The organism is Micromonospora olivasterospora (genome assembly GCF_007830265.1).
GTDB lineage: Bacteria > Actinomycetota > Actinomycetes > Mycobacteriales > Micromonosporaceae > Micromonospora > Micromonospora olivasterospora.
Map to the genome: position 1 here is coordinate 1,607,340 of NZ_VLKE01000001.1, position 56,444 is coordinate 1,663,783.

General features: G+C 73.9%; 52 protein-coding genes and 4 pseudogenes (2 of these 56 cut by a window edge). 24 read left to right on the top strand and 32 right to left on the bottom strand.

Annotated elements, in window-relative coordinates; all coding sequences use genetic code 11:
* Window positions 1-136, bottom strand: the 5' end (the start) of a protein-coding gene (gene pcrA / locus JD77_RS07180; RefSeq protein ID WP_145773590.1) for a DNA helicase PcrA. The gene continues 2,267 nt to the left of window position 1, outside the view; only the first 136 of its 2,403 coding nucleotides appear in the window; it begins with the start codon at window positions 134-136; its stop codon lies beyond the left edge, outside the window.
* Window positions 137-331: 195 nt separating this feature from the next.
* Here pcrA and JD77_RS35435 point away from each other — a divergent pair, with 195 nt between their 5' ends.
* Both JD77_RS35435 and JD77_RS07190 read left to right on the top strand, forming a co-directional pair.
* Window positions 332-703, top strand: coding sequence for a peptidase inhibitor family I36 protein (locus JD77_RS35435; RefSeq protein WP_387227428.1), 372 nt, complete (start codon window positions 332-334; stop codon window positions 701-703).
* A 405-nt stretch (window positions 704-1,108) separates the two neighbouring features.
* A complete protein-coding gene (locus JD77_RS07190; RefSeq protein ID WP_145773592.1) occupies window positions 1,109-1,462 on the top strand; it encodes a chorismate mutase in 354 nt (117 codons plus the stop codon).
* 209 nt (window positions 1,463-1,671) lie between these two features.
* Here JD77_RS07190 and JD77_RS07195 read toward each other — a convergent pair whose 3' ends face one another.
* From JD77_RS07195 to JD77_RS07215, 5 genes are all read right to left on the bottom strand, one after another.
* A complete protein-coding gene (locus JD77_RS07195; RefSeq protein ID WP_145773593.1) occupies window positions 1,672-2,685 on the bottom strand; it encodes an ABC transporter ATP-binding protein in 1,014 nt (337 codons plus the stop codon).
* Window positions 2,678-3,706 carry an ABC transporter ATP-binding protein gene (locus JD77_RS07200; RefSeq protein ID WP_145777456.1) on the bottom strand — a complete coding sequence of 343 codons (1,029 nt, stop codon included), beginning with the start codon at window positions 3,704-3,706 and terminating at the stop codon, window positions 2,678-2,680. The genes JD77_RS07195 and JD77_RS07200 overlap by 8 nt, the downstream gene beginning before the upstream one ends.
* 27 nt (window positions 3,707-3,733) lie before the next feature.
* A complete protein-coding gene (locus JD77_RS07205) occupies window positions 3,734-4,717 on the bottom strand; it encodes an ABC transporter permease (protein WP_145773594.1) in 984 nt (327 codons plus the stop codon).
* Entirely contained in the window at window positions 4,710-5,636 is a 927-nt protein-coding gene (locus JD77_RS07210; protein ID WP_145773595.1) for an ABC transporter permease, read from the bottom strand. The genes JD77_RS07205 and JD77_RS07210 overlap by 8 nt, the downstream gene beginning before the upstream one ends.
* A gap of 143 nt (window positions 5,637-5,779) precedes the next feature.
* Window positions 5,780-7,423, bottom strand: a complete 1,644-nt coding sequence (locus JD77_RS07215; RefSeq protein WP_145773596.1) for a peptide ABC transporter substrate-binding protein — start codon at window positions 7,421-7,423, stop codon at window positions 5,780-5,782.
* 427 nt (window positions 7,424-7,850) lie between these two features.
* Between JD77_RS07215 and JD77_RS07220 the strand changes: the two genes are divergently transcribed.
* Window positions 7,851-8,585 carry a PIG-L deacetylase family protein gene (locus JD77_RS07220; protein ID WP_246140558.1) on the top strand — a complete coding sequence of 245 codons (735 nt, stop codon included), beginning with the start codon at window positions 7,851-7,853 and terminating at the stop codon, window positions 8,583-8,585.
* A 22-nt stretch (window positions 8,586-8,607) separates the two neighbouring features.
* Here JD77_RS07220 and JD77_RS07225 read toward each other — a convergent pair whose 3' ends face one another.
* Complete coding sequence (locus JD77_RS07225; protein WP_145777458.1) at window positions 8,608-9,294, bottom strand: response regulator; 687 nt, start codon at window positions 9,292-9,294, stop codon at window positions 8,608-8,610.
* 2 nt (window positions 9,295-9,296) lie between these two features.
* Window positions 9,297-10,544 carry an ATP-binding protein gene (locus JD77_RS07230; RefSeq protein ID WP_281292168.1) on the bottom strand — a complete coding sequence of 416 codons (1,248 nt, stop codon included), beginning with the start codon at window positions 10,542-10,544 and terminating at the stop codon, window positions 9,297-9,299.
* Between the two features lie 185 nt (window positions 10,545-10,729).
* On the opposite strand from JD77_RS07230, the gene JD77_RS07235 reads away from it, so the two are divergent.
* The 3 genes and pseudogenes from JD77_RS07235 (at window position 10,730) to JD77_RS07245 (ending at window position 14,389) form a co-directional block, all read left to right on the top strand.
* Window positions 10,730-12,436: a PspC domain-containing protein gene (locus JD77_RS07235; protein WP_145773597.1), complete on the top strand. Its 1,707-nt coding sequence runs from the start codon at window positions 10,730-10,732 to the stop codon at window positions 12,434-12,436.
* Window positions 12,433-12,616 (top strand): annotated as a pseudogene (locus JD77_RS35440) (hypothetical protein); the annotation flags it as partial. The gene JD77_RS07235 and the pseudogene JD77_RS35440, both read left to right, overlap by 4 nt.
* A 519-nt stretch (window positions 12,617-13,135) precedes the next feature.
* On the top strand, window positions 13,136-14,389 hold the full coding sequence (locus tag JD77_RS07245) for a phosphatidylserine decarboxylase (protein ID WP_145773599.1): 1,254 nt from the start codon (window positions 13,136-13,138) through the stop codon (window positions 14,387-14,389).
* Between the two features lie 70 nt (window positions 14,390-14,459).
* On the opposite strand, the gene JD77_RS07250 is transcribed toward JD77_RS07245, so the two are convergent.
* From JD77_RS07250 to JD77_RS07260, 3 genes and pseudogenes are all read right to left on the bottom strand, one after another.
* The gene (locus tag JD77_RS07250; protein WP_145777460.1) at window positions 14,460-15,383 is read right to left on the bottom strand and encodes a CDP-alcohol phosphatidyltransferase family protein; all 924 of its coding nucleotides are present in this window, start codon (window positions 15,381-15,383) and stop codon (window positions 14,460-14,462) included.
* A gap of 343 nt (window positions 15,384-15,726) precedes the next feature.
* A pseudogene (locus JD77_RS33440) lies at window positions 15,727-16,728 on the bottom strand (NUDIX hydrolase).
* 168 nt (window positions 16,729-16,896) lie between these two features.
* On the bottom strand, window positions 16,897-17,844 hold the full coding sequence (locus JD77_RS07260; RefSeq protein ID WP_145773600.1) for an NUDIX hydrolase: 948 nt from the start codon (window positions 17,842-17,844) through the stop codon (window positions 16,897-16,899).
* Window positions 17,845-17,988: 144 nt separating this feature from the next.
* Between JD77_RS07260 and JD77_RS07265 the strand changes: the two genes are divergently transcribed.
* Window positions 17,989-18,324, top strand: a complete 336-nt coding sequence (locus tag JD77_RS07265) for a PspC domain-containing protein (RefSeq protein ID WP_145773601.1) — start codon at window positions 17,989-17,991, stop codon at window positions 18,322-18,324.
* A gap of 16 nt (window positions 18,325-18,340) precedes the next feature.
* Here JD77_RS07265 and guaA read toward each other — a convergent pair whose 3' ends face one another.
* Window positions 18,341-19,894 carry a glutamine-hydrolyzing GMP synthase gene (gene guaA / locus JD77_RS07270; protein ID WP_145773602.1) on the bottom strand — a complete coding sequence of 518 codons (1,554 nt, stop codon included), beginning with the start codon at window positions 19,892-19,894 and terminating at the stop codon, window positions 18,341-18,343.
* Between the two features lie 157 nt (window positions 19,895-20,051).
* A pseudogene (locus tag JD77_RS07275) lies at window positions 20,052-20,314 on the bottom strand (FAD-dependent oxidoreductase); the annotation flags it as partial.
* Between the two features lie 164 nt (window positions 20,315-20,478).
* Between JD77_RS07275 and JD77_RS07280 the strand changes: the two are divergent.
* Window positions 20,479-21,603, top strand: coding sequence for an LCP family protein (locus JD77_RS07280; protein WP_145773603.1), 1,125 nt, complete (start codon window positions 20,479-20,481; stop codon window positions 21,601-21,603).
* A 7-nt stretch (window positions 21,604-21,610) separates the two neighbouring features.
* Here the strand turns inward: JD77_RS07280 and JD77_RS07285 are convergent, their stop codons facing one another.
* The 4 genes from JD77_RS07285 to guaB form a co-directional block, all read right to left on the bottom strand.
* Window positions 21,611-23,068, bottom strand: a complete 1,458-nt coding sequence (locus JD77_RS07285; RefSeq protein ID WP_145773604.1) for a M1 family metallopeptidase — start codon at window positions 23,066-23,068, stop codon at window positions 21,611-21,613.
* Window positions 23,069-23,266: 198 nt separating this feature from the next.
* Window positions 23,267-24,667: a M1 family metallopeptidase gene (locus tag JD77_RS07290; protein WP_145773605.1), complete on the bottom strand. Its 1,401-nt coding sequence runs from the start codon at window positions 24,665-24,667 to the stop codon at window positions 23,267-23,269.
* Between the two features lie 77 nt (window positions 24,668-24,744).
* Complete coding sequence (locus JD77_RS07295; RefSeq protein ID WP_145773606.1) at window positions 24,745-25,863, bottom strand: GuaB3 family IMP dehydrogenase-related protein; 1,119 nt, start codon at window positions 25,861-25,863, stop codon at window positions 24,745-24,747.
* A 31-nt stretch (window positions 25,864-25,894) separates the two neighbouring features.
* Window positions 25,895-27,487, bottom strand: coding sequence for an IMP dehydrogenase (gene guaB, locus JD77_RS07300; protein ID WP_387227403.1), 1,593 nt, complete (start codon window positions 27,485-27,487; stop codon window positions 25,895-25,897).
* A 233-nt stretch (window positions 27,488-27,720) separates the two neighbouring features.
* On the opposite strand from guaB, the gene JD77_RS07305 reads away from it, so the two are divergent.
* Entirely contained in the window at window positions 27,721-28,131 is a 411-nt protein-coding gene (locus JD77_RS07305; protein WP_145773607.1) for a DUF5319 domain-containing protein, read from the top strand.
* Window positions 28,132-28,248: 117 nt separating this feature from the next.
* Here JD77_RS07305 and JD77_RS07310 read toward each other — a convergent pair whose 3' ends face one another.
* On the bottom strand, window positions 28,249-29,067 hold the full coding sequence (locus tag JD77_RS07310) for a helix-turn-helix transcriptional regulator (RefSeq protein ID WP_145773608.1): 819 nt from the start codon (window positions 29,065-29,067) through the stop codon (window positions 28,249-28,251).
* Window positions 29,068-29,321: 254 nt separating this feature from the next.
* Between JD77_RS07310 and JD77_RS07315 the strand changes: the two genes are divergently transcribed.
* Window positions 29,322-29,705 (top strand): WhiB family transcriptional regulator, encoded by a 384-nt coding sequence (locus JD77_RS07315; RefSeq protein ID WP_145773609.1) that lies wholly within the window; start codon window positions 29,322-29,324, stop codon window positions 29,703-29,705.
* Window positions 29,706-29,767: 62 nt separating this feature from the next.
* Here the strand turns inward: JD77_RS07315 and JD77_RS07320 are convergent, their stop codons facing one another.
* The 3 genes and pseudogenes from JD77_RS07320 to groES form a co-directional block, all read right to left on the bottom strand.
* Window positions 29,768-31,309, bottom strand: coding sequence for a sulfite oxidase (locus JD77_RS07320; protein WP_145773610.1), 1,542 nt, complete (start codon window positions 31,307-31,309; stop codon window positions 29,768-29,770).
* A gap of 125 nt (window positions 31,310-31,434) precedes the next feature.
* A pseudogene (gene groL, locus JD77_RS07325) lies at window positions 31,435-33,074 on the bottom strand (chaperonin GroEL).
* Between the two features lie 70 nt (window positions 33,075-33,144).
* Complete coding sequence (groES, locus tag JD77_RS07330; protein ID WP_145773611.1) at window positions 33,145-33,459, bottom strand: co-chaperone GroES; 315 nt, start codon at window positions 33,457-33,459, stop codon at window positions 33,145-33,147.
* Window positions 33,460-33,873: 414 nt separating this feature from the next.
* On the opposite strand from groES, the gene JD77_RS07335 reads away from it, so the two are divergent.
* From JD77_RS07335 to JD77_RS07390, 12 genes are all read left to right on the top strand, one after another.
* Window positions 33,874-34,674 carry a helix-turn-helix domain-containing protein gene (locus tag JD77_RS07335; protein WP_246140560.1) on the top strand — a complete coding sequence of 267 codons (801 nt, stop codon included), beginning with the start codon at window positions 33,874-33,876 and terminating at the stop codon, window positions 34,672-34,674.
* Entirely contained in the window at window positions 34,665-34,853 is a 189-nt protein-coding gene (locus tag JD77_RS07340; protein WP_145773612.1) for a DUF397 domain-containing protein, read from the top strand. The genes JD77_RS07335 and JD77_RS07340 overlap by 10 nt, the downstream gene beginning before the upstream one ends.
* A 110-nt stretch (window positions 34,854-34,963) precedes the next feature.
* On the top strand, window positions 34,964-36,145 hold the full coding sequence (locus JD77_RS07345; protein ID WP_145773613.1) for a THUMP-like domain-containing protein: 1,182 nt from the start codon (window positions 34,964-34,966) through the stop codon (window positions 36,143-36,145).
* Window positions 36,146-36,165: 20 nt separating this feature from the next.
* Entirely contained in the window at window positions 36,166-36,645 is a 480-nt protein-coding gene (gene ybaK / locus JD77_RS07350) for a Cys-tRNA(Pro) deacylase (protein WP_145773614.1), read from the top strand.
* A 56-nt stretch (window positions 36,646-36,701) separates the two neighbouring features.
* Complete coding sequence (locus tag JD77_RS07355; protein ID WP_145773615.1) at window positions 36,702-37,793, top strand: sugar ABC transporter substrate-binding protein; 1,092 nt, start codon at window positions 36,702-36,704, stop codon at window positions 37,791-37,793.
* A gap of 123 nt (window positions 37,794-37,916) precedes the next feature.
* On the top strand, window positions 37,917-38,717 hold the full coding sequence (locus JD77_RS07360; RefSeq protein WP_145773616.1) for an ATP-binding cassette domain-containing protein: 801 nt from the start codon (window positions 37,917-37,919) through the stop codon (window positions 38,715-38,717).
* Between the two features lie 104 nt (window positions 38,718-38,821).
* Complete coding sequence (locus tag JD77_RS07365; RefSeq protein WP_387227433.1) at window positions 38,822-39,973, top strand: sugar ABC transporter permease; 1,152 nt, start codon at window positions 38,822-38,824, stop codon at window positions 39,971-39,973.
* 7 nt (window positions 39,974-39,980) lie between these two features.
* Window positions 39,981-41,162 (top strand): ROK family transcriptional regulator, encoded by a 1,182-nt coding sequence (locus JD77_RS07370; protein WP_145773618.1) that lies wholly within the window; start codon window positions 39,981-39,983, stop codon window positions 41,160-41,162.
* A gap of 212 nt (window positions 41,163-41,374) precedes the next feature.
* The gene (locus JD77_RS07375; RefSeq protein ID WP_170286390.1) at window positions 41,375-41,746 is read left to right on the top strand and encodes a YbaB/EbfC family nucleoid-associated protein; all 372 of its coding nucleotides are present in this window, start codon (window positions 41,375-41,377) and stop codon (window positions 41,744-41,746) included.
* Window positions 41,747-41,772: 26 nt separating this feature from the next.
* On the top strand, window positions 41,773-42,087 hold the full coding sequence (locus JD77_RS07380; RefSeq protein WP_145773620.1) for a hypothetical protein: 315 nt from the start codon (window positions 41,773-41,775) through the stop codon (window positions 42,085-42,087).
* A gap of 2 nt (window positions 42,088-42,089) precedes the next feature.
* Entirely contained in the window at window positions 42,090-43,139 is a 1,050-nt protein-coding gene (locus JD77_RS31925) for a toxin glutamine deamidase domain-containing protein (RefSeq protein ID WP_170286391.1), read from the top strand.
* A gap of 11 nt (window positions 43,140-43,150) precedes the next feature.
* Complete coding sequence (locus tag JD77_RS07390; protein WP_145773621.1) at window positions 43,151-43,447, top strand: hypothetical protein; 297 nt, start codon at window positions 43,151-43,153, stop codon at window positions 43,445-43,447.
* 22 nt (window positions 43,448-43,469) lie between these two features.
* Here the strand turns inward: JD77_RS07390 and JD77_RS07395 are convergent, their stop codons facing one another.
* The 10 genes from JD77_RS07395 to JD77_RS07440 form a co-directional block, all read right to left on the bottom strand.
* Window positions 43,470-43,724, bottom strand: coding sequence for a hypothetical protein (locus JD77_RS07395; protein ID WP_145773622.1), 255 nt, complete (start codon window positions 43,722-43,724; stop codon window positions 43,470-43,472).
* Window positions 43,725-43,747: 23 nt separating this feature from the next.
* Window positions 43,748-44,794, bottom strand: coding sequence for a tRNA (adenosine(37)-N6)-threonylcarbamoyltransferase complex transferase subunit TsaD (gene tsaD / locus JD77_RS07400; protein ID WP_145773623.1), 1,047 nt, complete (start codon window positions 44,792-44,794; stop codon window positions 43,748-43,750).
* Window positions 44,787-45,254, bottom strand: coding sequence for a ribosomal protein S18-alanine N-acetyltransferase (gene rimI, locus JD77_RS07405; protein WP_145777463.1), 468 nt, complete (start codon window positions 45,252-45,254; stop codon window positions 44,787-44,789). The genes tsaD and rimI overlap by 8 nt, the downstream gene beginning before the upstream one ends.
* 88 nt (window positions 45,255-45,342) lie before the next feature.
* Window positions 45,343-46,020, bottom strand: coding sequence for a tRNA (adenosine(37)-N6)-threonylcarbamoyltransferase complex dimerization subunit type 1 TsaB (gene tsaB / locus JD77_RS07410; protein WP_145773624.1), 678 nt, complete (start codon window positions 46,018-46,020; stop codon window positions 45,343-45,345).
* A gap of 90 nt (window positions 46,021-46,110) precedes the next feature.
* Window positions 46,111-46,968 (bottom strand): maleylpyruvate isomerase N-terminal domain-containing protein, encoded by an 858-nt coding sequence (locus JD77_RS07415; protein ID WP_145773625.1) that lies wholly within the window; start codon window positions 46,966-46,968, stop codon window positions 46,111-46,113.
* A 93-nt stretch (window positions 46,969-47,061) separates the two neighbouring features.
* A complete protein-coding gene (gene ung, locus JD77_RS07420) occupies window positions 47,062-47,763 on the bottom strand; it encodes a uracil-DNA glycosylase (RefSeq protein ID WP_145773626.1) in 702 nt (233 codons plus the stop codon).
* A gap of 122 nt (window positions 47,764-47,885) precedes the next feature.
* The gene (gene tsaE, locus JD77_RS07425) at window positions 47,886-48,368 is read right to left on the bottom strand and encodes a tRNA (adenosine(37)-N6)-threonylcarbamoyltransferase complex ATPase subunit type 1 TsaE (RefSeq protein ID WP_145773627.1); all 483 of its coding nucleotides are present in this window, start codon (window positions 48,366-48,368) and stop codon (window positions 47,886-47,888) included.
* Between the two features lie 22 nt (window positions 48,369-48,390).
* Entirely contained in the window at window positions 48,391-49,491 is a 1,101-nt protein-coding gene (locus JD77_RS07430) for an alpha/beta fold hydrolase (RefSeq protein ID WP_145773628.1), read from the bottom strand.
* Complete coding sequence (gene alr / locus JD77_RS07435; protein ID WP_145773629.1) at window positions 49,488-50,606, bottom strand: alanine racemase; 1,119 nt, start codon at window positions 50,604-50,606, stop codon at window positions 49,488-49,490. Before alr ends, JD77_RS07430 begins: the two co-directional genes overlap by 4 nt.
* Before the next feature lie 121 nt (window positions 50,607-50,727).
* On the bottom strand, window positions 50,728-52,197 hold the full coding sequence (locus JD77_RS07440; RefSeq protein ID WP_145773630.1) for an NAD(P)H-hydrate dehydratase: 1,470 nt from the start codon (window positions 52,195-52,197) through the stop codon (window positions 50,728-50,730).
* A gap of 371 nt (window positions 52,198-52,568) precedes the next feature.
* Here JD77_RS07440 and JD77_RS07445 point away from each other — a divergent pair, with 371 nt between their 5' ends.
* A complete protein-coding gene (locus tag JD77_RS07445) occupies window positions 52,569-52,865 on the top strand; it encodes a type VII secretion target (protein ID WP_145773631.1) in 297 nt (98 codons plus the stop codon).
* Window positions 52,862-54,562 (top strand): alpha/beta hydrolase, encoded by a 1,701-nt coding sequence (locus JD77_RS07450; protein ID WP_246140561.1) that lies wholly within the window; start codon window positions 52,862-52,864, stop codon window positions 54,560-54,562. The genes JD77_RS07445 and JD77_RS07450 overlap by 4 nt, the downstream gene beginning before the upstream one ends.
* A gap of 95 nt (window positions 54,563-54,657) precedes the next feature.
* Here the strand turns inward: JD77_RS07450 and glmS are convergent, their stop codons facing one another.
* On the bottom strand, window positions 54,658-56,444 hold the 3' portion of the coding sequence (glmS, locus tag JD77_RS07455; RefSeq protein ID WP_145773633.1) for a glutamine--fructose-6-phosphate transaminase (isomerizing). It continues 127 nt past the right edge of the window; only the last 1,787 of its 1,914 coding nucleotides appear in the window; the start codon falls outside the window, past its right edge; it ends in the stop codon at window positions 54,658-54,660.

Here is a 56,444-nt window from a genome sequence, read left to right on the forward strand (position 1 = left end):
CGTCGCGCTGGGGGCCGTTCAGGCCCTCCAGCAGCTGCTGCGGGTCGCGGTGGACGACCGGGCCGGGCCGGCGCGGCGGGGCCGACGCCGGCTCGGGCGCGGGCGGGGACGCGGGGATGTCGAAGAGAGGCTGCATCGCACGGCGAGTCTATGCCTCCGGCCGGACACTTCCCGCCCGCGCACGGATGAGTTTCTGCGAGGTCCCGTGAACCCAGCACCCCGGATGCACCCGTTCCTACTGCGGACGCGTTGCGCGCGCGTCAGGCGCAACTGATCCACAGCAAGGTCCCAGTACATCACCGAACGCGAAGGGTGGAACCACATGAAGCGGATGCGCACGTTCCTAGCTACCGCGCTTACCGTCGGTCTAGCGGGTCTGCTTGCCCCTCTCGTCAGCCCGTCTCCGGCAAGCGCTGCTTGGTCGAGCTGCCCGGCGTCCGAGTTCTGCATCTTTGACAACATCAATTTCGGGGGAGCCTATCTCCGCCCCGCGCTCAACACCCCAAGCCAGTGGGGCAACTTCACTAACGCAAACTTCAACGACAGAGCCAGCTCTGCCGTGAACAAATCGGGTTACAGGTGGTGCCTTTACGAGCACGCGTATAAGGGTGGCAAACGCTTGGTGTTCCCGCCGAACACGCAGATCAGTGACTTTCGCCGGTACGGCTGGAACGACCGCGCCAGCAGCACCGCAATATGCTGACCCAGCGTGACGCGGACTAGCTAGTCAGCCGAGCACGAGACGGCGTCGCCGGCCGCCCCTTCGAGCCCAGTATGCCGCTCCCATCCAGCGACGCTGAGAGATCGTCGGGTAACCGGCTGGGTGTGATGGGTTACGACGAGACACCCCTTGGGCGCGGGGGCCCTTGTCACGGCCGCTGGACGGCCGGCGGACCGAATGGCGGGAATCCTTGCGAACCGGGAGCCGGGCTGGGCATACTCGACGGCGTGTTCGGTCAGCGCTACTACTTTTACTACGGCACCGGGAGTCCGGCAGCCGTGGGTCGCGCCTGATCAGATCAGACCTACGAAAGCCCCGGGCTCCTGGAGCCCGGGGCTTTCCGTTCCGGGATCCGGGCACCGGGCCCGACACCCGAGGGGTACGGCGATGATGACAGACGTGGTGGAGCAGAACAGCGGCGCGGAGCGGTCCCGTCCAGCCGGCGAGCGCACCGATGCGCCGGCCGCGGCGACCGGGACCGGCACGGACGACTCGGCCGCCGCGGCCCGGATCGTCGCCATCCGCGAGCGGATCGACGAGATCGACCGCACACTGATCGAGCTGTGGCACGAACGGGCGAGCCTCTCCCGGGAGGTCGGGGCGACCCGGATGGCCTCGGGAGGCACCCGGCTGGTGCTCTCCCGGGAGCGCGAGATCCTGGAGCGGTTCCGCCAGGCGCTCGGCGCCGACGGCACCCAGCTCGCCCTGCTGCTGCTCCGCGCCGGCCGCGGCCCGCTGTAGGCCGGCCACCCGGCCCGCTGTGGCCGCCACGCACGGCCCCGTGCCGGCCCGGGCACCGACACTTCCCGGCGCTGGTGGTCCCGAATCTGCGCTGTCGGTCGCCCGCCACCGCCGGGACGTGCCCCGCCTGGCGGGTCCGGATACGCGGAAGCGCCTGCCGGCGTCCCAGGGACACCGGCAGGCGCTTCCGATCAATCAACCCGCGAGGCTCACGCCTCGTGGGTGGCGACGATCTCGCGCTTCTCGGCGAAGTGGCAGGCGCTCGGGTGGTCCGAGCCGGAGCGGATCTCCAGCAGCGGGACCTGCTCGGCGCAGACGTCCTGCGCCTTCCAGCACCGGGTACGGAACCGGCAGCCCGAGGGCGGGCTGACCGGGGACGGGACGTCACCGGTGAGCCGGATGATCGCCTTGTTGTCCCGCAGCGTCGGGTCCGGCACCGGCACCGCCGACAGCAGCGCCTGCGTGTACGGATGGGTCGGCCGCTCGTAGATCTCGTCCTCGGTGCCGATCTCGACGATCTTGCCGAGGTACATGACCGCGACCCGGTCCGACAGGTGGCGGACCACCGACAGGTCGTGCGCGATGAAGATGTACGACAGCCCGAACTCGTTCTGGAGCTTCTCCAGCAGGTTCATGACCTGGGCCTGGATCGAGACGTCCAGGGCGGACACCGGCTCGTCGCAGACGATGATCTCCGGACGCAGGGCCAGCGCGCGGGCGATGCCGATGCGCTGCCGCTGGCCGCCGGAGAACTGGTGCGGGTACCGGTTGATGTGCTCCGGGTTCAACCCGACCAGGTCGAGCAGCTCCTTGACCTTGCCTCGCCGGCTGCCCTTCGGGGCCACCTCCGGGTGGATCTCGAACGGCTCGCCGATCAGGTCGCCGACCGTCATCCGCGGGTTCAGCGACGTGTACGGGTCCTGCATCACCAGCTGGATCTGGCGGCGCAGCCGGCGCAGCGCGCCGCCGGACAGCCGGGAGATGTCCTGCCCCTTGTAGTGCACGCTGCCGGCGGTCGGCCGCTCCAGGTTCATCAGGACCCGGGCCAGCGTCGACTTGCCGCAGCCGGACTCGCCCACCACGCCGAGCGTCTCGCCGGACTTCAGCTCGAACGAGACCCCGTCGACGGCCTTGACGTGACCGATGGTCTTCTTGAACACGATCCCCTTAGTGACGGGGTAGTGCTTGACCAGGTCACGGACCTCGAGGATGTTCTCAGTCACGGTTCACCAGCTCCTCAGCGAAGTGGCAGGCGCTGGCCCGGCCGCTGCCGATCTTCAGCAGCGGCGGCAGCTTCTCCCGGCAGACCGGCTGCGCCATGGGGCAGCGCGGGTTGAACGGGCAGCCCGACGGGATGTTCATCAGGTTCGGCGGCAGGCCCTTGATGGTACGGAGCTGCTGCCCCTTCTCGTCCATCCGCGGGATCGAGTCGAGCAGGCCGAGGGTGTACGGGTGCGCCGGCTTGGCGTACAGGTCGTACACGTCGGCTTCCTCGACGATCCGGCCGGCGTACATCACCGCGATCCGGTCGGCGACGTCGGCGACCACGCCGAGGTCGTGGGTGATCAGGATCAGGCCCATCTGCCGCTCGCGCTGGAGCTCGGCGAGCAGGTCCATGATCTGGGCCTGCACGGTCACGTCGAGCGCGGTGGTCGGCTCGTCCGCGATCAGCACCTCCGGGTCGAGCGCCAGCGACATCGCGATCATCGCGCGCTGCCGCATGCCGCCGGAGAACTGGTGCGGGTAGTTGCTGTAGCGGCCCCTGGCGTTCGGGATCTTGACCTGGTCGAGCATCTCGATCGCGCGCTTCTTGGCGTCCGCACGGCTCATGCCGCGGCGGAACCGGAACTGCTCGGCGATCTGGAACCCGACGGTGAAGACGGGGTTCAGCGCGGAGAGCGCGTCCTGGAAGATCATGGCGATGCCCTCGCCGCGGATGCGGCGGCGCTCCTCGGCGGACATGGTGAGCATGTCCTTGCCGTGGAAGCGGACCTTGCCTCCGGTGACGAAGCCGGGCGGCGTGTCGAGGATGCCCATGATGGTCTGCGCCGTGACGCTCTTGCCGGAGCCGGACTCGCCGAGCACGGCGAGGGTCTCGCCCGCGTCGACGTGGTAGGTGACGCCGTTGATGACCTTGGCGACGCCGTCCCGGGTGCGGAACTCCACCCGCAGGTCCTCGACCTCGAGGAGGCGCCCCGCGGCGCGGCCGGATCCGTCGGCGCCCGTCGCGGACTGCTCGGACACGAGAATGTCGGACATTGAAGAACTCCCCTAGCGCAGTTTCGGGTCGAGGGCCTCGCGGACCGTCTCACCGAGCATCACGAAGCTGAGGACGGCGGTGACCAGGAACGCGGCGGGGAAGAAGAGCAGGTAGGGCGAGACCCGGAGGTAGTTCTGCGCCTCACTGATCATGATGCCCCACGAGACCACCGGCGTCTTCAGGCCGATGCCCAGGAACGAGAGCGTGGCCTCCGCCCCGATGAACGACCCCACCAGGATCGTGCCGTAGACGAGCAGCGGAGCAAGGCAGTTGGGCAGCAGGTGCTTCAGGATGATCCGGCCGGTGCCGGCCCCCAGCGCCCGCGCGGCGACGATGTAGTCGGCCTCCTTGGTGGCCAGCACCGAGGAGCGCATCAGCCGCATCACAACCGGCCAGCCCAGCACGCTCAGGGACATGATGACCAGGCCCATGATCTGCCACTCGTTGTTGCTCGTCCCCGCACCGTTGAAGGTGGTGAGGATGACGATCGCGCCGAGCACGAAGGGCAGGCCGAAGAAGATGTCGGCGAACCGGGAGAGCAGGGCGTCCACCCAGCCGCCGCGGTAGCCGGCGATGATGCCCATCGTGCCGCCGATCAGCAGCGTCCCGATCACGGAGAGCAGGGCCACCAGGATCGAGGCGCGGGCGCCGTAGATGGTCCGGGCGAAGACGTCCCGGCCCTGCACGTCGTAGCCGAACCAGGCTTCGGAGGACGGCCCGACGCGGCTGTTCGCCAGCGTCCCGTTGACCGCGTCCCCGGAGGTGAACAGCGACGGGAAGGCCGCCATCAGCACGAAGACGACGATGAAGGCCGCGGAGATCCAGAACAGCGGCTTGCGGCGCAGGTCGCGCCAGGCGTCGCCGAGCAGGCCGCGGGGCTTCTCCTTGCGGGCGTTCTCCGGCAGGCCCGCGTTGACGGGGGCGCCGGCCCCCGCCTCGTTGGGGTTGGTCGACGGCGGGGTCGAGACGACCGATGCGGTGCTGGGGTCACTCATAGCGAATCCTCGGGTCCAGGGCGGCGTAGAGCAGGTCCACCAGCAGGTTCATCAAGAGGTAGACCAGCACCAGAACCACCACGATGGAGACAACCGTAGAGCTCTGCTTGGTCACGATCGCCCGAAGCGCCTCGCGGCCGATGCCGTTGATGCCGAAGATGCCCTCGGTGATGATCGCGCCACCCATGAGCGCGCCGAGGTCGGTGCCGAGCAGGGTGACCACCGGGATGAGCGAGTTACGCAGCAGGTGGACGCCGACGACCCGCCGCATCGGCAGGCCCTTGGCGATGGCCGTGCGGACGTAGTCGGCGCGCCGGTTCTCCGCGATGCTCGTGCGCGCCACCCGGGCGACGTACGCCATGGACGCGCTGCCGAGGACGAAGCCCGGGACGATCAGTTCGGTGAACGGCATGTCGCTGGAGACCGTCGGCTTGACGATCTGCCACTGCACGCCGAACAGCCACTGGAGTACGAAGCCGACGACGAAGACCGGCAGCGCGATCAGGAACAGCGTCGAGACGAGGACCAGGTTGTCGAGGAAACCGTTGCGCCGCAGGCCGGTCAGGACGCCGGCGCCCAGCCCGATGATGGCCTCGATCGCCAGGGCCACCACGGCGAGCTTCAGGGTGTTCGGGTACGCCGTCGCGATGATGTCGCCGACCGCACGGTTGTTGAACGTGGTGCCGAAGTCCCCCTGGAACAGGTTCTTCATGTAGGTGGCGTACTGCACCCAGATCGGCTTATCGAGCTGGTACTTCTCGGTCATCATGTTGACGTACACGTCCGGGCACCGGCGGTCGCCGCACTTGCCGGCGAACGGGTCACCCGGCACCGACCAGACGAGCCAGTAGATCAGGAACGTCGTGCCGATGAAGACCGGGACGAGTTGCAGTAGCCGTCTCAAGAGATAACGGCCCATGGGGTGGTCCTCCTGACAGGGGGCGCGTCGGGCGACCGGCGCGGGGGGCGTCAACGTTGCGAGGGTTGTCGTGCACCCCTCGCGCAACGGCCCCGGGCCGGGCCACCGGTAGGTGAGCCCGGCCCGGGGTCAGACCGTTCGGATCAGAGCTCGATCGAGGTGATGTCGAGCTCACCGACGTTGGTCAGCTCCAGCTTCTTGATCTTGTCCGAGCGACCGGACTGCTGCAGCTGGAAGTAGATCGGCATCGACGGGACGTCCTGGTCGATCTGCTTGACGGCCTCAGCGAACTTGGCGTGCGACGCCTCGATGCTGGGGGCACCGCTGGCCTCCTTGGCCAGGGCGTCGACGGTCGGGTTGCTGTACAGACCGTCGTTCGACGAACCACCGGTCACGTAGAGCGGGTTGATCCAGTTCTCCACGTCGGGGTAGTCCTGCTGCCAGCCGGCGCGGTACGGGCCCTTCATCTTGTGGCCGTTGATGTTCTGGCGGAACACCGCGAAGGTCGGCACGCCCTCGGCGCGGGCGTTGATGCCGAGGTTGGTCTTGACCTGCTGCGCGACGGCCTCCATCCACTCCTTGTGGCTGGCGTCCGCGTTGTAGTAGAAGACCATCTCGCCCTGGAAGCCGCCGGCCTCGGCGAGCAGCTTCTTGGCCTCTTCCACGTTGAGCTGGCAAGCGGTGCAGTTACCCGGCTGCGCGCCCGGGGTCAGCGGGTTGGCCCAGCTGTCGGCCGGCTTCCGGTTGCCGAAGAAGATCTTGTCGGTGATCTCCTGCCGGTTGATCGCCAGGGAGACCGCGCGACGCAGCTTCGGGTTCTGGAAGCGCTTGTCGTAGATCGGCCAGGCGATGATGCCGGTGGACGGGATGGTCGCGGAGACCGCCCGCTCGCCCAGGTCGGTCTTCCACTTGTCGCCCGCGAGGGCGGAGGCCGGAACCTGCTGCTGGAAGTCCAGGTTGTTCGAGACCAGGTCGCTGTAGGCGGCCGTGTCCTCCTGGTAGATCTTGACGGTGACGTCCTTGATCTTCATCTTGTCGCGCAGCGCGTAGTCGTCGAAACGAGTCAGCTTGATGGCGACGTTGTTCTCCCAGGAGACGAACCTCACCGGGCCGTTACCGATCGGCTTCTTACCGAACGCCTCGGCGCTCTGGGTGAAGAACGCGTCCGGCAGCGGCATGAAGGTGCTGTAGCCGAGCTTGGTCGGGAACACCGCGGTCGGCGCCGCCAGCGTGACCTCGAAGGTCCAGTCGTCGATGACCTTGAGGCCGCTCATCGTCTTGGCCTTCGGCTCCGGGGCCTTCTGCGGGCCGTCCGGGCCGTCCGGGTCCACGCTGTTGACGTCCGCGAAGCCCGCGATGTCGGCGAAGAAGCTGGAGTTCTGCGCGCCGTTCGGCCCGTAGGCACCCCAGTTCCAGGCGTCCACGAAGTTCTTGGCCTTGACGACGGTGCCGTCGTGGAACTTCGTGTTCTGCTTGATCTTGATCGTGTAGACCTTGGAGTCTTTCGTCTCGATCGACTCGGCGACGGCGTTCCGCGGAGCGCTACCGTCGTTGGGATACTCGACCAGACCGGTCCACATCCAGTCGACGATCGCGCCGCCACCGGTCTCGGTGGTGCTCGCCGGGATCAGCGGGTTCTCCGGCTCGGTGCCGTCGATGACGATGGCGCCGTCCCCGCTGTTGCCGGTCTCCTCTTCGGTACCGCTGCCGCTGGAGCAGCCGGTCGCGACGAGCGCGAATGCCGCGCCCACCGCGATCGCGCCGCTCGCCCGCTTCGAGACTCTCATTCCGAGGGGCCTCCTCTTTCTAACCTGGTTCCGTCGTTGTTCGACGCACGCGTTGGGGTGACACCGCCGGCGGCCTCGACCACCGACCACCGTTCCACCGCAGAGAAATCGGGACACGCGTGTACCGATCCGCCGGGCTACCGCACCGCCCGGCCTCGCCACCCGCGCACGGCTCATCAACCACGAAGCGTGACCTGTCGGTCGGATCCGTGGCCGTAAGACCGTACGGGGCGCCTCACGCCGGGGATGAGGTGCTGCAACTGTGACACCTACCGGCCCGTTGCGTGAAGGTGCCGTTATCAAGCCGTTAGTTGCCCGCAGCGTTGCCGATACTGAGAAAAGATCATGAAACGGACCGACCGGACCGCGCTGAACAGGCAAGACGACCCACCGACGGGGGACCGACGCGGAGCGTAGGCTCGGTTGCGTGAGCTTCCCCGCATCCGCGCCGACGCTCGCCGACATCCACCGCGCGCTGGCGGTTTTCGCCCATCCGGATGATATCGAATTCGGCTGCGCGGGCACCATAGCAGGCTGGGCGGACGAGGGCGTGGAGGTCGCCTACCTCATCGTCACGCACGGTGAGACCGGCGGTTTCGACGACACCCCGCGGGCGGAGCTGCCCCGGCTGCGCGAGGAGGAGCAGCGGGCAGCCGCGGCGGCCGTGGGCGTGCGCCGGGTCGAGTTCCTCGACGGGTACGCCGACGGGACGCTCGCCCCCACCTTGGACCTGCGCCGCGACATCACCGCAGCCATCCGGCGGTTCCGGCCGGACCGCGTGCTGACCAGTTCCCCGCTGCGCCGGTGGGAGCACCTCTCCGGGCCCAGTCACCCCGACCACCTGGCCGTCGGCGAGGCCACCACCTGCGCCATCTACCCCGACGCGCGCAACCGGTTCGCGTACCCGGAGCTGCTGGCGGCCGGGCTGGAACCGTGGGTGGTCCGCGAGGTCTGGTACGCCGGCGGTCCGGCGCCGGACCACGTCGTGGACGTGACCGACCGGTACGACCGCAAGGTCGCCGCGATGCGCGCGCACCGGTCACAGACCGACCACTTCGACGTCGAGACCTGGGTCCGGGACCGGCTGACGACGGTCGCGGACAACGCCGGGCTGCCGCCCGGCCGGCTGGCCGAGGCGTTCACGGTGCTGCGTACGGAGTGACCGCACGGGCAGCGGCCGGACGTCACACCAGGCGGCGGTCCGCGGCCCAGCGGGACAGCTCGTACCGGTTGGACATCTGGAGCTTGCGCAGCACGTTGGACACGTGCGTCTCGACCGTCTTGATCGAGATGTAGAGCTCCTTCGCGATCTCCTTGTACGCGTACCCCCGCGCGAGCAGCCGCAGCACCTCGCGCTCCCGGTTGGTCAGCTGGTCCAGCTCCGGGTCGGCCACCGGCGCGTCCGGCCGGGCCGCGAACGCGTCCAGCACGAACCCGGCCAGCCGGGGGCTGAACACCGCGTCCCCCTCGGCCACCCGGCGCACCGCCGCGGCCAGCTCGTCCGGGGAGATCGTCTTGGTGACGTAGCCCCGGGCGCCGGCCCGGATCAGGCCGATCACGTCCTCGGCCGCGTCGGAGACGCTCAGCGCCAGGAACCGCACCTGCGGATGGGTACGCCGCATCGCGTCCAGCACGGCCCGGCCGCCGCCGTCGGGCATGTGCACGTCCAGCAGCACCACGTCGGGCAGGGTGGCCGCGATCCGGCTGACCGCCTCCGTGACCGTCCCGGCCTCGCCCACCACCTCGACGTGCACCCCCAGTTCCGCGCGGACCCCCGCGCGGAACATGGCGTGGTCGTCGACGAGGAAGACGCGCAGCCGCTCGGGGCGGTCGCCCGCCTTCCCGACCGGCCCGGTCGCCTGCTCAGCCATGGTCATCTGTCCCTCTCCGCCGTGGCCTGGTCGCCGGTGATCGGCAGGATCAACCGGACCTCGGTCCCCTCCCCCGGCTCGGAGCGGATCTCCGCCCGGCCGCCGTGGCGCTTCATCCGTCCGATGATCGAGCCCCGGACGCCGTGCCGGTGGTCCCCCACGGTATCCGGGTCGAAGCCCTTGCCCCGGTCCCGGACGAACACGCTGACCTGTTCCGGCTCCACCTCGGCGTACAGCGAGACGGTCCGCACCCCGGCGTGGCGGGCGGCGTTGACCAGCGCCTCCCGGGCCGCGGCGACGAGCGCGCCCACCCGCTCGTCGGTCTCCCGGTCGCCCACCACCACCGCCTCCACGGTGATCGCGAAGGTGTCCTCCACCTCGGCCGCGGCCTGCTCCAGCGCGGCGGCGAGGCGCTCGTTGGGCGAGGCGGTGGGCCTGTAGAGCCAGTTACGCAGGGAGCGTTCCTGCCCCCGGGCCAGCCGCTGCACGGTCGTGACGTCGGCGGCGTTGCGCTGGATCAGGGCGAGGGTGTGCAGCACCTGGTCGTGCACCATGGCGGCCAGCTCGGCCCGCTCCTGCTCGCGGATCCGCCCCTCCCGCTCCGAGCGGAGCTGGTTGTACGTCCGCCACAGCACCGGCGCGGCCACCACGCCCACGCCGGCCAGCCCGACCAGCGCGAAGATGATGCCGTTGACCACGGCGTCGAAGTTCTGCACGGGCGAGTAGACCGCCGCGACCCCGATGATGCCGACAGCGACCAGCACCCCGCCGCCGATGAACCGCAGCACGAACGCGCGCCGGTCGCTCTCCTCCACCACCGCGCCCAGCCAGGGCACCGGCAGCGACTCGCCCCACCGGCGGCGGCGCTCCGGCGCCGACTGGTGCCAGATCACCCCGGCGCCCACCGCGATAATCGCGACCAGCCAGCCGGCGGTGCCCGCCGCGCCGACCGAGTCGAACACCGCCATCTGGATCATGAGCACCACGAGCCCGATCGCCACGAACGGCAGCAGCCGGGCGAGGTCCCTCCGGGCCGGTACGGCGTTGTCGCCCGGGCGCAGCGGGACCACCGCCCAGAACGCGGCGTAGAGCAGCAGGCCGAGCCCGCTCAGGCCCATCAGCACCATGAAGGCGATCCGCACCCGGACCACCGAGATGCCGAGGTGCTCGGCGATGCCGGCGGCGACCCCGGCGGCCATCCGGTGCTCGGGTGCCCGGTAGAGGCGGGGTGGCTGGGTCGCGGTGCTGATCGGAGACTCCCTGGTCGGGGCGGGCGGGGGGCGGGCGCCGCGACGGCGACGCGCTCCGATCGTCACACGCGGCGACCGCCGGGGGCCACGGGGACGCCCCCGACATTCGGGCCGCCCGGATCTCAGGGTGGGGTCAGGGTCACCTCCTGAGGTCGACCGGGCCGCCGGGGCAGCAGGATCGAGGCATGACCGAGGAAGCTGCCCCGTCGCCCCGCCCCGGGGCGGCCCAGCCGGGCGGACCGCCGCCGCCCCCGCCGCCGGCGCCCACCACACCCGCCGGCTGGGCCGCGCCGACCACGTTCGGCCCGGCCTCCGCCGGGCCGGAGCCGGCCACCGGGCCGGAGCCGGCCACGGATACCGGGACCGTGCCGCCGGCCGGCGGGTACGCCGCCCCGCCGCCACCCCCGCCGCCCGGCGGATCGGCCTTCACCTCCCGGTACGGGCTGGTCCGGCCCCGCGAGGGCCGCTACCTGGCCGGCGTCTGCGCCGCGATCGGCCGCGCCACGAACACCGACCCGGTGCTCTGGCGAGTGCTGCTGGCAGTGCTCGGCTTCTTCGGCGGCATCGGCATCCTCGTGTACGTCACGGCCTGGCTGATCATCCCGGGTGAGGGCGACACCGCCTCCCCGGTCGAGTCGATGCTCGGCCGCGGGCGCTCCAGCATGTCCCCGGTCACGGTGATCGTGCTGAGCATCCTGGTCGCGGTCAGCTTCGGTTTCATCGTCACGGACGCCTTCCGGGCCGTGCTGCTCGGCGCGGCCATCCTGGTCGGCGGCGCGCTGCTGCTCAACCGTGACCAGGGCGCGACCGGCCGGGCCGCCCCGACCGGCCCGGGACCCGTCCCCGGTCCGGCGGCCTACCCGCCGGGCCCGGTGCCGCCGGTGAGCTGGCCGGCGCCCGGAGTCGGCACCCCGCCCGCCGCGCCCCCGGCGCCCGGGCAGCCGTGGGCCCCGTCGGCCGCCGGGCAGCCGGCCGGCGTCCCGGGCCTGGGCCGCCCCTCGGGCGCCCCGGTCTCGGGGCAGCCCGACGCCACCTGGGCGGCCCCGCCGGCCCGGCCGTCGGCCGAGCCGACCGCCGAGCTGCCGCCCTGGCCGCCCACGCCGGCGGCGGGCACGTCGACCGGCTCCCTCCCCCCGGTCGGCGGGCCCGTGGCGGCGTACCCGCCCGTGGCCGCGCCCCGGCCGCCGGCCGGCTACCGGCCCCCGTTCGCCCCGCACGGCCCGTACGCCACGAGGCCGCAGCCGGCCCCGCCGCCGCCGGTGAGGCCGCCGAAGCGGCCCCGCGAGCGCTCCCCGCTGGGCGCCGTGACGTTCTCGCTGATCTTCCTGGCGCTGGGCGTGGTCGGCGCGCTCGACCTGCTCGACGTGATCCACGTCGGCGCGGCGGCGTACTTCGCGACGGCCCTGGCCACCATCGGCCTCGGCCTGCTCGTCGGGGCGTGGTTCGGCCGGGCCCGGTGGCTGATCGCGCTCGGGCTGGTCACCGCGGCGGCGCTCGGCGTAGTCACCGTGGTCGAGTCCTACGACCGGATCCGGGGCGTGGGCGGGGACGTGACCTGGGCGCCCACCGACTACCGCGACCTCGCCGACCGCTACGAGAACAGCTTCGGCAAGGCCGTCCTCGACCTGCGCGCGGTCGACCTCGACAAGCGGGAGACGCAGATCACCGTCGCGATCAACTTCGGCGATGCGACCGTGGTGGTGCCGCCGAACGTCGACGTGACCACGGTCACCGACGTGAACGCCGGGGACGCCACGGTCTTCGGCAAGCGGTCGGGCGGGCTGGACGGCCGGCTCCGGGAGAGTGTCGACCTCGGCCCGGACGGCCCCGGGGGCGGGAAGCTGCGCCTCTACGTCCACGTCAACGCGGGCAACCTGGAGGTGACCCGGTGAAGGCGCACCGTACCGACCTCGTCTCGCTCGTCTTCGCCCTGCTCTTCCTCGGCCTCGCGGCCTGGTGGCTCGCCGCCCAGCTGCTCGGCCTGGCCCTGCCGCCGGTCGGCTGGTTCCTTGCCGGCGGGCTGATCCTGGTCGGTGTGCTGGGCCTCGTCGGGGCGCTCCGCGCCGGCCGCGACGACCGGAAGGCCACCGCCGGGCAGGGCACGCCGGACACCGCGCCGGGTGCGACCGACGTCGACGCCGCCGTCACCGGGCCGGGCGCCGACGCGCCGACGACCGGCGCCGGCCCGGTACCCGCCGACGAGTGGCCGACGGCCGCGGTCGCGGACACCGGGACGGCGGCCGCCGAGGACCGGCCGCTGGGCGACGGTTACGACCCGGCCCGCTGGTCCCCGGCGGACCCGCTCGACGACGACCCGGCCACGCCCGGCGGGCGGTCGCCGGCCGGCCCGGAGCGGGCGGACGGCTGACCACGGGCGACCGGCGCCGCGGGACGCCTATGCTGGCCGGTGGAGTTCTCGCCTCCGCCGGCCGGCCCGCGCCGCCGGGCCTCGTCCGCGGCGAGCCGCCGGGTCGCCGGGCCTAGCCCGTGGCCGAGCCGCCGGGCCGCGGCCGGAGCCCGCGGCCCGGTCGAAGGCCGCCGTGGCGATCCCGCCGCGTATGTCGTCTCTACCTGTCAGGAGCCCGTCCGACATGACCCAGTCCCCCGCCGTGCCCGCCACCGGCCGGCCCGGTCCGGTCCACATCGGCGAGCGCGCCGCCCGTACCCTCGTCAGCGAGCTGGCCCGGCACAACGACCCGAAGGCCGCGCTGCTGGTCGGCGCCGCCCCGGAGTCCGCGGTGCTGGCCGCGGCGATCGACGCCCTGCTGCCCGGCGACACCCTCACCGTCGTGCCCGCCGCGACGACCGAGGCGGCCGGGCTGCGCGAGCACGTGACGGCCCAGGGCCGCTGGGTCGCCGACCGGGTACGGGTGGTGGACTCCCTCGCCGAGGCCGACGCCGCCGAGGTGGTGATCGCCGCCGAGGCGCTCGTCGGCACCACCGACGAGACCCGGGCGACCGTCGACGGCCTGGTCAAGTATCTGGCCGACGGCGCGGTGCTGAGCGTGGCCGCCCCCGCGGGCCCCGGCCGCACCGCCGGCGCCGCCGTCGAACTGGAGCGGCAGGCGGCGCTGCACGGCGTGGGCACCGACCTGGTGCTGCGCAACTACCCGCCGGTGCGGGTGCACCGGCTGCGGTTCACGCCGGCCAGCCCGGCGCTGGCGGCCCGCCTCGCCCCGGCGTACCGGCCGTCCAGTGTCCCGCTGACCCGGAGCATGCACATCGACTCCAACGGCGTGGCCGCGGCGGGGATCGCCCTCGGCCTGGCCGCGCTGGCCCGCGTCGCCCGGCCCAAGTCCCGGCTCTGGCTGCTCCCGGCGCTGGCCGCCGCTCCGGTGGCCGCGTTCTTCCGGGACCCGGAGCGGGACGTGCCGGAGGACCCGTCGGCCGTGGTGGCCGCCGCCGACGGGCAGGTGCTCTCGGTGCAGCGGCTGCACGACGAGCGCTTCGGCGAGGGCGAGTGGCTGCGGATCGCCGTCTTCCTGTCGGTGCTGGACGTGCACGTCAACCGGTCCCCGGTGGCGGGCAAGGTGGTGGACTACTTCGTCGCCGACGGCGGGTTCGTCAACGCGATGAAGCCGGACGCCGAGCACAACGTGGCGGCGTACACGGTGCTCGACACCGGGCACGGCACCGTGGTCGTCGCGCAGCGCACCGGGCTGATCGCCCGGCGCATCGTGCAGCGGGCCCCGATCGGTGCGCTGCTGGCCAGGGGCGAGCGCCTCGGTCTGATCCGGTTCGGCTCGCGTACCGACGTCTACCTGCCGGCGGACGCGGCCGAGCCGCTGGTCGGGCCGGGCGACAAGGTGGTCGGCGGCGCGACGGTCATCGCCCGCTGGCTCTGACGGCCGGCACGACAGAGGGGCGCCGCTGGTCAGCGGCGCCCCTTTCTGCGTCGGGTCTGCGTCGGGTCGGTCAGGCGGTGCGGCGCTGGTGCAGCCACAGCAGCGGGCCGCTGACCAGGTAGCCCACCACGACCAGGGCGAAGGTGAGCCGGATGTCGACGAGCGCGCCGATCACCGGGGCCAGCCAGAGCCACGGCGGCAGCTTCACCAGCCGGGCCAGCTTGGCGTACGGGAAGCTGCTGACCATGGCGAACGCCAGCAGCGCCACGCCGGCGATCTGCACCAGGCCCGGCAGCGGCAGCCCGAGCGCGACGGTCAGGGCCAGCACGGCCGCGGCCATCGTGGTGGGCACGCCGCAGAAGAAGCGGCCGTCCTTCGGCGAGACGTTGAACCGGGCGAGCCGGATCGCGGCACAGGCGGCGACCAGCGCGGCGGCGACGGCGGCGGCCGCGGGCGGGGCCGACCCCGCGAGCGAGGCGTACACCACGACGGGGGCGGCGAGGCCGAACGAGCACATGTCGGCCAGCGAGTCCATCTGGGCGCCGAACGGGCTGGCGACCTTGAGCTTGCGGGCGAGCGCCCCGTCGAGCCCGTCGAACGCCACGCAGGCGATCAGGAGGAACGCGCCGAGCCGCACGTCGCCCCGCATGGCCACGAAGATCGCGTTGATGCCGAGCATCAGGCTGGCCAGGGTGCAGGCGTTGACCAGGGCGAACTTCGCCCGGCGGGCCACGGTGCGCTCGCCCGGCAGCAGCGGGATCGCCATCGACGGCGCGTCGTCGTCGACCGCCGGGTGGGGAGCGAGAGCCGGGCTGACCGGCACGATCGCCTCGACGTCGGTGCGCTCGTACCGGTCGAGGCCGTACCGGCGACGCTGCCGGTCGAGGTAGCGGTGCTCGGGCGAGGCCAGGTCGGTGGCCGGGGCGGCGACGCCGTCGCGGCGTCCCACCCGGACGAGCAGCACCTGGCGGGCGAACGTGCTGCTGCGGCGCAGCCGGCCCGCCCAGCGACGCCCTGCGGGGCGCGGACTGTCAGTCGTACGACGCCGGCGCCATGGGGCTCTCGGCACGTTTCCTCCATCACCGGATCGGCTGGCCGCCTCGGGGCGGGCGTCCGGCTGTCTCGTGCCGGACCGCTTCTGGCCCGGCAGCCCGTTCAAGCGGAGTACACCATTGCACAGGGGGGTGGGGCTTGGCGATAGCTGCCGGCGGTCTGATATCTCCGTCAACCGCGCGAACCGCCTCTTTTATTCCCATCCCGGGCATCGTCGCCCGTTCCTCCATCAACCCCGCCCCCAGCCTACCGGAGCCGGTCGATGCGGGCCGAGCGAGCGCCCGCTATCCGACGCGACGTCCGGTTGCCAGCGCGACGACCTCCGTCACCCGCAGCCCGCCGAGCTGCTCCGGGGTGAACCACGCGGCGTCCGCCGTGGAACCGCCGGCCAGCTCGGTGACCCGGGCCTCGGTCGGCTCCTCGACCAGCACCCGGTAGATCACCCGGACCCCGTGCCAGTCCAGCGGCCGGCCCTCCGGCCCCAGCGCCGCGGGATTGTGCAGATTGTGCACGGCGATCAGTTCCCCACCCGGCCGAGCTGGCCGCCCTCCTCGACCAGCTCGCGGAGCAGGCCGGCGGCCGGCTGCTCGCCGTGGTCGGTGCCGCCGCCGGGCAGGTGCCACAGCCCCGCGCCCGGATACCCTTCGGCGATCTTCGTGAGCAGCACCCGCCCGGCCGGGTCGGTGACCAGCCCGTACGCCGCGAAGCGCGTCCGCCGGTCGACCGGGGACGGCGGCAGGGGCGCGCGGGGACGGCGCGGGACGCGGCGGGCGGCACCGGCACGACCGGCAGCCCCAGCACCTCGGCGGTGAACGGCAGGAGCGGCAGCGCGGCTGCCTCCTCCGGGGTCACCCAGCGCGCCAGGTCGGTGGCGCGGTCGCCGTCCTCGCGGAGCGCCTGACCGGCCTCGCCACGCAACTCCCCGCCTCGCCGTGGACGCCGTCCTCGCCGCCGCCCACCTCGCCGCCGCCCACCTCGCCGTGGAGCGCGCCGGTCGGCGCGACGGTGAAGACGATCCGGTCGGTGTGCAGCGAGACGCCCTCCTCCGGCAACGAGGTGACGTCCGCGACGGCGGCGACCAGGCCGGTCACCGCGACGGCGAGCCCCGCCTCCTCGGCGAATCCCCGCGCCACGCCGGCCTCGGGGTGCTCCGCGTGGGCCAGGGCGCCCCCGGGCAGCCGCCACGCTCCCGGGAAGTCGGCCCAGGGCGACTCCCGGACGAGCAGCACCCGCCCGTCACCGTCCCACGACACCCCGTACGCCCCGACCCGTCGCCGCTGTTCCACCCGTACCCTCCCCCGGCCCAACGACCCCGTCGATCATGAGGTTAGCGGCATCGGGACGGGCATATCGCGCCGTCAACCTCATGATCGACAAAGCGGATGCGGGGGGCTTCCGCCTGCGGGTAGCCGGCGGCAACCAGGAGGCCGCTGGGGGTGGGGTGGGGTGGGGGGTCAGGTGAGGCGGGCGGCCTGGACGGCCTCCGCCGTGACCTCCGTGAGGCGGTCGGTGGGCAGGGCGCCCAGCTCCTCGCGGGCGAACCAGCGGGCCTCGCAGGTGGAGCCGCCGACGTCCGACACGGTCGGTGGGGCGGGCTGGTCGACGACCACCCGGTAGAAGGCGCGTACGCCGTGCCAGTCGATCGGGTAGCCCTCGGGGCCGAGCGAGGCGGCGTCCCGGTGGCTGGCGACGCCCAGCAGCTCGACCAGGCGGCCCCGCTGGCCGGTCTCCTCCACCAGCTCCCGGATCAGCGCCGCGCCCGGCTGCTCGCCGTAGTCGGTGCCGCCGCCGGGCAGGTGCCAGCGGCCCGCGCCCGGGTACCCGTCGGCGACGCGGGTGAGCAGCACCCGGCCGTCCGGGTCGGTGGCCACCGCGTACGCGGCGAAGCGCTGGGCCCGGTGCAGCCCGTCCGGGCCGGGGACCGCGTAGAACGAGGGGAACTCGGGCACCTCGTCGGGCACCACGTCGGCCGACGGGGCGGGCAGTCCGAGGGCCCGCGCGGTGAACGACCGCAGCGGCAGCTCGCGGGCCTCCGCCAGGGTGAACCAGCGGGCCAGGTCGGTCGGGCGGTCGACCCGGTCGGTCAGCGTGCCGCCGCGCACCGAGACCTTGTAGATCAGCCGGTCGGTGTGGATGGTGATGCCCCGCTCCGGCAGCGCCCGCATGTCGGCGAGCACGTCGTCCAGGCCGGACACGGCCACCGAGAGGCCCGTCTCGGCGGCGGTCTCCCGGACGACGGTGTGGTTCGGGTCCTCGCCGTGGTCGACGGCCCCACCGGGCAGGGACCACGTGCCCGGGGTGCCGGAGCGCCCCGACGCGCGTACCAGTAGCACTCGGCCGGCCGAATCAGCACAAACTGCGTATGCCGCGATTCTGCGGAGCGGCTCCAGCATGGTGGTCACGGGGCCAAATTCTCCCCCGCGCGCGTTTCGTCCATCGAAAAGAGTCAGATTCCTGACCGAACGCTGGATCATCAGGGGTCGATCAGGGTAGGGATCCGGGCGCTCACCGAGGTCGCCGCGGCGCCGCGCACGGACCGTGGAGGCATGACCTCGACCAACAGCCACCAGGCCCCGTACAAGCAGCTCCGCCGCCCCACCACCGACCGGATGGTGGCCGGGGTGGCCAGCGGCCTCGGCCGCTACTTCGGAGTCGACCCCACCCTGGTCCGGGTGGTCTTCGCCGTCGCGACGCTGGTCACCGGCGGGATCGCCGCGCTCGCGTACCCGATCATGTGGTTCCTGATGCCGGAGGAGCCGGCCTGCGCGCCGGCCTGGCCGCACCCGGCGGACCCCGCGACGCGGCCCACGGCGTACGCCCCGCAGCCGGACTACCCGCCGGCCCCGCCGACGTCCGGACCGGTGCCGCCGACCGCCGGGTGAGGCGGCCGGGGCGGCGTCACTCCCACTCGATGGTGCCCGGCGGCTTGCTGGTGACGTCCAGGACCACCCGGTTCACCTCGGCCACCTCGTTGGTGATCCGGGTGGAGATCCTGGCCACCACGTCGTACGGCAGCCGGGACCAGTCGGCGGTCATCGCGTCCTCGCTGGAGACCGGGCGCAGCACCACCGGGTGGCCGTACGTACGGCCGTCGCCCTGCACGCCCACGCTGCGGACGTCGGCCAGGAGCACCACCGGGAACTGCCAGACGCCCCGGTCCAGGCCGGCGGCGCTCAACTCCTCCCGGGCGATCAGGTCGGCCTTGCGGAGCACGTCGAGCCGCTCCCGGTCGACCGCGCCGATGATCCGGATGGCCAGGCCGGGGCCCGGGAACGGGTGCCGCCAGACCATCGCCTCGGGCAGGCCCAACTGCAGCCCGAGCGCGCGGACCTCGTCCTTGAACAGCGTGCGCAGCGGCTCGACCAGGGCGAACCTCAGGTCCTCGGGCAGGCCGCCGACGTTGTGGTGGCTCTTGATGTTGGCGGTGCCGGTGCCGCCGCCGGACTCGACCACGTCCGGGTAGAGGGTGCCCTGCACCAGGAACTCGACGTCGCCGTGCGCGGCGATCTCCCGGGCGGCGGCCTCGAAGACCCGGATGAACTCCCGGCCGATGATCTTGCGCTTCTGCTCCGGGTCGGTCACCCCGGCCAGGGCCCCGAGGAAGCGCTCCTGCGCGTCGACCACCTTGAGCTTGATGCCGGTGGCGGCGACGTAGTCCTTCTCCACCTGCTCGGCCTCGCCGGCCCGCAGCAGTCCGTGGTCGACGAAGACGCAGGTGAGCTGGTCGCCGACCGCCCTGTGCACCAGCGCGGCGGCGACGGCGGAGTCCACCCCGCCGGACAGGCCGCAGATGACCTCCTTGTCGCCGACCTGCTCGCGGACGCGGGCCACCTGCTCCTCGATGATGTTCTCGGGCGTCCAGGTGGGCTCGATGCCGGCGATGTCGTACAGGAACCGGGTGAGCATCTCCTGGCCGTGCGCGGTGTGCCCGACCTCGGGGTGGAACTGCACCCCGGCCCGGCGGCCGGCCAGGTCCTCGAACGCGGCCACCGGAGCGCCGGCCGACTCGGCGGTGACGGTGAATCCGGCGGGGGCCTCGGTGACGCAGTCGCCGTGGCTCATCCAGACCGGCAGGTCGTCCGGCAGCTCACGGAGCAGCACGCCGGCGTCGGCGCGGGGGCGCAGCGGGGTGCCGCCGTACTCCCGGTTGCCGGTGCGGGCGACCGTGCCGCCGAGCGCCTGGGCCATCGCCTGGAAGCCGTAGCAGATGCCGAAGACCGGCACGTCCGCGGTGAACACCCCGGCGTCGATCTGCGGGGCGCCCGGGGCGTAGACGCTGGCCGGACCGCCGGACAGGATGATCGCGGCCGGGTTCTTCGCCAGCATCTCGGCGACCGGCATCGAGTGCGGGACGATCTCCGAGTAGACCTTCGCCTCGCGCACCCGGCGCGCGATGAGCTGGGCGTACTGGGCTCCGAAGTCCACCACGAGGACAGGGCGAGGCGTGCTCATGTGCAGAAAGCCTACCCACAGTCACCGCACCCCCGGGCAGCGGCCGGCCCTTCCGGCGCCGGACCGGTGCGAGCGGGACCTCTCATCCACCTCGGGCGTCGACAGGGGGCCCTTCCTCACCGCAACGCGGCGGGAGCGTGCGCGGGGACGGCCGGGCGCCGCCGACCCCGGCGCCGGACAGCACCAGCACCCCGCCGGCCCGCCGGTCGGCGGAGCGGAGCAGGTCGATCCGTTGCAGCCCGTAGCAGCCGAGCCTCGGCGCCCACAGGAACCGCCGCAGCCGCCAGGCGCCGGGAACTCGTCGTCGGCGAAGCGCCGCCCGGCCTCCAGCACGCCGACCGAGTATCCCTTCTCGGCGAGTCGGAGCGCGGTGACGCTGCCGCCGAAACCGGAGCCGATGACGAGCACGTCGTACCGCATGGACGCATCATTACCGACGAGTAGCTCTCGCGCCACAGGCAGTTCTCGCGGGATCATCCACGCACGACTCCGGCCGGGAGCCCGGCCCGCCCCGACGAGCGCGCCGGTGCCGGGGCGGCAAGCGGCGTCTCCGCCGGAGCGTGGCACGGGCGGGGGTGGGGAACATGGTTCGACGTACGGGACCTCGCCGGCGGTGGCGGCTGGTTCTGGCCGTCCTCGCGGCGGTCGCCCTGGTGACGGGCGGCGCGACCGTGGCCGCCCGGCTCGTCGCCGATCACGAGCCGCGGCCCGGGGCCACCCCGGTCACCGCCGCGCCCACACCGTCCGCCGCCGAGCCGAGCCCGACGCCCAGCCCCACGCCGCCGCCGGGGGCGGGGATCACGGGCCCGCTCAACCTCCTGCTGGTCGGGGTCGACACCCGGGTCAGCGTGCCCGGCTGGGAGCCGCACGGCGACGCCGTACTGATCGCGCACGTGCCGAAGGGCCTGGACCGGGCGTACCTCTTCTCGCTTCCCCGCGACCTGCTGGTCGACATCCCGGCGTTCCCGCCGGCCCGGTACAAGGGCGGGCGGACCAAGCTCACCCACGCGATGAGCTACGGCAGCCGGGTGCCCGGCAAGCGGGGTCGGCCCAGCACCGCCCAGGGGTACGAACTGCTGCGCAGCACCGTCAGCGGGTACACGGGGCTGCGGTTCGACGCGGGCGCCGTCGTCACCTTCCAGGGCCTGCGGAAGCTGGTGGACGCCGTGGGCGGGGTCGACCTGTACGTCGACCAGCGGACCCCCTCCCTGCACCGGCGGCCGGACGGCCGGCACCGCGACCCGGCGCCGGGCGGGGGCGGCTACGTCGGGCCGCAGATGGTCTACGAGAAGGGTGAGCGGCAGCTCAGCGGCTGGCAGGCGCTGGACTACGCCCGCCAGCGCTACATCGCGGGCGGCGACTACGCCCGGCAGCGCCACCAGCAGCAGCTGATCCGGGCGCTGGTCCGGAAGATCCAGGCCGAGGAGCTGGCCCGGCAGCCGGAGCGGGTCGAGCAGGTGGTCGCCGCGCTCGGCGACACCCTGACGTACGCGGGCGGGCCCCGGATCGTCGACCTCGCGTACGCCCTCGGCGGGCTGCCGGCCGACCGGATGGTCCTCGTCGGGCTGCCCGGCGACTCGGTCGGCTCCGGCGGGGCGTACCGGGGCGAGCAGCTCGAACCGGTCGGCCGGGGGTTCCTCACGGCGCTGAAGGCGGGCCGGGTCGACAGGTACCTCGCCGGGCACCCGGAGCTGGTGGTCCGGAGGTAGCGGCCGATCAGCGGGGCTCGGGGCGCGGCGGCCGCTCGGTGCCGTACAGCCAGGCGTCGAAGAGGACGTCGAGCTGCCGGCCGGCGACCTGCTCGGCGAGGGCCACGAAGTCCGCCGTGGTGGCGTTGCCGTCGCGCCGGTCGGCCGCCCAGGTGCGCAGGATCTCGAAGAACGCCGCGTCCCCGACCGTGCCGCGCAGCGCGTGCACGGTCATCGCGCCGCGCTGGTACACCGACTGGCTGAACAGGTTCGCCGCCCCCGGCCTGCCCGGCGGGATCCGCCACACCTGGCTGCCCGAGCCGACGTACTCGCTGTCGAACGACTGCTGCGCGGTCCGCCCGCCGCGGTGCTCCTCCCAGAGCCACTCGGCGTACGTGGCCAGCCCCTCGTTGAGCCAGATGTCCTGCCACCTCGTCAGGGCCACGCTGTTGCCGAACCACTGGTGGGCCAGCTCGTGCGCGACCACCCCGGTGTTCTCGCCCCGGCGGAAGAAGTTGGCCGAGTAGACCGGGCGGCTCTGGGTCTCCAGCGCGTACCCGATGCCCGGCTCGGAGATCACCACCCCGCCGTACGCGTCGAACGGGTACGGCCCGAAGACGCCCTCCAGGTAGTCGGCCACCTCCACCGTACGGGCGATCGAGGCGTCGGCGGCCCCCTGCGGCAGCTTCGTGGTGACCGCGCTGAAGACCGGACGTCCCCGGTGCTCGCCCCGGGTCACCCGGAACTCCCCGATCGCGACCGTGCTCAGGTAGCTGGCCATCGGCGACCGCTCGGCCCACTTCCAGGTGGTCCAGCCGTCACTGGTGCTCCTCCCCACCGGCACGCCGTTGCTGATCGCGGTCAGTCCCTTCGGGACGGTGATCTCGAAGTCGTACGCGGCCTTGTCGGACGGGTGGTCGTTGACCGGGAACCAGGTGCTCGCCGACTCCGGCTGGCCGAGGGCGACCGCGCCGTCGGAGGTGTGCCGGAACCCGCCCTCGCCGAGGGCCTCGTTGCGCAGCGGGGCCGGCTCGCCGTCGTAGCTGATCTCGGCGGTGAAGCCGTTGCCGGAGGTCAGCCCGGCGGCGGGGATGATCATCAGCTCGTCGCCGGTGCGACTGTGCCGGGCCGGCGCGCCGTCCACGGTGACGTTGCGCACGGTCAGCCCGGCGAGGTCCAGGTTGAACGAGGACAGGTCCGTGGTGGCGGTCGCCTGCACGGTGGTGATGCCGGAGAGCCGGTCCCGCGCCGGGTCGTAGCGGACCTTCACGAGGTACCGGGTCACGTCGTACCCGCCGTTGCCGTACTCCGGGAAGTACTCGTCGCCCGCCCCCGCGGCCCCGGGCTTGAACTGCCGGGCCCGGGTCGGCTGGGGGCTCTCCCCCGTCAGCGGCTCGGTCGGCGCCGCCTCGCAGCCGGCCACCGCGAGCGCGGCGGCCAGCAGCAGACCGGTGCCGAGGCGCGCGCCCCGCAGGCTCAGCGTCATACCCGTCGTCCCTTCCCCGGCCCCGGGCGGTTCCGCCCGCGCCGGCCGGCGCCCCGTTCCGCCCGCGGCAGCCTACCGAGCCCGGACACGGGAGCACCACGCCGCCACCACCCGCGATCTTGCACTTCCGGCCCCGACAATCCTGGCAAACCACTCAGATCAGGGGCACAAACTGCAAGATCGCGAACAGCTGGCGCGTTACGGGAGGGCGGGGGGTGTGGGGGCGGCTAGCCAGGCGGTGAGCAGGGCGGCCAGGGGTCGGTTGGCGACGCGCTCGGCGAGGGTGGCGAAGTCGGCCGTGGTGGCGTTGCCGCCGCGCCGCTCGGCGGTCCAGGTGCGCAGGATCCGGAAGAAGACGTCGTCGCCGACGGTGCGGCGCAGGGCGTGCACGGCCAGCGCGCCCCGCTGGTAGACGGCCGTGCCGAACATGTCCGCCCGGCCCGGGTCCACGGCGGGCCGCGACCAGTCCGTCGCGGCGTAGCGCAGCTCGAAGCTGCGCTGCGCGGTGGGGCCGCCGTCGTGTTCGGCCCAGAGCCATTCCGCGTACGTCGCGAAGCCCTCGTTGAGCCAGATGTCGCTCCACCGGGCCAGCGAGACGCTGTCGCCGAACCACTGGTGCGCCAGCTCGTGCGCCACCACCTCCGGGTCGGGGCGGCCGGAGTGGAAGAAGCCCGGCCCGTACACCGGCCGGGACTGGGTCTCCAGCGCGTATCCCACGCGGTCGTCGGCGACGGCGATCCCGCCGTACGACTCGAACGGGTACGGCCCGAACCTCCCGGCCAGGAAGTCGACGATCTCGCCCGTGCGGGCCAGCGACCGGGCGGCCGGCCCGTCCGCGGGCAGGCTCGCCGCCACGGCCGTCACGATCGGCCGGCCGGCATGGGTGCCGGTGTCGACCCGGTAGTCGCCGATCACCAGGAAGCTCAGGTAGCTGGCCATCGGGGCCCGCTCGGCCCAGCGCCACGTCGTCCAGCCGTCGCCGCTCGTGCGGCCCAGCGGCACCCCGTTGCTCAGCGCGGCGAGCCCGTCGGGGACGGTCACCTCGACGTCGTAGGCGGCCTTGTCGGCGGGGTGGTCGTTGACGGGGAACCAGGTGGCCGCCGAGTCGGGCTGGCCGAGGGCGATCGCCCCGTCGGGGGTGGCGAGGAACCCGCCGCCGCCCAGTGTGCTCGCCGCGACGGGTTCGGGCACGCCGGCGTACTCGACGTCGACCGTGAACCGGGCACCCCGGGGCAGGCCCCGGGCCGGGGTGACGACCAGTTCGCGGCCGTCCCTGGCGTGCCGGGCGCGGTTGCCGTCAACGCGTACGGAGGAGACGGTCAGGCCGGCGAGGTCCAGGTTGAACCGGGACAGGCCCTCGGTCGCCGTGGCCGTGACCGTGGCGTGCCCGGCGAGCCGTTCGTCGGCCGGGTCGTAGCGCACCCGCAGGCGGTAGTCGGCAACGTCGTACCCGCCGTTGCCGTACCCCGGCACGTACGGGTCGCCCGCGTCGGCCGCCCCCGGCCGCAGCCCGGACCGGTCGTCGGTCCCGGTGCAGCCGGTGACCAGCAGCGCCACCGCCAGCAGGGCGCCGCCCCACCGCCCGCGACCGCCGTTCATCCGCCGAGCCTAGAACGCGGTGCGCGGGCGCGGACCGGAATCCACGCCCGCGCGCCGATCGGCACCGGCCTGGCCGGTCAGGGGTCGAGGACCAGCCCGACCTTCTGGAACTCCTTGAGGTCGCGGTAGCCGCACTTGGCCATGGCCCGGCGCAGGCCGCCGAACAGGTTGAGCTGGCCGTCCGGCTCGTCGGCCGGGCCGAAGAGCAGCTGCTCCATCGAGCCGAGCGGCTCGCCGGCCGTCTCGAACGCCCCGCGCGGCAGCGACGGGTGGCTGGCCGCCGAGTGCCACCACGCGCCGCCGGCCGGGGCCTCCTCGCACAGCGACAGCGGCTCGCCGAGCATCACCGCGTCCGCCCCGCAGCCGAGCGCCTTGGCGATGTCCCCGGAGGTCTTGATGTCGCCGTCGGCGATCAGGTGCACGTACCGGCCGCCGGTCTCGTCGAGGTAGTCCCGGCGGGCGGCGGCGGCGTCCGCGATGGCGGTGGCCATCGGCACCCGGATGCCGAGCACCGAGTCGGTGGTCGACCAGTCGTCGCCGCCGATGCCGACGATCACGCCGGCCGCGCCGGTGCGCATGAGGTGCAGCGCCGTCTTGTAGTCGGTGCAGCCGCCGACGATCACCGGCAGGTCGAGGTCGGCGATGAACTCCTTGAGGTTCAGCGGCTCCTCGGTGGTGGAGACGTGCTCGGCCGAGACGATGGTGCCCTGGATGACCAGGATGTCCACGCCGGCGTCGAGGATGACCGGGGCCAGCGTCAGGGTGTGCTGCGGGGAGACCCGGACGGCCACCGTCCCGCCGCCGGACCGCAGCTCGCGGACCCGCTCGGCGATCAGGTCCGGGCGGATCGGCTCGGCGTACACCTCCTGGAGGCGCCGGGTGGCGCGGGCCTCCTCGCCGAGGGCTGCCAGCTCCTCCAGCACCTTGGTCGGGTTCTCGTACCGCGTCCACAGACCCTCGACGTTGAGCACGCCGAGGCCGCCCAGCTCGCCGAGCCGGATCGCCGACTGCGGGCTCATCGTGGCGTCGGACGGGTGCCCCACGCACGGGATGCCGAACGGGTACGCGTCCAGCTGCCAGGCGGTGGAGACGTCGTCGACGTCCCGGGTGCGGCGGCTCGGCACGATGGCGATGTCGTCCAGGTGGTAGCCGCGCTGCGCGGTCTTGCCCAGCCCGATCTCGACCACGTCACGCATGGGGGACTCCAGTTGTCTTGGTGGGGGACGGTCAGCGGGAGTGGTAGTTGGGCGCCTCGACGGTCATCTGGATGTCGTGCGGGTGGCTCTCCTTGAGCCCGGCCGCGGTGATCCGGATGAGCTGACCACGGCGGTGCAGCTCGGGGATGCTCTCCGCGCCGACGTACCCCATCGCGGCGCGCAGCCCGCCGATGAGCTGGTGGGCGACCTGGGCGAGCGGGCCCCGGTAGGGCACCTGGCCCTCGACGCCCTCCGGGACCAGCTTGTCCTCGGCGAGCACGTCCTGCTGGAAGTAGCGGTCCTTCGAGTACGACTTGGCCTGACCCCGGGACTGCATCGCGCCGAGCGAGCCCATGCCCCGGTACGCCTTGTACTGCTTGCCGTTGATGAAGATCAGCTCGCCGGGGCTCTCCTCGCAGCCGGCGAGCAGGCTGCCCAGCATCACGGTGTCGGCGCCGGCCACGAGGGCCTTGGCGATGTCGCCCGAGTACTGGATGCCGCCGTCGCCGATCACCGGGACGCCGGCCGGCCCGGCGGCCCGCGCCGCCTCCATGATCGCGGTGATCTGCGGCACGCCGACCCCGGCGACTATCCGGGTGGTGCAGATCGCGCCCGGGCCCACCCCGACCTTGACCCCGTCGGCACCGGCATCGACCAGGGCCCTCGCCCCGGCGTACGTGGCCACGTTGCCGCCGACGATGTCGATGACCGTGTCCTTCTTCAGCCGGGCGACCATCTCCAGCACGGCCCGCTGGTGGCCGTGCGCCGTGTCCACGATCAGCACGTCCACGCCCGCGTCGACCAGGGTGCGGGCCCGCTTGTACGAGTCCTCGCCCACGCCGACCGCGGCGGCCACCCGGAGCCGGCCGGCGGAATCCTTCGTGGCGTTCGGGTACTGCTCGCTCTTGGTGAAGTCCTTGACCGTGATCAGCCCGCGCAGCTTGCCCGAGCCGTCGACGATCGGCAGCTTCTCGACCTTGTGCCGGCGCAGCAGCTCCAGCGCCTCGTCCTTGCTCACCCCGACGGGCGCGGTGACCAGCGGCGTCGGGGTCATGATCTCGCGGACCCGGGTGGCCGGCTCGGAGACGAAGCGCATGTCGCGGTTGGTGACGATGCCGACCAGCTGGCCCTCGCCGTCGACCACGGGCACGCCGGAGATCCGGTAGCGGCCGCAGAGGGCGTCGACCTCGCGCAGCGTGTCGTCCGGGCTGGCGGTCACCGGGTTGGTGATCATGCCGGACTCGGAGCGCTTGACCAGGTCGACCTGAAGCGCCTGGTCCTCCACCGAGAGGTTGCGGTGCAGCACCCCGATGCCGCCCTGGCGGGCCATGGCGATCGCCATCCGCGCCTCGGTGACCGTGTCCATCGCGCTGGACAGCAGCGGCACGTTCAGCTCGATGTTGCGGGTCAGCCGGGTGCGGGTGTTGACCCGGCTGGGCACGACGTCCGACTCGGCGGGCTGGAGCAGCACGTCGTCGAAGGTCAGGCCGAGCGGGACCACCCGGGCCGAGCCGGCGGGCAGCTCCGGCAGCTGGCCGCCCAGCCCGCCGTGGTCGGCGGCGGTGGGAAGCCCCGTGCCACCCTCGGCGCCTACCGGAACTGCGGTGCTGGGCGAATTCTCCACGTTTGCTCTCCTGAGCTGTCTTCGGCGGGCTTCGAGCGGGATGGCGCGCGTGGGCACCGGGCACGCGGCGTGACGACGGGCCCGGTGCAATCGTACCCATCAGGCCCGGCCACCCTCGCCGTGCCGCCCCGCCGGACGACGCAGCGTGACGACGGTCGCGGTCCGCGCCCCGCCGTGGGTGACCGGCGGGACGGGGGCGGACGGGGCGGCGGCGCGGGGTCTACGGTGAGGGGGTGCACGACGAGCCCATCGACCCGTTTAACGGCGACCCGGCCGATCCGGCGGCGGAGCTGCACGATCCAGACGACGACGACCCGGTCGACCCGCTGACCGAGGTCGAGCGGCAGGACGTGCTCGAGGACCTGGCCGACCTGGAGATCTACCAGGCCCTGCTGGCGCCCATCGGGGTGCGCGGCCTGGTGATCGAGTGCGAGGACTGCCGGGAGCCGCACTACTTCGACTGGGACCTGCTCCGGGGCAACCTGCGCCACCTGCTCAGCTCCGGCCGGCCGCGGGTGCACGAGCCGGCCTACGACCCCGATCCGGACCACTACGTCACCTGGGACTACGCCCGCGGCTACGCCGACGGGGTGCACGACACCCTGACCGAGGGCACCGAGGACGACTCCGACCGGGCCACCTGACGCCCCACGTCGGCCGCCCGCGCCAGGCCGTGGTCGACTCCATGTCGGCGACACGGGGGTGTCCGAGCGGCCGCGTCACGCCCATGTCGGCGACACGGAGTGGATCTGGCCGAGCCGTCAGGCCACCAGGCCGGCGCGGAAGCCCGCGGCGACGGCGTGCGCGCGATCCCGGGCGCCGAGCTTGCGGAACAGCCGGCGGGCGTGCGTCTTGACGGTGTCCTCCGAGACGAACAGCTCCCGGCCGATCTCGGCGTTGCTCTTGCCCTCGGCCATGCCGAGCAGCACCTGTAGTTCCCGCTCGGTGAGGCCGATCGGGCTGCGACCGCCCCGGCCCCCGCCCGGTCGGGCCTCCTCGGGCATCTCGCCGGGCTCGCCGCCGCCCGCGTCCGGCTCGTCGTCGCCGCGCTGCACGGGCACCACGGCCGGGGCGGCGCCCGGCCCGTCCTGCGTACCGGACCAGGCCGGCGCGGGCTCGTCCGGGGCGCGGCCGGCGGGCCCGGGGCGGCCCGTGCCGCCGACGGCAGCGGCGTCCCGGGCCGGGTCGGCCACCCGGTGCCGGGGGGCCCGGCCGGGCGCGGAGAGCAGCAGCAGGGCCTTGGCCACGGCGCTGGTCAGGTCGTGGTCGACGCCCTGGATCAGCCCCCGCGCGCCGGCGCCGATCGTGGCGGCGGCCGCCTCGGACTCCTCGGCGCCCAGCAGCAGCACCGCGGCCTGCGGCGAGCGGGCCAGCACCCGGCGGACGAAGCCCGGGCTGTCCGGCCGGGTGAGCGCGGTGTCGGCGAGTACGACGTCCGCCGGGCGCTCCGCCAACCGCAGCATCACCTCGGGATCGGAGACGGCGGTTCGGACGGCGGCGGACAGTCCGAGACGGGCTGCCGCGGAGGTCAGTTGCTGCGCGGCAAGCGGTGTCCGAACGCACACGAGAACGGTACGCACTGTGATCTCCTCTCCGGACCTGAGCAGACCACGACGAGGTCGGGTCGGGTGGGGGTTCCCGGCAATCCTCCGAACTTTTCCGACAGATGGGGCATATGCCGCGTACCGCCCGCAGTTTCCGATCACAGTAGTGTGAGTTCGCGGCGATCCGGGTACGGGAGATCCCGAGCCGGACACGGTGCGCCAGCGCGGCCAGCCGGCCGGACGCCGGTCAAAGACGATCTCCGCGGTGCCGCGCGGGAGGAGGGGTGCTGATGTCGAACGTACGCAGACTGCCCGGACCCATCGTGGACCTCTGGGACTGGCAGCGGCTGGGCGCCTGCCGCGGCCGTGACAGCGCTCAGTTCTTCCACCCGGACGGCGAGCGCGGCTCCTCCCGCCTGCGCCGCGAATCCGGCGCCAAGGCGGTCTGCCGGGCCTGCCCGGTACGCGCCGAGTGCGCCGCCCACGCCCTGTCGGTGCGTGAGCCGTACGGCGTCTGGGGCGGCTTCAGCGAGTCGGAGCGGCTGCGGCTGCTCGCGCTGGGCTGGGAGGACCTGGCCGACCACCGGCACACCCGGGTCGACGTCGCCCGCCTGGAGGCGCGGCTCGGCGCCCCGCACAGGTCGACGGTGCCGGCGCAGCGCAACGTCGCCTGACAGCCCCGTACGCCACGGCGCCGCGCCCCGCCCCGGGCGCGGCGTCGCCGCGTACCCGGGGGTCAGCGGACCGTCACCCGGATCGTGTGCCAGCCGGTGGCGCCGTCCGGGGCCACCGGCTGCCGGCGCTCCGGCTGGGTCTCGCCGTCGGCGTCGGTCGCCCGTACCTGGAGCACGTGCTCGCCCGGCGTGGCCTCCCACCGCCAGGACCACTGCACCCAGGTGTCCGCCGACACCGCCGGGGCCAGCGTCGCCTGCCGCCAGGGCCCCCCGTCGACCCGCACCTCGACCGACCGGACGCCCCGGTGCTGGGCCCACGCCACCCCCGCCACCGGGATCGTCCCGGCGGTGAGCCGGTTACGCGGCCGGGGCACGTCGATCCGCGACTGGGTCTTCACCGGCCCCTGCGCCGACCAGCCCCGCGGCACCCAGTACGCGTCGAAGTCGGCGAAGCTGGTCAGCTCCAGCTCGGTCACCCACTTGCAGGCCGACACGTAGCCGTACAGGCCCGGCACCACCATCCGCACCGGGAAGCCGTGCTCCACCGGCAGCGGCTCGCCGTTCATCCCCACCGCCAGCAGGGCGTCCCGGCCGTCGCGCAGCACCGCCGTGGGGGTGCCGCAGGTCCAGCCGTCGACCGAACGCCCCACCACCTGGTCCGCGCCCTCCTCCGGGCCCGCCTCGTCGAGCAGATCCCTGATCGGTACGCCCAGCCACCGGGCGTTGCCGATCAGGTCCCCACCCACCTCGTTCGAGACGCAGGCGAGGGTGACGTACCGCTCGACCAGGGGGCGGGCCAGCAGGTCGGCGAAGCTCAGCTCCAGCGGCCTGCGGACCCGGCCGTGGACGCGCAGCCGCCAGGTGTCGGGATCGACCTGCGGCACCACCAGGGCGGTGTCGATCCGGTAGAACCCGAAGTTCGGAGTCACGTAGGAGACGAGCTGGGCGAGGGAGAGGTCGGCCCCGGCCGGCACGGCCGGCGCGGGCGCGGCCGGCGGCGGCAGGACGACGGCCCGGCGGGCGGCCGACACGCTCCGCCGGCCGGCCAGCCAGTGGCCGCCCAGCCCCACGACGACGGCCCCGCCCGCCAGCGCCCCGACGCCGCCGAGAAACCGCCGCCGCCCTTCCTGCTCGACCTCGGCGGCGGGCCGGGGCCAGGGTGAGAGGTCGGGCTGGAGCGGACCGGCCAGCAGCAGCCAGAGCGCCAGCGCCCCGAGGCCCGCCCCCACCAGCGCGGGCAGCGCGTCGAACGCGTCCGCGCCGGCGCGGGTCAGGGCGGCGGCCACCCCGAGGGCGGCGAAGGCCGCGATCCCGGCCAGCCCGGCCCCCAGGCGCCGCGCCGCGAGCACCCCGAACAGCGCCGCGCAGGCCGCCAGCAGCAGCGCCGTCCCGACCAGCAGGGCGGTCTTGTCGTACGTGCCGAAGGCGGCGATGCCGAACTGCTTGACCGGCTCGGGAACGGTGTCGACCACGAGCCCCCCGACCGCGACCAGCGGCGCCGACCGGGGGCCGGTCAGTACCGCCACCGGCTCGGCCGCACCGATCGCCACGGCGGCGGCGACGACCCCGGCCAGCGCGGCGTACCCGCGCGACGTGCTCCCCATGGCGTCAGTCTCGTCGATCCACCCGCTCGGGCGACACCCCGTCGGCACCCGTCCCGGGCCCGAACGGCGTGAAGGGCACGCCGTCGGACGACGGCGTGCCCTTCGACGGTGTCGTACGGCGTGGGTCAGAAGCCCGGGCCGTGCTGGTGGCCGTGGCCGTGGCCGTGGCCCCCGGCGGCGGCCGGCGCCGGCTTCTCCGGCTTGTCCACCACCAGGCTCTCGGTGGTGAGCAGCAGGCCGGCGATCGACGCGGCGTTGGAGACCGCGTTGCGGGTCACCTTCACCGGGTCGAGGATGCCGGACTTGACCAAGTCGACGTACCCGCCGCTGGCGGCGTCGAGGCCGTTGCCCCACTCCTGGCCGGCGACCTTCTGCACCACCACGTAGCCGTCGTGGCCGGCGTTCTGGGCGATCCAGCGCAGCGGCTCGACGAGCGCCTTGCGCACGATCGAGACGCCGACCTTCTCGTCACCGGTGAAGCCGAGGTCGTCGTCGAGCACCGGCACGATCTGCGCCAGGGCGGCACCGCCGCCGGGCACCGTACCCTCCTCGACCGCGGCCTTGGTCGCGGCGATCGCGTCCTCGATGCGGTGCTTGCGCTCCTTCATCTCGACCTCGGTCGCCGCGCCCACCTTGATGACCGCGACGCCGCCGGAGAGCTTCGCCAGCCGCTCGGAGAGCTTCTCCCGGTCCCACTCGGAGTCCGAGGCCTCGATCTCCTTGCGGATCTGGGCCACCCGGTCGGCGACCTCGCTCGCCTGGCCGCCACCGTCGACGACCGTGGTGTTCTCCTTGTCCACCACGACGCGACGGGCGGTGCCGAGCACCTCCACACCGACCTGGTCGAGCTTGTAGCCCAGCTCCGGGGCGATCAGCTCGGCACCGGTCAGGATCGCCATGTCCTGGAGCATCGCCTTGCGGCGGTCGCCGAAGCCCGGGCCTTGACCGCGCAAACCTTGAGGGTCTTGCGGATCGCGTTGACCACCAGGGTGGACAGCGCCTGACCTTCGACGTCCTCGGCGATGATCAGCAGCGGCTTGCTGTCCTGGAGGACCTTCTCCAGCAGCGGCAGCAGCTCCTCGATCGCCGAGATCTTCTGCGTGGTGATCAGGATGTACGGGTCCTCCAGGACCGCCTCCTGCGACTCCACGTCGGTGACGAAGTTCGGGGAGATGAAGCCCTTGTCGAACTGGAGACCCTCGGTCACGTCCAGCTCGGTGGTGAGGGCCGAACCCTCCTCGACGGTGATGACGCCGTCGCGGCCGACCTTCTCCATCGCCTCGGCAATCAGCTCGCCGATGGTGGCGTCCTGCGCGGAGATCGTCGCTACGTGCGCGATCGACTCCTTGCCGGCGACCTCGACGGCCCGGCCCAGCAGGGCCTCGGAGACCTTGGCGGCGGCCGCGTCGATGCCGCGCTTGAGGCCGGCGGGGTTGGCCCCGGCGGTCACGTTGCGCAGGCCCTCGCGGACCATCGCCTGGGCGAGCACGGTCGCGGTGGTGGTCCCGTCGCCGGCGACGTCGTTGGTCTTCGTCGCCACCTCCTTGACCAGCTGCGCGCCGAGGTTCTCGTACGGGTTGGTGAGCTCGATCTCCTTGGCGATGGTCACGCCGTCGTTGGTGATCGTGGGCGCACCGAATTTCTTGTCCAGGACGACGTTGCGCCCGCGCGGGCCGAGGGTGACCTTGACCGCGTCCGCGAGGGCGTTGACACCGTGCTCCAGCAGGTGCCGGGCGTCGTCCGAGAAGCTCAGGATCTTCGCCATCTGTATCCCTTCGAAGCGACGCTGCCCCGGCCCGGCGAGCCGGACCGGGGCAACGACACTGATCGGTTGCTTACTTCTCGATGACCGCGAGGACGTCGCGGGCGGAGAGCACCAGGTACTCCTCGCCGGCGTACTTGACCTCGGTGCCGCCGTACTTCGAGTAGATGACGGTGTCGCCGACCTTGACGTCAACCGGGATCCGGTTGCCCTTCTCGTCGACGCGGCCCGGGCCGACAGCGAGGACGGTGCCCTCCTGCGGCTTCTCCTTGGCGGTGTCGGGGATCACGATGCCCGACGCCGTGGTGGTCTCAGCCTCGTTCGCCTGGACCAGGATCCGGTCCTCGAGCGGCTTGATCGCAACCTTGGTCGCGGTAGTCACGGGCATACCCTCCTGGGGTACTTGGTTTCGTTGCCGGTCAGCATGCCGACCGGCGTCAATCTGCCACATGCCACCGGGCGGGGCCGTCGTCGCGGGTGCCGGTCCGCCTGGCGCTCAACCCCCGGGCACCAGGGCCCGGGCGTTGGCACCCTCAGGGTGAGAGTGCTAATCGCAGGTTATTCCTCGGCTAGCACTCCGTCAAGGAGAGTGCCAACTGCCATCGTCGTGTCGCGCCTCGACCGGGCCGGCACAGGGGCGCCGGCGCCCCTGTGGAGCTGCCCGCAGGAACGGGGCACGGTCGCCGGTCGCCACACTTCCGCCACTCGTTACCGCAACACGCCGGGAGCGCCTCGCCACGCCACGCCCAACTCCCTAACGTCCCTCGGGTTCCGCACCCCATGCCGAGGAAGGGAATACCGAGTGTCACGGATACCCACCCTGACGTTGCTGCGCGACCAGCTACGCCGGGCGCGCCAGGCGCGCGGGCTCAGCCAGGAGGAGCTGGGCAAGCTGGTCAGCTACTCGCCGTCGTACGTGAGCGCGGTCGAGACCGGGCAGAGCCCGGCCCGGCCGGACTACCTGGCCCGGATCGACACGGCGCTGGACACCGGCGGCCTCTTCATCGCCATGCTGGAGCTGATCCGGTTCCACGCCGCGCCGGAATGGTTCCGCCCGTGGGACGAGAACGAACGGGAGGCGACGGCGCTGCGCTGGTACGACCCGACCGTGGTTCCCGGCCTGCTCCAGACCGAGGGATACGCGCGGGCGATGCTCGCCCTGAGCGGGGAGCTGACCGCCGAGGAGGTCGAGACGCGGGTGGTGACCCGGCTCGCCCGGCAGGAGGTGCTGACCGCCACCCCGCGCCCGCAGTTCGTCGCGGTGCTGGAGGAGCACACGCTGCGCCGGCAGGTCGGCGACCGCGCCGTCATGCGCGAGCAGCTCCAGCACCTGCTGGCCGTCGGCGCCGAGCCGCACGTGCACGTCCGGGTCGTGCCGGCCGACGCCCCCTGGCACAACGGGCTCAACGGCCCCTTCATCCTGGCCCGGCTCGGCAGCGGCGCGGAGCTGGCCCACCTCGACAACCAGCTCCGGGGCCAGACCGTCGACAGTCCGAGCGACGTTGCCGCCCTGGAGCGGCGCTGGGAGACTGTGACGGGTGAGGCGCTGCCACGCCGGCAGTCCGCCCGACTCATCGAGGAAGTGGCGCAGACATGGACCTGACCCGAGCCACCTGGCGCAAGGCGTCCCGCAGCAACAGCAACGGCGGCGCCTGCGTCGAGGTCGCCGACAACCTGCCCGGCGTCGTCGCCGTCCGCGACAGCAAGGACCCGACCGGGCCGGCGCTCACCTTCACCCCCGCGAGCTGGCGCGCCTTCGTCGCCGACACCCGCGCCCGCTGACGCCGCCGTCCGAGGCGAGCCGGCCGAACTCGTCCCCACCGACCAACTGACAGCCCCGCCGCGCCGACACCACCGTCCGGGCGGCGCGGCGGGGCCGGGACAATGGCCGCGTGGATCTCGACCAGCTCGCCGCGCTGCGTACCCCCGAGGGGTCGGCCGCGCTCGCGGCGGCCACCGAGGTGGCCGGCGGCGATCCGCTGGCGGCGGCGGCCGCGCTCCGCTCCGCCGGGGTGCCCGCCGGGCTGGCCGCCGCCGCGCTGACCCAGGCCGAGCTGCGCCGCCGCGCGGCGGCCAAGTTCGGCCCGACCGCCGCCGGCATGTTCCTCACCCGGGCGGGGCTGGAGCAGGCCACCCGGGGGGTGGTGTCGGCCCGGCGGGCGCGGCGGCTGCGCGCCGCCGGGGTGCGCACCCTCGCCGACCTGGGCTGCGGCCTCGGCGCGGACGCGCTCGCCGCCGCCCGCGCCGGCATCCGCGTGTACGGGGTGGAGGCCGACCCGCTCACCGCCGCGATGGCCGCCGCGAACGCCGAGGCCGCCGGGCTGGCCGAACTGTTCACCGTGGAGTGCGGCGACGCCACGGAGTTCGACGTGTCCCGGGTCGACGCCGTCTTCTGCGACCCGGCCCGCCGCCGGGCCGGCACCGGCCGGCGGATCTTCGACCCGAACGCCTACTCGCCGCCGTGGGACTTCGTCGTCGGGCTGGCCGAGCGGGTGCCGCACACGGTGGTGAAGGTCGCCCCCGGCCTGGACCACGCGCTCATCCCGGCCGGCGCGGAGGCCGAGTGGGTGAGTGTGGACGGCGACCTGGTCGAGGCCGCACTCTGGTGCGGCCGGCTCGCCGAGGTCCCCCGCCGCGCGACGCTGCTGCACGGCGACGCCGCACACGTGTTGACCGGTGGTGGCGCGGCGGAGGCGCCGGTCGGCCCGGTACGGCGGTACGTGTACGACCCCGACGCGGCCGTGGTCCGCGCCCACCTGGTCGCCGAGCTGGCCGCCGCCCTCGGCGCGACACTGGCCGACCCGACCATCGCCTACCTGTACGCCGACGCCCCGGCCGCGACGCCGTTCGCCCGCTGCCTGGAGATCACCGACGTGCTGCCGTTCTCGCTGAAGCGACTGCGGGCCCTGCTGCGCGAGCGGCGGGTGGGCCGGGTCGAGATCCGCAAGCGCGGCTCGGCGCTGGAGCCGGAGCGGCTGCGGCGGGACCTGCGGCTGGCCGGCCCGGAGCCGGCGAGCCTGGTGCTGACCCGGGTCGCCGACGCGCCCACCGTGCTGGTCTGCCGCCCGGTGTGAAAGTCCGTTAGCTTGTCGGCATGGCGGGACAGGGCACTCCGGCGACGGCGCTGCTGACGAGGCGCAAGATCGCGCACAGCACCCACCCGTACGACGTCTCGCCGGACGCCCCGAACTACGGCGCGCTCGTCGCGGCGGCCCTGGGGGTGCCCCCGGAGCGGGTGTTCAAGTCCCTGGTCACCGAGGTCGACGGGGCGCTCGCCGTGGCGGTGGTGCCGGTGACCGGCGAGCTGGACCTCAAGGCCATGGCCGCCGCGCTGGGCGGCAAGCGGGCGACGATGGCCGACCGGGCCGTCGCCGAGCGGGCCACCGGATACGTCCGCGGCGGGATCAGCCCGCTCGGCCAGCGCAAGCGCCTGCCCACGGTGCTCGACTCCTCCGCGCTGGCCCACGACACGATCTACGTCTCCGCCGGCCGCCGGGGCCTCCAGCTCCAGCTCTCCCCCGCCGACCTGGTCGCCCTCACCGACGCGGCGACCGCCCTGCTGGCCGCCCGCTGAGCGCCGGCGCCCGCGCACCCTCGCCAGTTCCGTCCCCCTCGAAAGGAACCGTGCACATGCGCAGAGGGATCCTCACCGTCGCCGCGGCCGGCCTGCTGACCGCCGGCAGCTTGACCGCCTGCGGCGGGGACTCCGGCGGCGCCGCGGCCGGCCGGCCGAAGCCGAAGATCGGCGTCATCCTGCCGGACAGCGGCTCGTCGAACCGGTGGGAGACGGCGGACCGCAGGTACCTGGCGGCCGCGTTCAATGCCGCCGGGGTGGACTACGACATCCAGAACGCCCAGAACGACAAGGCGCGGTTCGTCACCATCGCGGAGCAGATGATCACCAACGGCGTGACGGCGCTGATGATCACCAACCTCGACTCGGGCACCGGCAAGACCGTGCTGGACAAGGCCACCCAGAAGGGCGTCGCGACGATCGACTACGACCGGCCCACCCTCGGCGGCTCGGCCCAGTACTACGTCAGCTTCGACAACGTCGCCGTCGGCCGGCTCCAGGGGGAGGGCCTGGTCAGGTGCCTGACCGACAAGGGCGTACGGAATCCGGTGGTCGCCGCGTTGAACGGCGCGCCGACCGACAACAACGCCGCCCAGCTCAAGGAGGGCTACGACTCGGTCCTCGGCCCGAAGTACGCCGCCGGGGGCTACGTCAAGGGCCCCGACCAGCCCGTGCCGGAATGGAACAACACCGTCGGCGGCACCATCTTCGAGCAGATGCTGACCCAGACCGGCGGCCGGATCGACGGCGTCCTCGCGGCCAACGACGGGCTGGCCAACGCGGTCATCTCGGTGCTGGCGAAGAACAAGCTCAACGGCAGGATCCCGGTGACCGGGCAGGACGCCGACGCGCAGGCGCTGCAACACATCCTCTCCGGCGACCAGTGCATGACCGTGTACAAGCCCATCAGGCAGCAGGCGGAGGCCGCCGCCGCGCTGGCGATCGCGCTGGCCAGGGGCGAACGGAAGAAGGTCGACCAGGTCTTCCGGGATCCCGAGGGCAACCGCGACGTGCCGGCGGTGCTGCTGGCCGCGCACCCGATCACCAGGGAGGCGGTGAAGAACGTGATCGCGGACGGCTACGTCAGCAAGGACGCCGTCTGCGCCGGGAGGTACGCGGCGCTCTGCGACTCGGCCGGCGTGAGCTGAGCCGCCGACCCGGACGCTCGCGGCCGCCGACCCGGACGCTCACGGCCGCCGACCCGGACGCTCACGGCCGCCGACCCGGACGCTCACGGCCGCCGACCCGGACGCTCACGCGAAGGAGAACCCTTGTCCGAGACCCCCCTGCTGGAACTGCGCGGAGTCGACAAGAGCTTCGGCCCCGTGCAGGTGCTTCGCGACGTCGCCTTCTCCGTCCACCCGGGCCAGGTGACCGCGCTCGTCGGCGACAACGGCGCCGGGAAGTCGACGCTGGTCAAGTGCATCAGCGGCATCCACGCCACCGACGCCGGCGAGTTCTTCTTCGAGGGGCGGCCGGTGACCGTCAACGGCCCCCGGGACGCCGCCGGCCTGGGCATCGAGGTGGTGTACCAGGATCTCGCCCTCTGCGACAATCTCGACATCGTGCAGAACATGTTCCTCGGCCGGGAGCGGCGCCGTTCGGGCCTGGTGCTCGACGAGGCGGCCATGGAGGAACTGGCCGCCGAGACGCTGGCCGCTCTGTCGGTGCGGACGATCGGCTCGCTGCGGCAGCACGTCTCCGCGCTCTCCGGCGGGCAGCGCCAGACCGTGGCGATCGCCAAGGCCGTGCTGTGGAACAGCAAACTGGTCATCCTCGACGAGCCGACCGCCGCGCTCGGCATGGCCCAGACCGCCCAGGTGCTCGAACTGGTCCGGCGGCTGGCCGACAACGGGCTCGCCGTGGTGCTCATCTCGCACAACATGAACGACGTCTTCGCCATCTCCGACCGGATCGCGGCCCTCTACCTCGGTCAGATGGTCGCCCAGGTCGGCACCGCGGAGGTCACGCACGCCCAGGTGGTCGAGCTGATCACGTCGGGGCGCAGCGGCAGGCTCGGCAGGACCACCGACGGGTACGGCGGCACCGGGACAGCGGGGGCCGGGGAATGACGACTCCGACGAAGACGGCCCGTCGCCGGCCGGCGGGCGCCGCCCCGCCGCCCTCCATCGGCAGCCATTTCCAGGGCTACCTCGCCCGGCTGCGGGGCGGGGACATGGGCGCGCTGCCGGTCCTGCTCGGCCTGCTCGTGCTCTGCGCATTCTTCTCGATCATCCGGCCCAATTTCCTCACCGCCGGCAACTTCGCCAACCTGTTCACCCAGGGGGCGGCCGTCGTACTGATCGCGATGGGCCTGGTGTTCGTCCTGTTGGTGGGCGAGATCGACCTCTCCGCCGGGTTCGCCAGCGGGGTCTGCGCGGCGGTGCTGGCCAACCTGCTGACGCTGCAGGGCCAGCCCTGGTACGTGGCCACCCTCGCCGCCATCGCCACGGGCGCCCTGATCGGCCTGGTGCTCGGCTTCCTGGTGGCGAAGGTCGGGATACCGTCCTTCGTGGTCACGCTCGCGGCGTTCCTCGCCTTCCAGGGCGTGATGCTGCTGCTGATCAAGGGCGGCACGAACGTGCCGGTCCAGGCGGCGCCCATCGTCGCCATCGAGAACAGGTACCTGCCACCGCTGGTCGGTTGGCTGCTGGCCGCCGTGGCCGTGACCGGCTACGCCGCCGCGCAGCTGCTGCGCCACCGCGACCGCTCCGCGCGGGGGCTGGTGACCGACCCGCTGTCGGTGGTGCTGCTCCGGATCGGCGGGCTCGCCGCCGTCCTGGGCGCGGGCGTGTACGTGCTCAACCTGGAGCGCAGCCTCAACGCCCTGATCAGCTCCAACCGCGGCATGCCGGTGGTCGTACCGTTGCTCGGCGTGCTGGGCGTCGCGCTGACGTTCCTGCTGTCCCGCACCGCGTACGGGCGGCACGTGTACGCGGTCGGCGGCAACCGGGAGGCGGCCCGCCGGGCGGGCATCGACGTGGACCGCATCCGCATCTCGGTCTTCGTGATCTGCTCGTCGATGGCGGCGGTCGGCGGCATCGTGGCGGCCAGCCGGTTCAGCTCCGTCGACGCCAACACCGGCGGCAGCGACGTGCTGCTCTACGCGGTCGGCGCGGCCGTGATCGGCGGCACCAGCCTCTTCGGCGGCAAGGGCCGGGTGATGGACGCGGTGCTCGGCGGGGCCGTGGTGGCGGTGATCGACAACGGCATGGGCCTGCTGGACGCGAGCTCCGGCGTGAAGTACGTCTTCACCGGGTTCGTGCTGCTGCTGGCCGCCGGGGTCGACGCGCTCACCCGGCGTCGCGTCGCCACCGGGAACCGCTGAGCACGCCATGCGCGCCGGGCCGAGCCAGGAGGAGATCCGCCGCCAGAACCTGGGGGCGTTGCTCCGCTACGTCCACATCCACGGCGCGACCTCGCGGGCCGAGCTGACCTCCGCCCTCGGCCTCAACCGCAGCACCATCGGGGCGCTGACCGCCGACCTCGCCAACGCCGGCCTGGTCAGCGAGGGAGCGCCGAAGGAGACCGGACGGGCGGGCCGCCCCTCGCCGGTCGTCCAGCCCGAGTGGGACCGCGTCCACGCGTACGCGTTCAGCATCGAGGTGGACCGGCTGCGGGTCGCCCGGATCGGCCTCGGCGGGGCCGTACTCGACCGCCGTGAGGTGACCCGGCCGCGCGGGCTGGTGGCCGCGGAGGCCGTCCCGCTGCTGACCGGGGCCCTCAAGGAGATGCGGGAGGCGGTGCCGGCCGGCACGATCTGCGTCGGCGCCGGGATCGCCGTCTGCGGGGTCGTCCGCCGCGCCGACGGCATGGTCCGGCTGAGCCCGCACACCGGCTGGGTGGACGAGCCGCTCGGGGCCACCCTGGCGGCCGAACTGGGTGCCGGGGCGACGGTGACGGTGGGCAACGTCGCCGACGTGTGCGCCTTCGCCGAGCACGCCCGGGGCGCGGCGGCCGGCTGCGACAACGTCCTCTACCTGTACGGGGACGTGGGCGTCGGCGCCGGCATCATCGCGGGCGGCCGGCGGCTGACCGGGCACGGCGGGTACGGCGGCGAGGTCGGCCACATGGTCGTCAACCGGGACGGGGCGCCCTGCGAGTGCGGCTCGCGCGGCTGCTGGGAGACCGAGATCGGCGAGTACGCCCTGCTGCGCGGGTCGGGCCGGGCGGCGGCCCACGGCCGGGAGGCGGTGCTCGCGGTCTTCGACGCCGCCAGCCGGGGCGACGCGCGGGCCCAGGCGGCGGTACGCCAGGCCGGCGACTGGCTCGGCTTCGGCGTGGGCAACCTGGTCAACATCTTCAACCCCGAGATGGTGATCTTCGGCGGGACGCTGCGGGACCTCTACCTCGCGGGGGCGGCCCAGGTGCGCAGCCGGCTCAACTCGGTGGCGCTGCCGGCCTGCCTGGAGCACGTCCGGCTGCGCACCCCATCGCTGGGTGACGACGCGGTCCTGATCGGCGCGGCCGAGCTGGCCTTCGATCGGCTGCTCGCCGACCCGCTGGACGCGGCCTGACGGGGACACCGGCCCGGTCGCGGGGCCGGTCCGGCGTCGTTGTCGGCGAGCGTGCCGATGAAGACGTGGTGCTCCTGGGTGACCAGCGCGACGTGCCGGCGCAGCTCGGCCAGGGGCAGCGCGTCCTTCGAGGGGGGAGATCATCGGCCGCAGCGGTGGGGCTAGGCTTTCGCCCGGATCTGCACCATCGACTGGGGACCGAGGTGTCCGACGTGACCGACCGACACGACCGACCGGGCGACCTGGTGGGCCGCTTCACCAGCGCGCGGGGGTCGGCGCAGGAATGGGACGGGCTCGTCCGCGTCGAGGTGGACGGCACCGGCGACCTGCTCGCCCTCGACCTGGATCCGCGCGTCATGCGGTACCCGGCGGCCGACCTGTCAGCGGCCATCCAGTCGGCGTTCCGGGCGGCCCGGGCCGAGGTGCAGGCGGCCCTTCAGGACCAGCTCGCCGCCTCGCCGGTACGGCTGCCGGACGGGCTCGGTCCGCTGCTGGACGACGTCGGCTTCGGCACGCAACGCCGGCTCGACGACATCACCGCCGCCGCGCAGCAGATCGCGGACCGACTGGACCGGCTCGGCTGAGGAACGGAACCGCGACGATGAAGCCGATGCACACCGAGCCCGAGGTGCTGGCCGGGGCGGCGCAGGCCGTCGCCGGCGCGGCGGTCGAGCTGGAGGGCGAGCTGTCCGCGCTGGAGAGCACGGTGACCACCGACAACCCGTGGGGCGCCGACGAGCCCGGTACCCTCTTCGGGGCCGCGTACACGGAGGTCCTCTCGCACGCGCTGGAAACCTACGGGTCGCACGTGCAACTGCTGCTCACGGCCGCCGAGGGGTTGTCCGACTGGGCGCAGCAGGTGGTCGAGACCGACCTGGCCGCCAGCGAGCTGTTCACCGGGCTGCACGGTCGGCTGGGGGCCTGAGCGTGGGCCTGGAGCTTCCCGCCGAGCTGACCGAGCCGCTGAGCTGGATCGGCCTGGAGTGGCCGCAGGCGGACGAGGAACTGCTGTTCGCCGCCGGGCAGCAGTGGCTGGCCTTCGGGATGCGGTTGCAGGGCGCCGCCGAGCGGGCGAACAGCGCGGCCGACGCGGTCTGCCAGCACAACACCGGCGACACGGTGGACGCGTTCCAGCAGTGGTGGAACCGCGACGACGGCCCGCGGCTGCGGCTGCTGGAGGACGCGATCGCGGCCCAGCTCATCGGCGCCGTCCTGATGATCTTCGCGGCGATGACGCTGGCCCTGAAGATCGCCTTCATCGTCCAGCTGATCATCCTGCTGGTGCAGGTGACCATGGCCATCGCGGCAGCCGTCGCCACCTTCGGCGCCTCCACCGCCACCGTGCCCGGGTTCGTCGCCGCCACCCGGATCATCTGCCAACGCCTGGTCAAACAGATCGTCAAACAGGTGCAGACGCTGCTCAGGCGCATCCTGGAGCAGGCCAAGCGGCTGCTGAAACTGGCCCGCAAGGTCGGCGCCAAGCGGGCCGCCCGCAAGGTCGAGCGGCAGATCGCCAACGACCTCAAGCGCGTCAACCCGAAGTTCGACACCAGCACCCCCGACTACTCGGCGAACTGCACCCACTGCGTGCAGACGTACGAGCTGCGGCGGCGGGGCATCGACGTCGAGGCGACGCCGCTGCCGAAGCCGTACCATCCCTACGGCGGCCGGCCGCTGGCCGACATCGAGAACACCTGGGGCCGCAAGTTCACCTCCGGCGGCCAGGGCGACATCGAGAAGGCGTTCGAAAACTTCGGCCCCGGCTCCCGGGGCGTCGTCGCCATCCAGTGGAAGAACGGCGGCGGCCACGTGTTCAACGTGGAGAACGTCGGCGGCAAGGTGCGCTTCGTCGACGGCCAGAACGCCGGCCGGGAGGTGTCCAGCTACTTCGGGCAGGGGCACGGCACCTCGTACGTGCGGCTCGACGACATCCCCATGCCCGGCGGTCTCACCCAGTTCACGCGACCCCCCGGATAGGATCACGCGTCATGGCTGTCACCTACGAACAGGCCCGGGAGATCGTGCGCCGGGCCACGGAGTCCGACTGGCCGGTCGGCACCTACTGCCTCGACGACCGGAACATCGTCGAGAACGACGCGTTCTACGTGTTCCAGGTCGGCGCTCGGGAGTTCCTGGTGGACGGCGACATGTCGTACGCCATGGCCGGCTCCGTCCCGGTGGTGCACAAGGCCGACGGCCGGCTGGAGTTCGTCCCGTCGTTCCAGGTCGGCACCGACCCGTCGATCCGCAACCGGCCGAACCCGGCCCCCACGCTGCGGGCCTGAACCCTCGACCGGCCGCCGGCGCTCACCTGTCGACCTGGGTGAAGTCCCAGGCGTGCGGCGGCCGGGCGACCAGGGTCGGCGGTGGGTCCGGCAGCGACCGTGGGCTGCTCCGCCACTTCGAGATCACCACCACCCGGTGGTCGGTCGAGCTGAACACCTCGCTGGACAGGTGCAGCGGGTCGTGCTCGAACTCCGGCAGCGCGGTCTCGCAGACCCAGGTGATCAGGTCTGCGAAGCCGTACGGCTCCGCCCGCGCCTCCCACATCCGTACGATCACGTCGTCCCTCCCCACCCGAGACGTCAGACGCTGACGGTGGTCAGCGGCAGGGCCGAGTCGGCCGGCAGGTCGAGCCGGCTCGGCGCGACGCCGGACGCGACCAGGTGCGAGCCGAGCGCCGCCACCATGGCCCCGTTGTCGGTGCACAGCCCCGGCCGGGGCACCCGGACCCGGACGCCGAGCTTCGCCGCCCGGTGCTCCGCCAGCGCCCGCAGCCGCGAGTTCGCGGCCACTCCCCCGCCGATCACCAGCGTCTCCACCCCGTGCGCCTGGCACGCGGCCAGCGCCTTGGCGGTGAGCACGTCGCAGACCGCCTCCTGGAACGACGCGGCGACGTCGGCCACCGGCACCGGCTCGCCCGCCCGCTCCCGGGCCTCCACCCAGCGCGCCACCGCCGTCTTCAGCCCGGAGAAGGAGAAGTCGTACCGGTGGGCGGCGAGGTCCCTGGCGGCGGTCAGCCCGCGCGGGAAGCCGATGGCGGCGGCGTCGCCGGCCCGGGCCTCCCGGTCGATGTGCGGCCCGCCGGGGAACGGCAGGCCGAGCAGCCGGGCCACCTTGTCGAACGCCTCCCCGGCCGCGTCGTCGATCGTCGCGCCGAGCGGGGTCACGCCCCGGGCCAGGTCGTCGACGAGCAGCAGGGACGAGTGGCCGCCGGAGACGAGCAGGGCCACCGCCGGCTGGGGCAGCGGGCCGTGTTCCAGGGCGTCCACGGCGACGTGGGCGGCCAGGTGGTTCACCCCGTACACGGGCTTCTCGGCGGCCAGCGCGTACCCCTTGGCGGCGGCGACGCCGACCAGCAGCGCGCCCGCCAGCCCAGGCCCGGCGGTCACCGCGATCGCGTCGATGTCGGCGATGGTCACCCCCGCCTCGGCCAGCGCCCGGTCCATCGTCGGCACGATGGCCTCCAGGTGGGCCCGGCTGGCCACCTCGGGCACCACCCCGCCGAACCGGGCGTGCTCCTGCACGCTGGAGGCGAGCGCGTCGGCCAGCAGGGTGTGCCCGCGCACGATGCCGACCCCGGTCTCGTCGCACGAGGTCTCGATGCCGAGGATCAGTGGTTCGTCAGCCATGGTCGTCCTGACTCCGTCGCATGACCAGCGCGTCGGTGTTGCTCGGTTGGTAGTAGCCGCGGCGCACGCCGATCGGCTCGAAGCCGTACGTCGCGTAGAGCCGCTGGGCGGGGGCGTTGTCCGCCGCGACCTCCAGCAGGGTGTGCCGCGCGCCGCGGCGGGCCGCCTCCGCGAGCAGCGCCTCCAGCAGTACCCGGCCGACGCCGCGCCGCTGGGCGTCCCGGCGGACCGCGATGTTCTGCACCCACGCCTCGTCCGGTGGCGCCACCACCAGCCCGGCGTAGCCGAGCACGCCGCCGCCATCGTCGGCGCCATCGGCGCCGAGGGCGACCAGGTAGAAGTGCCCGTTGGCCAGCTCGTTCCAGAACATCGCGGCCGACCACCGCTCGGCGCCGAACAGGTCCGCCTCGATCGGCAGCACCTGCTCGACGTGCCACCAGCGGAACCGCTCCAGCCGCACCCCGGCGGGGATCACGGCGCCACTTCGGTTGGCGGCGGAACCTCGGTTCGCGGCTGCGGGGCCCGCAAACCCGGCCCACTTCTCGCGCTCATGGCAGGACCGACTTGCGGGCGGTGGCCACCACGGCGTCCGGGCGGCGCAGGTAGAGCGGGGTGAGCGGGTCGCCGGGCGCGCCGGCCCGGACCCGCTCGGCGGCCAGCGCGGCGAGCGCGGTCGGGTCGGGGTAGCGGGGCTCCGCCCGCACGGGCAGGCCGAGGACGTCGGCGTACCGGTGCGCGCCGTCGCCGACCGCGACGGTGACGGCCAGGTCGCGGGCGCGCTGCGCGGCGACGGCGGGGGCGGCCACGTCCGGGCCGGCGATCCGCTGGCCCGCGCCGTCGTAGACCGCCCAGTAGACCTCCCGGCGGCGGGCGTCGCTGGCCGCGAGGACCGGCTCGCCGGCCGCCGCCGGGTGGCCGATCGCGTCCAGCGAGCAGACGCCGTACGTCGGGACGCCGAGCACCTGGCCCATGGTGGCCGCGGTGACCAGCCCCACCCGCAGCCCGGTGAACGGGCCGGGACCGAGCCCGGCGACGATCGCGCCCAGGTCGGCGGGGCGGGCGTCGACGTGGGCGAGGACCGCGTCGACCTGCGGCGCGAGCAGCTCGCCGTGCGCGCGGGCGTCGACGGTGCACCGCTGCGCGCGCGGTACGACGCCCTCCGCCGTGACCTCGACCAGCGCCGCGGTCACCGCGGGGGTCGAGGAATCCACCACCAGTACGAGCACGGATGCCACCCTAACCGGCCCACCGGTCACCCGGCGTGACCCCCCGCCCGGCGCCAAAAACACCGGCCCACCCGGCATACGCGGCGCCCGTCAGCTCGGCGTGCGCAGCACGCGGAGGAACGGCGGCAGGAGCCACGGCCGGCGGCCCCAGGCGACGACCCTGCCGCGCAGCACCGTCCTGGCCCGCCCGACCCGACCGAACATCATCAGGTTGAGCGCCGCCGGGTCGAACCGGACGCGGACGTCGGGCCGGGCGCCCGGCGCCGCGACCCGCACCCGCCCGCGGTGCAGGGTGAGGGTCACGTCCGCGCAGTACGCCGACCGGAACTCGACGGTGATCGGGCGCTCGCGGGGCGGCTCGTCGCTGTCGAGCAGCCGGCCGTATCCGGCACGGATCAGCCCGACGAGGAACAGCTCGAAGAAGAGCACGGCCTCCCGGGCGGGGATCTCCCACGGCGACCGGGCGGCCGGGGCGATGTCCCAGCCGTGCACGAGCAGCTCGTTGACCAGGTGGGCGAACAGGCCGGCGAGCGGTGCCCGGGCGCCGCCGAACCAGTCCAGTTGCTCGCCGGGGCGGCTGTCGGTGGTGGCGGCGAGGATGGTGTCCACGTCCGCGCGGAGCCGGGCCAGCAGCGGCCCCGGCTCGCGCTCGGTCAGGTGCGCCAGGACGACGTCGTTGAGGTCGGCGATGGTGTCCACGGTGACGGTCGCCAGCCGGGTGCCGAGGCCCGGGATCGGCAGCGGCTGGTGGGCCGGGTCGAGCTTGACCGCGTACAGCCAGGCGACCGAGACCACGTGGACGAGCGTGTCGGCGACGGACCAGTGGGCGGTGACCATCGTCTCCGGCCGGTCGACCGCCTCGACCAGCCGGATGAACCGGTCAGTCGCCCCGGCCAGCGCGTCCCGGGCCGCCCGCCACTGCCGCTCGGTGATGGTCGCCGCCGCCATGCGCCGCCTCCGATCCACGGTGCCTCCGGGTGGCGCACACTCTACAACGGACGGTCACCGCCCCGTCACCCCGCGACGGGGCGGTGACCCGGGTCAGCCGGCGGACCGCTCCCAGTCGATCGTCGGCAGGCCGGCGTCGGCGAGGGCCTTGTTCGTCGCGCTGAACGGACGGCTGCCGAGGAAGCCGCGCGGGTTCATCGGGCTCGGGTGGCCCGCCTCCAGCACCACGTGCTGCGGGTTGGTCACCAGAGCCGCCTTCTTGCGGGCGTACCCGCCCCAGAGCAGGAAGACGACCCGCTGGTCGAGGGCGTCCAGGGCGCGGATGGTGGCGTCGGTGAACTCCTCCCAGCCCTTGTTCGCGTGCGAGCCGGGGGTGGCCTGCCGGACCGTCAGCACCGAGTTGAGCAGCAGCACGCCCTGCGCGGCCCAGCCGTCGAGGTTGCCGCCGCTCGGCTTGGCCACGCCCAGGTCGTCGCCCAACTCCTTGAAGACGTTGCGCAGCGACGGCGGGACGGGCACCCCGGGGCGGACGCTGAAGCTCAGCCCGTGCGCCTGCCCCGCCTTGTGGTACGGGTCCTGCCCGAGGATCAGCACCCGGCAGTCCCGCGGCGCGCACAGCCGGTACGCCGAGAACAGGTCCTCGACCGGGGGGAACACGGTCTGGGTCGCGTACTCCCCGGCGACGAACTCGGCCAGCGCGGCGGTGCGGGCCGGGTCGAGGTGCGGGGTGAGCACGGCACGCCACTCGTCGGGCAGCAGGCCGAGCAGGTCGAGGGCAGGGGCGTCGTCGGGCATCGGCAACCTTTCGCAGTCGGTCGGCCCTCTTCCTACCAGCCCCCACCGACACCCCCGTCCGCGAGGATCGGCAGTCGCGGGCGAGACGCGGGACGGGGCCCTGACGCGGGCACGTCATCCCGTCAGGCGAGCGCGGCGATGCGGTCCGCCCAGTCCCCGCCGGCGGGCTCCAACTCGACCACCCGGGTGTCGTCGTCCCGGCGGTCGACCCGGACCCGCAGGTGGGCGTCGACCAACTGCTCCACCAGGCCCTCGCCCCACTCGACCACCGTGACCGAGTCCTCGACCGAGGCGTCCAGGTCGAGGTCGTCGATCTCGGCGCGCGGATCGCTCGCGTCCCCGAGCCGGTACGCGTCCGCGTGCACCAGCGCCACCCTGCCGCCGCGCCCGGGGTCGGGTCGGTGCACCCGGGCGATCACGAACGTCGGCGAGGTGACGTCGCCGTGCACCCCGAGCCCGGCCCCGATGCCCCGGGTCAGCGCCGTCTTGCCGGCGCCCAGCGGGCCGGTGAGCAGCAGCAGGTCACCGGCGCGCAGCACCCGGGCCAGCCGGCGGCCGAACGCGTGCGTGTCCTCGACCGTGGGGAGCGTGACGACGATGCTCACGACACCTCCGCAGAGCCGGCGCTCACAGGGCCTCCAGGAAGCGGGTCAGGGCGGCGTTGACCTCGTCGGCGTGCTCCAGCATCACCACGTGCCCACTGTCTGGGATCTTGAGGAACTCGGCGTGCGGCAACCTCCGCACGATCTCCTCAGAGTGGGCCACGGGAGTGATCATGTCCCGGTCGCCGACCACCACCAGCACGGGGGTGCCGGCCAGCGCGGCCAGCGCCGGGTGCCGCGAGTGGGTGGCGATCGTCCGCAGGTAGCGGGTGACCGTGTCGGCCGAGGTCCGGGAGTTCATCTGCTCGACGTACGACACCAGGGCCGGGCTGGGCCGCCGGGAGCCGAAGCCGTACCTGCGGGTGAGCAGCCAGGCGACGTCGGATCTGGACCGACGGGCCGCGTCGATCACCTTGCCGCCGTACCGGGTGGCGTTGCTCATCAGGTAAAGCGCCGGGCCGCCCACCCGGCCCAGCAGGGCGGGCGCGACCAGCCGACTCTCGGCGAGCAGGCCGCCCGAGGTGGCGATCAGCACGGTGCCCACCACCCGGTCGCCGAACAGCTCCGGATACAGCTCGGCGAACGCCATGATGGTCATCCCGCCCATCGAGTGGCCGACCAGCACCAGCGGCCCTTCGGGGGCGGTCCGGTCGATCACCCGACGCAGGGTGCGGCCGAGCGCGCCGAGGTCGTACTCGCCGGTCTCCAGCCGCCCCGACCGGCCGTGCCCCGGCTGGTCGTACGCGACGATCCGGTGCTCGCCCCGCTCGGCGAGCACCTTGCGCTGGAAGTGGAACGTCCCCATGTCGAGGCAGAAGCCGTGCACCAGGATCACGGTCGGGTTGCCGGCGACGGGGCGGGTCGGCTCCACCACCTCGACGTGGATGTCGGTGCCGTCCGGCAGCTCCAGCCGGAACGCCTCGTCGCACCGCTGCTCGCCGAAGACCTCGCCGGCGTACGGGTCGGCCGGGTCGGCCTTGAGCCGGCGGACGAGGACGCGCTCGCTGACGACGCCGGCCGCGAGCCCGGCGGCGGCGACGCCGACCGCTGCCCCGACCACTCCCGCCACCCGTCCGGCGGCGGTACGCGGCCGGGGGATGCGGAACCTGCGCTCGCTTCCCGTCACGGGCGCTCGCCGTCGTAGACGCGGGGCACCCGGACCCCGCCGAACCGGGTCACGATCTCGTAGTTGATCGTGCCGACGGCGTCGGCCCAGTCGTCGGCGGTGGGCTCGCCGTCGGTACCGGGCCCGAACAGGGTCGCCACGTCGCCGGCCGCCACCGGGTCGTCGCCGCAGTCGACCACGATCTGGTCCATGCAGACCCGGCCGGAGAGGGTTCGCCGCCGGCCGGCGAGCTGCACCGGCCCGACGTTCGAGGCGTGCCGGGGCACCCCGTCGGCGTACCCGAGCGGCACCACGGCCAGGTTCGCCTCGCGCTCGGTGACGTACGTGTGGCCGTAGGAGACGCCGGTGCCGGCCGGCACCCGCTTGGTGAGCATGACCCGGGCGCGCGCGGTCATCGCCGGGCGGAGCCCGAACCGCTCGCCGGCCACCGGCGACAGGCCGTAGGTGGCGAGCCCGGGCCGGACCAGGTCGAAGTGGGTGTCCGGGCGGGTCAGCGTGGCGGCCGAGTTGGCCAGGTGCCGGTAGCGCGGGCGCAGCCCGGCCCGCTCGACCATGTCCAGCCCCTCGTGGAAGACCGCGAGCTGCCGGTCGGTGGTGGGGTGGCCGGGCAGGTCGGCGTACACGAAGTGGCTCCACACCCCGACCACCTCGACCAGGCCGTCGGCCTGGGCCTTCGCGGCGGCCTCCAGCAGTGCCGGCCAGTCCGCGACGGTGGCGCCACCCCGGGACAGCCCGGTGTCGATCTTCAGGTGCAGCCGAGCCGGCCGGTCCGCCCGCCGGCCCGCCTCGATCATCTCGTCGAGCTGCGGCAGGCTCGCGGCGGCCAGGTCGACCCCGGCGGCGACCCCGTCGTGCAACGGCAGCCCGGGGGCGAGCAGCCACGCCAGCACGGGTGCGGTGACCCCGGCCCGGCGCAGGGTCAGCGCCTCGTCGAGGGTGCAGACGCCGAGCCAGTCCGCCCCGGCGTCGAGCGCCGCGCGGGCCGCGGGGACCATCCCGTGGCCGTACCCGTCGGCCTTCACCACCGTCATCAGCTCGGCGCCGGTCCCCGACCGCAGCCGGGCCACGTTGTCACGGATCGCATCGAGATCGACGCGCACCTCGGACTGCCACATGACCCCAGCCTACTGACCACGGTGATCAACCCGGGCCGGAGCCGCCGGACGGGCGCGTTCCGCCGCGGTGGCCGCGCCGCCGGCGCGCCCCGGCCTCAGGTCAGCCGGCGCCGCCCCGGCCTCAGGTCAGCCGGGCGAGCACCGGCCGGAGGGCGGCGGCGACGTCCGGCGCGGTCACCGGACCGCCGCGGGCCGCCTCCCGGCCGGCCAGCCCGTGCAGGTACGCGGCAGCGGCCGCCGCCCGTTCCGGGGCCAGCCCGGCGGCCAGCAGCGAGCCGAGCAGCCCGGCGAGCACGTCCCCGGTGCCGCCGGTGGCCAGCGCGGCGGTGCCGGTCGGGTTGACGTACGCCCGGCCGTCGGGGGTCGCGATGATCGTGCGGTCCCCCTTGAGCAGCACCACCGCGTTCATCCACGCGGCGAGGCGCAGCGCGGCGGCCGTCCGGTCGTTGCCGGGCAGTTCGCCGCAGAGCCGGGCGAACTCCCGGTCGTGCGGGGTCACCACGATCGGGGCGTCCCGCCTGCGCAGCTGGTCCGCCATCGACCCGTCCACCAGCAGGGTCAGCGCGTCGGCGTCGAGCACCACCGGGACCGGGGCGGCGAGCACGGCGCGCAGCTCGGCGGCCGCGTCCTCGCCCGTGCCCAGGCCCGAGCCGCAGACCCACGCCTGTACCCGCCCGGCGTCGGCCACCCGGCCCGTGGCGATCACCGACGGATGGTGGTGCAGCACCTCGTCCCGGGCGCTGCCGGCGTACCGGACCATGCCGGTCGGCCCGGCGAGCGCGCCGCCGACGGAGAGCACGGCCGCCCCCGGGTACGTCGCCGAGCCGGTCGCCACCCCGACCACGCCCCGGCTGTACTTCTCCGCGGCCGGCCCGAGCTCCGGCCACCAGTCGACCACGTCCGACCACTCGGTGACCCGCAGCGCCGGGCTGCCGCGCAGCCACGGCCCCAGCCCGATGTCGACCAGCTCGACCTCGCCCGCGAGGGCGGCGGCCGGTCCGACCACCAGCGCCGGCTTCAGCGCCCCGAACGTGACCGTCACGTCCGCCCGGACCGCCATGGGTCGCCCGGACGCGGCCGGCGGGACGTGACCGGTGTCGACCGCCACCCCGCTCGGCACGTCCACCGCGACCACGGTCGCCCGGATGCCGTCCCGCCCGCTGCGCTCCGCCAGGCTCGCGGCGAGCTGGTCCGCGGTCTCCCGCAGCCCGCCGGTGCCGCCGATCCCGACGATGCCGTCCAGCACGAGGTCGACCACGGCTGGCGGCCGGTCCACGAGGCGGCCCCCGGCGGCGCGCAGCGCGGCCAGCCCGTCGGCGTGCGCCCGCCCCGGGGCGAGCAGCAGGGCCGCGACGGCGGCGCCCCGGCGGGCCAGGTGGGCGCCCGCGTACAGGGCGTCACCGCCGTTGTCGCCTGTGCCGACGAGCAGCAGCACGCGCGACCCGTACACCCCGCCCCGGTCGGCGAGCAGCAGCGCGCAGCGGCGGGCCAGCCCGGCGGCGGCCCGCTTCATCAGCGTCCCGGCGGGCAGCTCGGCCATGAGCGCGGCCTCCGCCGCCCGTACGTCCGCGACCCGCCACACCGGTTCCATGCCGTCCCGTCCCGTCCGTCCCCGTGCCGGCCGCGCCTCGGCCGGTCGTCCCTCACCGTTCCGCGACCACCATGGCGTGCCGGCAGCGACGGCCACGGCCTCACCCTACCGGCGGAAGGGGCCGCAGATTATCCGCCGGGTCGGCGGTGGGCAACACCTGTGGACAACCGGGGGTACGAGCACCCGCCCGTTGTCCACAGGGGCGGTCCGGGCCGACCGGCGCCGCCTAGCGTCGTCCGCGTCGCTGCCCCCGTCCCGCCGGCCCCTCGGCCGACGCGGTCGCCGCCCCGCCGTCACCGCTCGACGCCCCGCTGTCGCGGTTCGCCGCCCCACCGTCGTCCGCCGACGGCCCGAACCAGGAGGAGTTCCCGATGGAAGGCGAGCCGTTCACCGTGCGCCCGGACCTGCTGCGGGAGGTGGCCAGGGCGCTCGGCGACGACGCGTACCGGCTGGCGCGCGGGCTGGCCGGGGTGCCCGGGCTGGTGCCGCCCGCCGCCGGCTGGCGCACCGCGACCGCCCTCGCCGAGTTGGAGGCGGCGGTGCACGCCTGGTGTGGTGCGCTCGGCGCGCGGGTGGCGGCCACGGCCGGTGCGCTGGCCACGGCCGCCGACGGTTACCAGGCGGTCGACGAGCGGGTGGCCCGCCGGCTGACCGCGCTGCCCCGGTGAGCGGCCCGGTGGCGGGTCGCCCCGGCCCGACGAACGGCCCGACGCGGGGTCCGGGCACCCCGGCGAGCGGCCCGGCGGGCCGTTTGCGCGCCCCTGCCGGCGGCCCGGCGACCGCCGTCGCCGGCAACGGTTACGCGCGGCTCTGGGCGGCCGACCCGGCCGGCTGGGCTGCGGCAGGGGTGGCCTGGCTGGGGCTGACCGGGCTGGTCGACCGGCGGGCCACCGCGCTGGAGGAGGCCGCCGGCAGGCTGCGGGCCGGGTGGACGGGCGCGGCGGCGGGATCGGCCGGCGGGCGGGTCGACGCCCTGCGGGGCGAGCTGACGGCCCTCGCCCCGGCGGCGATCGAGGCCGACCAGGTGCTCGCCGAGTTCGCCGCGCGGTTGCGCCTGGCCAAGGCCCGGCTCGCGGAGGCGGTCGCCCTGGCCGACGCCGGCGGGGTGCTGCTGGACCGGCACGGGCGGGCGAGCCTGGATCCGGCGGCGGCCCGGCCCGGCGCACCGGCCCCCGTGGCGCGGGTCGCCGCCGCTGTGGCCGCCGCGCTCGAGTCGGCGGACGCCGCCGACCGGGAGGCCGCCGGCCGCCTCGACGAGTTGGCCGCGGCGGCCGGCGCCGGCTGGCTGGCCCCGCCGCCGCCCTGGCGGCCGCCCCCGGGCACCGACCCCGCGTCCGTGCGGTCCTGGTGGGCCGGGCTCACCCCCGCCCAGCGCCGGTGGCTGGTGGCCCGGGAGCCGGAGCTGGTCGGCCGCCTCGACGGCGTTCCCGCGACCGCGCGGGATCAGGCCAACCGGCTGCTGGTCGGGCGGCGGCGGGAGGTGCTGCTCGCCGAACGGCGACGGCTGCTGGGCCGGCTGCCGGGCGGGCCGCTGGAGCTGGCCGGGCTGGCCCGGGTCGAGGCGAGCCTGTCCGGGCTGGACGCGCTGACCGCGCGGCTGACCGACGGCGGGCAGCCCCGGGCGTACCTGCTGGGGCTCGACCCGGGCGGGGAGGGCCGGGCGATCGTGGCGCTGGGCGACCCGGACCGGGCGGACCGGGTGCTGACGTACGTGCCGGGGATGACCGCCGGCCTCGCCGACGCCTCCGGCGAACTGGGCCGGGCGGCCCGGGTGCGGGACCGCTGCGCGGCGCTGGACCCGACCGGGGCGACCGCGGCGGTGTTGTGGCTCGACTACGACGCGCCCGACTTCCTGCACGAGGCGGCCTTGCCGCGCCAGGCCGGGGACGCCGGGCCGGCGCTGCACCGGTTCCAGGAGGGGCTGCGGGCGACGCACGACGGGCCGCCGGCCCGGCAGACGGTGCTCGGGCACAGCTACGGGTCGGTGGTGGTGGGCACCGCCGCGCGCGACCACGGGCTGGCCGCCGACGCGCTGGTCTTCGTCGGCTCACCCGGCGTCGGCGTGGACGGGGCCGCCGGGCTGCGCCTGCCGGGCGGCGAGGTCTGGGCGAGCACCGCCCCGGACGACGTCATCCGGCTGGCCCGGCCCCCGGACGCGCTGGCCCGCCGGATCCTGGTCGGGGCCAGCCCGTTGGCTGCCGTGCTGGTCGGCGGCGAGGAGCACGCCCTGTGGTTCGGCCGGGACCCGACCGACCCCGGGTTCGGCGCCCGTACGTTCCCCAGTGGCCGGTACGGCCACACCGGGTACTGGGACCCCGGCAACCCGGCCCTCGACGGCATGGCCCGCATCGTGCTCGGGCGCTGATGGCCGGCGGGGCGCCCCATGTCGGCGACGTGGCGGTATCCGGTCGAGCGGATACCGCCGTGTCGGCGGCATGGTGGGCGGTAACCGGCCGCCGGCTACTCGACGGTGACGGACTTGGCCAGGTTGCGGGGCTGGTCGACGTCGTGGCCCCGGGCCGCCGCGATCTCCGCCGCGAGCACCTGCAACGGCACGGTGGTCACCAGCGGCGCGAGCAGCGTGGGCGTACGCGGCACGTAGATCAGGTCATCGGCGTACCGGACCACCGACTCGTCGCCCTCCTCGGCGATCACGATCGTCCGCGCGCCCCGGGCCCGTACCTCCTGGATGTTGGAGACGACCTTGTCGTGCAGCACGCCCCGGCCGACCGGCGACGGCACGATGCAGATCACCGGCGTGCCCTTGTCGATCAGCGCGATCGGGCCGTGCTTGAGCTCGCCCGCGGCGAAGCCCTCGGCGTGCATGTACGCCAGCTCCTTGAGCTTGAGCGCGCCCTCCAGGGCCACCGGGTAGCCGACGTGCCGGCCGATGAAGAGCACGGTCGGCTCCGACTTGATCTGCCGGGCCAGCTCGCGGACCGGCTCGATCCGGCTGAGCAGCTCGCGCAGCTTGCCGGGCATCTGGTGGAGCTGGTCCACCACAGCGGCCACCTCGTCGGCGAACTTGATCCCGCGCACCTGCGCCAGGTGCAGGCCGATCAGGTAGCAGGCGACGAGCTGGGTGAGGAACGCCTTGGTGGAGGCGACCGCGATCTCCGGCCCGCCGTGGGTGTAGAGGACCGCGTCGGACTCGCGCGGGATGGTGGAGCCGTTGGTGTTGCAGATGGCCAGCACCCGGGCCTTCTGTTCCTTGGCGTGCCGCAGCGCCATCAGGGTGTCCATGGTCTCGCCGGACTGCGAGATGACCACGATCAGGGTGGACCGGTCGAGGACGGGGTCCCGGTAGCGGAACTCGCTGGCCAGCTCGACCTCGCAGGGGATGCGGGTCCAGTGCTCGATGGCGTACTTGGCGACCAGCCCGGAGTGGTACGCGGTGCCGCACGCGACGATGAAGATCTTGTCGACGTCGCGCAGGTCCTGGTCGCTCAGGCGGACCTCGTCGAGCATGATCTCGCCGCTGTCGGTGAGCCGGCCGAGCAGCGTGTCGGCGACGGCCTGCGGCTGCTCCTCGATCTCCTTGAGCATGAACCAGTCGTAGCCGCCCTTCTCCGCGGCCGACGAGTCCCAGTCGATGTGGAAGTCCTTGCCGGCGGCGGGCTGGCCGGCGAAGTCGGTGATCTCGATCGTCTCGGCGGTGATGAGGACGATCTGGTCCTGGCCGAGCTCGACCGCGTCGCGGGTGTGCTCGATGAACGCGGCCACGTCGCTGGCGAGGTAGTTCTCCCCGGCGCCCCGGCCGACGACCAGCGGCGAGTTGCGCCGGGCGCCGACCACCGCGCCGGGCACCTCGGCGTCGACGGCGAGCAGCGTGAACGCGCCTTCGAGGCGCTGGCAGACCGCGCGCATCGCGGCGGCCAGCAGCTGCGGCCCGTTCGCCTCGCCGGCGGCGCGCAGCTCGGCCAGCGCGGCGGAGAGCAGGTGGGCGGCGCACTCGGTGTCGGTGTCGCTGCTGAACTGGACGCCGTCGGCCTCCAGCTCGGCGCGGAGCTTGGCGAAGTTCTCGATGATGCCGTTGTGGATCACGGCGACCCGGCCGTCCGGCGCGACGTGCGGGTGCGCGTTGCGGTCGGTGGGACCGCCGTGGGTGGCCCAGCGGGTGTGCCCGATGGCGGTGGTGCCGTCGCCGATGCCGATCGGGCTCGCCGCGCAGCCCTCGGGGTCGGTCGCCGCCCGCTCGGAGAGCACCTTCTCGAGGTTGGCCAGCTTGCCCGCCCTCTTCTCGGTCA

Excerpts from the sequence above, each read along its gene's own strand:
- JD77_RS35435 (WP_387227428.1), top strand. The coding sequence starts at position 332 with ATGCGCACGTTCCTAGCTACCGCGCTTACCGTCGGTCTAGCGGGTCTG.
- JD77_RS07190 (WP_145773592.1), top strand. The coding sequence starts at position 1,109 with ATGATGACAGACGTGGTGGAGCAGAACAGCGGCGCGGAGCGGTCCCGT.
- JD77_RS07205 (WP_145773594.1), bottom strand. The coding sequence starts at position 4,717 with ATGAGTGACCCCAGCACCGCATCGGTCGTCTCGACCCCGCCGTCGACC.
- JD77_RS07210 (WP_145773595.1), bottom strand. The coding sequence starts at position 5,636 with ATGGGCCGTTATCTCTTGAGACGGCTACTGCAACTCGTCCCGGTCTTC.
- JD77_RS07215 (WP_145773596.1), bottom strand. The coding sequence starts at position 7,423 with ATGAGAGTCTCGAAGCGGGCGAGCGGCGCGATCGCGGTGGGCGCGGCA.
- JD77_RS07225 (WP_145777458.1), bottom strand. The coding sequence starts at position 9,294 with ATGGCTGAGCAGGCGACCGGGCCGGTCGGGAAGGCGGGCGACCGCCCC.
- JD77_RS07235 (WP_145773597.1), top strand. The coding sequence starts at position 10,730 with ATGACCGAGGAAGCTGCCCCGTCGCCCCGCCCCGGGGCGGCCCAGCCG.
- JD77_RS07245 (WP_145773599.1), top strand. The coding sequence starts at position 13,136 with ATGACCCAGTCCCCCGCCGTGCCCGCCACCGGCCGGCCCGGTCCGGTC.
- JD77_RS07265 (WP_145773601.1), top strand. The coding sequence starts at position 17,989 with ATGACCTCGACCAACAGCCACCAGGCCCCGTACAAGCAGCTCCGCCGC.
- guaA (WP_145773602.1), bottom strand. The coding sequence starts at position 19,894 with ATGAGCACGCCTCGCCCTGTCCTCGTGGTGGACTTCGGAGCCCAGTAC.
- JD77_RS07280 (WP_145773603.1), top strand. The coding sequence starts at position 20,479 with ATGGTTCGACGTACGGGACCTCGCCGGCGGTGGCGGCTGGTTCTGGCC.
- JD77_RS07285 (WP_145773604.1), bottom strand. The coding sequence starts at position 23,068 with ATGACGCTGAGCCTGCGGGGCGCGCGCCTCGGCACCGGTCTGCTGCTG.
- JD77_RS07290 (WP_145773605.1), bottom strand. The coding sequence starts at position 24,667 with ATGAACGGCGGTCGCGGGCGGTGGGGCGGCGCCCTGCTGGCGGTGGCG.
- JD77_RS07295 (WP_145773606.1), bottom strand. The coding sequence starts at position 25,863 with ATGCGTGACGTGGTCGAGATCGGGCTGGGCAAGACCGCGCAGCGCGGC.
- JD77_RS07315 (WP_145773609.1), top strand. The coding sequence starts at position 29,322 with ATGTCGAACGTACGCAGACTGCCCGGACCCATCGTGGACCTCTGGGAC.
- JD77_RS07320 (WP_145773610.1), bottom strand. The coding sequence starts at position 31,309 with ATGGGGAGCACGTCGCGCGGGTACGCCGCGCTGGCCGGGGTCGTCGCC.
- groES (WP_145773611.1), bottom strand. The coding sequence starts at position 33,459 with ATGCCCGTGACTACCGCGACCAAGGTTGCGATCAAGCCGCTCGAGGAC.
- JD77_RS07340 (WP_145773612.1), top strand. The coding sequence starts at position 34,665 with ATGGACCTGACCCGAGCCACCTGGCGCAAGGCGTCCCGCAGCAACAGC.
- ybaK (WP_145773614.1), top strand. The coding sequence starts at position 36,166 with ATGGCGGGACAGGGCACTCCGGCGACGGCGCTGCTGACGAGGCGCAAG.
- JD77_RS07355 (WP_145773615.1), top strand. The coding sequence starts at position 36,702 with ATGCGCAGAGGGATCCTCACCGTCGCCGCGGCCGGCCTGCTGACCGCC.
- JD77_RS07365 (WP_387227433.1), top strand. The coding sequence starts at position 38,822 with ATGGGCGCGCTGCCGGTCCTGCTCGGCCTGCTCGTGCTCTGCGCATTC.
- JD77_RS07370 (WP_145773618.1), top strand. The coding sequence starts at position 39,981 with ATGCGCGCCGGGCCGAGCCAGGAGGAGATCCGCCGCCAGAACCTGGGG.
- JD77_RS07380 (WP_145773620.1), top strand. The coding sequence starts at position 41,773 with ATGCACACCGAGCCCGAGGTGCTGGCCGGGGCGGCGCAGGCCGTCGCC.
- JD77_RS07390 (WP_145773621.1), top strand. The coding sequence starts at position 43,151 with ATGGCTGTCACCTACGAACAGGCCCGGGAGATCGTGCGCCGGGCCACG.
- tsaD (WP_145773623.1), bottom strand. The coding sequence starts at position 44,794 with ATGGCTGACGAACCACTGATCCTCGGCATCGAGACCTCGTGCGACGAG.
- JD77_RS07415 (WP_145773625.1), bottom strand. The coding sequence starts at position 46,968 with ATGGCGGCGGCGACCATCACCGAGCGGCAGTGGCGGGCGGCCCGGGAC.
- ung (WP_145773626.1), bottom strand. The coding sequence starts at position 47,763 with ATGCCCGACGACGCCCCTGCCCTCGACCTGCTCGGCCTGCTGCCCGAC.
- alr (WP_145773629.1), bottom strand. The coding sequence starts at position 50,606 with ATGTGGCAGTCCGAGGTGCGCGTCGATCTCGATGCGATCCGTGACAAC.
- JD77_RS07440 (WP_145773630.1), bottom strand. The coding sequence starts at position 52,197 with ATGGAACCGGTGTGGCGGGTCGCGGACGTACGGGCGGCGGAGGCCGCG.
- JD77_RS07445 (WP_145773631.1), top strand. The coding sequence starts at position 52,569 with ATGGAAGGCGAGCCGTTCACCGTGCGCCCGGACCTGCTGCGGGAGGTG.